Here is a 56,419-nt window from a genome sequence, read left to right as displayed (position 1 = left end):
CAAGTGGGCATGCGCCCGCGCAACTGGCCTAAGGCACCCATTCGGGCGTGGGTTTCGGTATGCGTCAGCTCATGGGTCAAAATGGTGAGCGAAAGCCCGCGTGGCGCGAGCCGCACCACCGAAATAGGCCCAAGCGAATAGGTCACCGCCGCCGCCCCGCGCCCTCCAAGGCGGCGGTCGCAGGCATCGCTTTGGCAAGCCAAAATCCGCAAATGCGCCCGCGCGGGGCCAAGCGCCGCTTCAATCTGCCCGCGCGCCTGTGCCACTTCGCGCAAAAGTGCAAGACGTGCATGAAGCGGCATCTCCGCTTCGACAAAGAGTTCGGATGAAACCTGTTCCAACCCATAGCAGCTTGGGCAAAGCGCTCCGCGCAGCGCCGGAAAAAACACCAAAAGCGCAACAGCGCCCAGCCCCGCCCCAAGGGCAAGCGCCAGAATCGCTTTGCGGAAAGATTTTCTCATCCGGGTAGGATGGGCGCGGCTTGGGGCGCAGGCAAGCTTAGTCGCGCCCGCGCATCAGTTGGCGCAGCGCGCCGTGCAGCGTTTGCACATCGGCGCGGGTGAGGCCAAATCGGCTCCACATATTGCGCAGGTTGCGCTTCATCATCGGGGCTTTCGTCTCGGGGAAGAAGAACCCGGCCTGCTCCAGCCGTTCCTCATAATGGTCCCCCAGTTTCTCGATCTCGAGCGCATTGGCGGGTTCAGACCCCGCCAACCCCGGATCAATCGCCGGGGCGTCGCTGCCTTGGCGACCAAATTCGTAGGAAAGCAAAAGCACCGCCTGCGCGAGGTTGAGCGAGTAAAACTCCGGGTTCACCGGCACGGTGATGATCGCATTGGCGCGGATGATCTCATCGTTTTCGAGCCCGGTGCGCTCGGGCCCGAACATCACGCCGACCTTTTGGCCTTGCGCAATCCGTGCCCGCGCCTCGGCCATCGCCGCTTCGGGGGTATAGATCGGCTTGGTCAGTTCGCGCCCCCGAGCGGTGGTGGCAAAGACAAAATCGCAATCCGCAATCGCCTCGGCGGTGGTCGCAAACACCCCCGCATGATCAAGCACCTGCCCCGCCGCGCCCGAGGCCATTGCCACCGCTTTCGGGTTTGGCCAGCCATCGCGCGGCGCAACCAACCGCAACCGGTTAAGCGAAAAGTTCAACATCGCACGGGCCGCGCCGCCGATATTCTCGCCCATCTGGGGCCGGATCAGGATGAAAGTCGGAATCTGCATGCTCATGCCCCCCGATAGCGCCGCGCAAAGCCGCTGGCAAGGCGCGCGCGGCTGCGTTAGAGAAGCACCAAACCAGATGGAGAGCCCCATGGCCGAGGATCGCCCGCAGATCTACCTGCTTACGCCGCCGACATTCGACCTTGATATCTTCCCGCCGCTGTTGTCGCGGGTGTTGGGCGCGCATGAGGTGGCCTGCATCCGCTTGGCGCTCGCCAGCAAGGATGAAGATGCGGTGATGCGCGCAGCCGATGCGGTGCGGGTTGTGGCGCATGAACATGATGTGGCGCTGGTGATTGAAAACCATGTCGCGCTGGTGGATCGCCACGGGCTCGATGGCGTGCATCTGAGCGACGGCGCGCGTTCGGTGCGTGCGGCGCGTAAGGAACTTGGGACCGAGGCGATTGTGGGGGCCTTCTGCGGCGCCTCGAAACACGAGGGCATGACGGCGGGCGAAGCGGGCGCGGATTACGTCTGCTTTGGCCCTGTCGGCGAAACCGGGCTTGGCACCGGCGCGCGGCCCGAGCGGGAGCTTTTTGAGTGGTGGTCGGAAATGATCGAAGTGCCGATTGTTGCCGAAGGCGCGCTGACCGCGGACCTCGTGCGTGCCACCGCGCCCGTGACCGACTTCTTTGCCATCGGCGAAGAGATTTGGAACACCGACAATCCGGTCGGCGCTTTGGGCCAACTCATTGCGGCGATGAGCTGAACGGATGGCAGAGTTCTGGCTTGGCGATAGCAACGGCCCGATGGGTGATGTGGGCGCCTTCATGGCGTCGGAGCTGCGCGTGGATCGCGCCGATCTGCCCGGCCATATCCGCCAATTGGGCGAAGCGCGGGTCTTGGTCGCGGTTACCGGCGCGCCCGGCGCGGGCGAGGTGCAGCTTGCCCGCGAGATTGCCGAAGCTCTGAACAGCAAGCGCCCCGAAAGCGCTGCGCTTTTGCCGCTAGAAGGCTTTGCGGATGATGACGGCGCGCTCGAGAGTGCCGCGCTTTGCCACTATCTTGCGCAGATGCCCGCCGAAGGCCCTGCCCCCGCGCCCTTGCCAGAACGCACACAAGTGGTGCTGGTTGCGGGCCCCCAGCTTTTGCGCACCAGCGCGCCGCTGCGCGACCTTTATCCGCTTTTTGATCTGACGATCCGCCTTGTCACACCGGGCACCAAGCCCGACCCGGACGGCGATCTGCGCGCCGCCGATCTTGTGGTGCTGGCACGCTAAGGGCCGCGGCCCCTGCCCGGCCAGCCCCTGACGCAGCGTTAGCCTTTGGAGCGGGTCAGAGGCGTGATAATCTCGGCCATTCCCCATGAGAGACACCGCGCCATGACACGACACCAGCTTGCCCATTCCTTTAAGGAACATTTCGCCGATGGCGTGATGCATGTGCTGGGCCTTGTCTTTGCCGTGGCGGCTGTTTCGGCGATGATGGTCTGGGCCGCAATGGCGGGTTTGGGGCCGAAAATCTGGCCGCTGATCGTTTATGCGGTGGGCCTCATTGCCTCCTTTGGCTTTTCGGCGGGCTATAACCTCACGCTTTATGCCCCCGCCCGCGCGGTGCTGCGCCGCTTTGACCATGCCGCGATTTATCTTTTGATCGCAGGCACCTACACGCCGATGGCACTGATTGGCCTTGGCGGCGGCTTGGGCATTGCGATGACCGCCACGATCTGGACACTCGCGCTCATTGGTATGGTGATGAAGCTTGGCTTCTTTCACCGCGGTGAGCGGTTCGGCTTTGTGCTGTACCTTGCGATGGGCTGGCTTGGTGTGGTGGCGATTTGGCCACTGTTGCAAGCGCTGCCAGTTGCGGTGCTTATTTTACTGGGCACCGGCGGCGTGATCTACACGCTCGGCACGGTGTTTTACACCCGCAAGAGCCTGCCGTTTTCACGCGCAATCTGGCACGGCCATGTGCTGGCCGCCGCCGCCACGCATTACGCGGCGGTGGTGCTGATCGCGGGGCAGTAAAACCGTTTAAAGCGGGTCGATATCGCCTTCGGCGCGTTGCGCGTGAAACTGCGCGACAAAGGCGCTTAGCGTTCCCGCGGCAATCGCATCGCGCAGCCCCTGCATCAGCTCTTGATAGTAATGCAGGTTGTGCCACGTCAGCAGCATGCCCGAGATCATCTCTTGCGACCGGAACACATGGTGCAGATAGGCACGGCTGTAGTTGCGGCAGGCAGGGCAGGTGCAAGCCTCATCCAGAGGGCGCGGGTCATCTTGGTGGCGCGCGTTTTTGATGTTGATCTGCCCGCGCCGGGTCCAAGCCTGCCCGGTGCGGCCAGAGCGCGAGGGCAACACGCAATCCATCATATCGATGCCGCGCTCGACCGCGCCGACAATATCATCGGGCTTGCCCACGCCCATCAGATAGCGCGGCTTGTCTTCTGGCAGGAAACCGGGCGCGTAATCCAGCACGGAGAACATGGCCTCTTGCCCCTCGCCCACGGCAAGACCGCCCACCGCATAGCCATCAAAACCGATTTGCTTGAGCGCCTCGGCGCTTTCTTCGCGCAGCTCGCGGGTCACCCCGCCTTGCATGATGCCAAAAAGCGCATGGCCGGGGCGATCGCCAAAAGCATCGCGGCTCCGCTGCGCCCACCGCATCGACAATCGCATCGATTTTGCCACCTCGGCATCGGTCGCGGGCAGCGCAGGGCATTCGTCAAACGCCATCACGATGTCAGAGCCCAAAAGCTTTTGGATCTCCATCGAGCGTTCCGGGGTCAGGTGATGTTTGGACCCGTCGATATGGCTCGAAAAGGTCACGCCCTCTTCGGTGAGCTTGCGCAACGAGGCCAAGCTCATCACCTGAAACCCGCCCGAGTCGGTCAGGATCGGGCGCTCCCAATTCATGAATTTGTGCAAGCCGCCAAGCCGCGCGATCCGCTCTGCCGTCGGGCGCAGCATCAGATGGTAGGTGTTGCCCAGCAAGATATCGGCGCCCGTCGCGCGCACGCTTTCGGGCATCATTGCCTTCACCGTTGCGGCCGTGCCCACCGGCATGAACGCGGGGGTGCGGATCTCGCCGCGCGGGGTGGAGATCACGCCCGTGCGGGCGGTGCCATCGGTGGCGGAAAGGGAAAAGCTGAACTGGGTCATCGGGCGCTCCTTCGCGGCGCGTTTAGCAGCGATGCGGGCGCAGGGGAAGGCCGGGTCGCTCTATGGCGCTTGCGGAAACCGCCAAAAACAGAACGCCCCGCATCGGCGGGGCGCTCCAGAAAGCTTCACACAGGAGATCAGGCTGCTTGATAGGTCGTGTCGGCCCGCGAACCCGAGACTTGGAACTGCGCCACCATTGCCTCAAGCCCGCGCGCTTGGTCATTGAGCGTCATGCAAGCGGCGGCGGTTTCTTCAAAGCCGGCGGCATTGTGCTGCTGCGTGCGGTCCAGCTGGCTCATCGCGGTGTTGATCTCGCCAATACCAGAGGCTTGCTCATCGGCTGAGGTCGCAATCTCGCGCACATAGCCCGACATCGTCGCAATCGACTGCACGATCGTATCAAGCGCCTCGCCCGCCCGGCCCACAAGCGCCACGCCGGTATTCACCTGCGTGCCGGAATCGGAGATCAGGGTATTGATCTCATGCGCCGCTTCCGAGGCACGCTGCGCCAGCGCGCGCACTTCGGAGGCCACAACGGCAAAGCCGCGCCCTGCCTCGCCCGCGCGCGCAGCCTCAACACCCGCGTTCAGCGCCAGAAGGTTGGTTTGGAAGGCGATATCATCAATCACATTGATAATACGGGAGATTTTCTCGGACGATTGCTGAATTGCCCCCATTGCGGAGACGGTTTCTTCGACCACTTTGGTGGTGGTTTGCGCCTCTTGGGTGGCCGATTGCATCGCCGTATCCACGCGGCGGGCGTTTTGCGCGGCCATCTGCACCGAGGCGGTAAGTTCGTTCAACGCGGCGGCGGTTTCTTCCAGCGTGGCGGCGGCGGCCTCGGTTTGGCTGGAAAGCCCGTTGGTCGCGCCGGTGATTTCCTGCACGCCGCCCACAATCGCGCTGGTCGCCTCGCCAATCGAGCCGATCAGATCCGACAGATGCGCGACGGTATCGTTGAAGTCGAGCCGCAGCTGGTCATAGCCCTCGGGGAAGCTCTGCGCGATGGCAACGTTCAGATTGCCCGAGGCAAGCCCACGCAGGCCCGAGGCAAGGCTATCCACCACGGCGTTTTGCTCTGCGGCACGCGCGGCGCGTTCGGCCTCGTCGCGGGCGCGGTCAGCCTCTACCGCAGCAGCCAAGGACCGTTCGCGTTCTTCATCTTCCAAACGCCGCGCTTCGCGTTCGGCGCGGAATTTCTCTTCTTCCTCCGCACGACGCTGACGCTCGGCCTCCGCTTCGGCCTCAAGGCGTTTTTGCTCGGCCTCCATCGCGCGCCGCTCAATCAGCCGTAGGCGCAGCATATCGACCGCCCCCGCCATCGCGCCGATTTCATCTTTGCGGTTCAGGCCTTCTACCTCGCTGTCATAATTGCCAATCGCCAAACCATGCACGGTGCAGTGAATTTCGGCCAATGGGCGACGCACCAGGACGGTTGAGGCCCACCAGTTCGACCCGAGCGCCATGAATAAGATCACCAGCGACCCAAGCGAATTGGTCACAACCTCATGGCGCACGGGCGCCGAGAAAACCTCGGCGGGCATATCAAGGATCACCGCCCAAGTGGTGTTCATGCCGTTGATCGCAAAAGGATAAATCATCCGCTTTGCACCGCCGGGCAGGCCCTCAACCACTTGAACCGTCCGCTCCCGAAGGGCGGTTTGCAAGGCCTCTGCCCCCGGCCCTTCATAGGCTTTCGTGCGCAGGGCCGGATCGGGGGTGGCCACCCATTTGCCACTGCCATCGACAAGCAGCATTTTCGAACCTTCAAAGGGCACCATCTGCTCAAGGATATCGGACATTTCCTTGAGCGTGATGTCGACACCGACAAGCCCGACGATCTCTCCATTCGCCCGGACCGGGACAGAAACAGAGGTCAGAATGAAGCCCGCATCGGTCACATAGGGTTCGGTCAACAGGGCCTCCCCAGTGCTGACAGGCCCTTTGAACCACATCTGTGTCTCATTGATATTGAAGGTCGAGAAGCTCAGACCGCCCGTATCGTTCTTCGTCCAATACGGCGAGAAAACGCCCGCAGCATTGCGCCCGGTTTCGCCCGCCAGGAACTGGTCGGTGGGGCCATTCGGCAGCCCAGCCATCCAGGCGGAAAACAGATCATCATATTTCATCGGTAAGGCTTCGAGCATGGTGATCAACCCGTCGGTCGAGGCGTCGCCCGTGGACATATATCCCTCGACCATCCCGGAAAGGGCGCGGCCAGCCGCCGTTGCCACTGCCAGATGCTCTGCCACTTCATTCGAGGCGTTGCGCGCCTTGGTGGTGGCCAATTCGATGACTTGCTCATTGACGCGCTCTGCAGTGCGCCATCCGCTATAGGCGGTGTAACTCAATACGATCACGGCAATTGCGGCGCCGGTGGCAATAATCAACTTGCCCGACACGGTCTTGAAAGGATTTGTCACAGGAGACCTCGCATGACGAAACTGTGGAAAGGCTTCGAGCGGGTCTAACCAGCAATGGGAAAGATCGCGTAAACGGCAGTAAGAAGTGCTGGGATGTGCGCAAAGGTCGCGCTTCAAGCCCCCGTCAGGGTTAGCGAATTCCTAATCAAATTTCGGCGCGAAGTCGGAAGTTGGCGCGCGCTTCAAACCCGCGCGACTGGCCCGGAATTGGCGAGGAAAGTGCCAAGGCCCCGCCCGCACGCGATAAAATCGCCTGCATGATGGCAAGGCCCAGCCCCGCGCCGTCAACACGCCCCGCGCTTTGGGCCGCCCGCTCGAACCGCGCGCCGATCCGGGCAAGGTCTTCGGGGGCGAGCGGATCGCAGTCGTTTTGCACGCTGAGCGATCCAGTTTCGCTGAGTTGCACCGTTACCGGCGCCCCTGCTGTGCCGTGGCGCAGCGCATTGGCGACAAGATTACGCAGCAAAATCGCAAAGAGATCGGGATCAAGGTCAGAATGAACCGGGCCTTCAGGCAGATCAAGCGTCACCTGCGCGCTGCCCGCCAGCCGCGCGGTATCTTCGACCACAAGCTGCGCCACGGGCCGCAAATCTTGCACCACGTCACCGCGCAGCTTGCCGCCCTCGGCACGGGCCAAACTCATCAAACCTTCCGAAAGACGCGTGAGCCGTTTCAGCACCGCTTCAATATCGCGGGCCCGAGCGGCGACACTCTCTTTCTCGGTTTCGGCACGCAGGCGCTGCACCTGAGCAATGGCGCCCGCAAGCGGTGTGCGCAATTCATGCGCGGCATTGGCGGCAAAGCTGCGCTCAGCCTCAAAGGCCGCATCAAGGCGCGAGAGCAGCGCATTGATCGTTTCCGCCAAGGGGAGCGCCTCGGCGGGCAGCCCGTCGAGTTCCACCGGGGCCAAATCCGCCGCCGAGCGTTTGGCAAGCCGGTCTCGAAACCGCCGCATCGGCGCAAAGCCAAAGCGCATCAGCGCGCCAATCCCCACGAGCGTAAGCGGCAAAAGCACGATAAGCGGCGCGAAAAGCCCCATCATCAATTCGCGCCGGATCGCGCGGCGGTGCGCGGTGGGTTCGGCCACCGCAATGGTAACAGAGCCGCGCAAAGCCTCATCGGCGTAAAGGCGCAATTTGCGCGCGGTGCGAAAGCCGGGGCCGTCATAGGGCGGGAAATCCTCGGCCTTGGCGCCATGCGACAGCATCAAAACCTCGCCCGCCGCATTGCGCACGATATAGATCATTGGCTCGTCTTCATCGCCGTCTTTGTCGCGAATGAGCGGCATGACCTGCGCGCCCGTCACCACCTCTTCGCGGCCCAACACCTCTGAGACGGCAAGCGGCAAGATCCGTTCGGCGGTGGATTCAAGCTCGCCATCAAAAACCGCATCAATGCGGGTGGAAAGCCGGTTTGCCGTAAAAGCCGCCCCGCCCGCCCAAAGCGTGGCCACAAGCGCACCGACCGCCACGCCCAGCCGGGTCTGGAGCGACCACGTTTTCATGGCCGCACCAGCCGGTAGCCAAGGCCGCGTTCAGTCTCGATTACGCCTTGCCCCAGCTTCTTGCGCAAGCGGCTCACCAAGACTTCAAGCGTGTTGGAGCCGATCTCATCGTCAAAGGAATAGAGCCGCTCTTCCAGCGCCGCTTTGGAAAAGATTTGGCCCGGGCGGCTCAAAAGCGCTTCAAACAAGGCCCATTCCCGTGCTGTCAGCGCCACCGCCTTGCCAGCACGTTTGAGCGCGCGGCCCGCCAGATCGACCTCCAACGCGCCCAAGGTCAAAAGCGGGTTCGGGTTGCCCACATAGCGCCGCGCGACCGAGCCAATACGCGCGGAAAGCTCATCCAGATCAAACGGTTTGACAAGGTAATCATCCGCCCCGGCATTGAGCCCAGCAATCCGGTCCGACACCTGATCGAGCGCGGTCATAATGATCACCGGGGTCGCCATACCGCGCGCGCGCAGGGTTTTGAGAAACGGCACGCCGCGCCCATCGGGCAGCATCAGATCGAGCGCAATCAGATCATAGCTGGCCACATCCATCGCATCTGACGCAGCATCAAGCCGGGTGACCCAATCGACCGAATGGCCATCGGCGGCGATCTGATCCCGCACCGCCGCCCCTAACACCGCGTCGTCTTCAATGATGAGGATGCGCATCTTTGCCCCCTAAGTTCCCCCACCCTATCGCGTGCAAAACTGACAGCAAGCTGAACGACTATTTTTACCGCCGTCAGCTTCGTGTCAGATTGGGGGGCAATAACGGCCCCATCGAAATCGGAGAGAGCCATGACACTTTCGCTGCCCCTGCCGCTGATCTTTGCCGCGCTTGTTGCGGCAGTGCCAGCGCAGGCCCGTGACATGCATTGCACTGTGCCCTTGGCCGATTGGCAACCGCGCGAGGCTGTACAAGCGGCGCTGGAAAGCCAAGGGCTGGTGGTGCGGCGCATCAAGATCGACGACGGTTGCTATGAGGTCGACGCGCTTGATGGCACCGGGCAGCGGCTGTGGATGCGGCTTGATCCGGGCAGTTTGGCGATCTTGCGCCAAGCGATCCCGCATCGCCATCACGGCGATGACGACGATGACGATCACGACGGGCGCAAACGCGACCGCCGCGATCACGACTAGATCGGGGCGTTTCCCGAAACCGCGCCCCGCTTTGCGCGCAGCGGCTTTCCTTGGTCGGACCGCTGCGCGCCCCAACCCCAAATGGGCTTTTGCCCCGCCAGACTTTGGCGGGACCGAAAGCTGCATGCCGAAACACCACGCGAACAAAGAAAAGGAACAGACACAATGAAATCCGCCCTTCCCACCCTCGCCCTTGCCGCCGCGCTTTCAAGCAGCGTCTTTGGCGCGCTCTCTGCTGCGCCGATCACCGCGCCTGTGGCCGATCAAATCCCTGCCGCGAAGGTGCAAGCTCCGGTCGCAGAGATCTCCGCCAATGTGCTGTTCGCCTCGATGCCGAACAGCGCGCCCGTCACACCGGCCGACACCCCCGCGGGCAACGCGCTTTTCGCCTCGATGCCAGCCGCGACTGAGGCTGCCCCGCAAAGCCCCGCAGAAGACACCGCCCCCGTGCAATTGGCCGACCGGCACGGCCGCGATGGCTGGTTCTTTGGCATGTTCGACGATGATGACGACGATGATCATCACCGCCGCGGCCACCACGATGATGACGACGACCATCACCGTTGCCCGCCCGGTGCCACCAATTGCACCTCGGGCAGCCCTGCCGCCGCAGGCACGACGGAGGCCCCCAATAACGGGCTCTTTACCCCCGGCACCAAGCCGCAAGTGCAAACCAATTAAGGAGCCCGCCATGAAATCGCTTTCCACAACCCTTGCACTTTCAACCGCTTTGGTCCCGGCGCTGGCAGCCGCCACCCCGGTCACCTTCACCACGCAAATGAACAGCTATGGCGGCGATGGCGCTTACCTTGCCTATTACGTCACCGATGCGTCCGGCGCCTATATGGGCAGCCTCTGGATGGCGGGCGGTAAGGCGAAATATTACCAGCACCTGAGCGGATGGTATGCGGCCACGGGCGGCAACACTGCGCAAGTCGATGGCATCACCGGGGCCTCTGTCGGGGCGGGACGCAACCTGAGCATCACGCTCGACCTTCAAGATGCGCTTTTTGACAATGGCTATGTGCTCCATGTCGATAGCTCGGTCGAGGATATGGCGGACCAGCCCAATGATGTGGTGATCCCGCTCACTTCCGCGACGCTGGGCCAACCCGTTTCCGGCAAGCGTTACGTGCAAAGCGTGACCATCTCCAAGTAACCCCAACCCCCGGAGGGCAAACCCGTGTTGCGTCTTCTTCACCGTTGGCCCGGCCTTTTGGCCATGGCTCTTGTGCTTTTGCTCTCTGTCACCGGGGCGATCTTATCGCTTTACCCGATGGCGGAGCGGCTAAACGTCCCGCAAGTGGAAAGTACGCTCACGGTGGCCGATTTGGCAAAGCGCGTGCAAAATGCCCATCCGGGGGTGGAACAAATTCGCCGCGCGCCTTCTGGGCGCGTGGTGGCGTGGTGGTTTGAAAATGGCACCCCCGGCGCGGCGGTGATTGACCCGGCAACGGGGGCCGAAATTGGCAGCCCCGACCCGGCCTTTGGCTTGCGCTTTTTCACCGATTTGCATCGCAAATTGCTGATGGGCGATGGCGGGCGGATCACCGCTGCCATGGGCGCGGGATTGATGCTTTTGCTTTCTGCCTCGGGCACGGTTTTGGTGGCGCGCCGCATGGGCGGCTGGAACCGCTGGTTTGCCCGCGCGCGCGGCCCGCTTTCGACCCGGCTGCACACCGAACTGGCGCGGTTTGCGATTGGCGGGCTCATCTTGTCATCCCTCACCGGGCTTTGGATGACGGCCTCTGTCTTTTCGTTAATCCCGGACACATCCGTGGAGCCTGCGCCCGCGTTTGCCAGCGCATCGCAAACCCCGTTGGCCTTTGACCAGATCCCGCTGTTCGCGGAAACCCCGGCGAGCGCGCTTAAAGAACTCTCTTTCCCCTCCCCCGATCTGCCCAGTGATACGCTGAAACTAACAACCGAGGGCGGCGCGGCGCTGATCGACCCCGGCACCGGGCAGATGCTCTCTTTTGCGACGCCGGGCGTGATGGAACGCGTGAGCGAGATCATCCTCATGCTGCACACCGGCCAAGGCGCGGAAACGCTCGGCCTGATCTTGGGGCTGATGTCGCTCTCTGTGCCGGTGTTGGGCTGGACGGGCTTTCAGCAATGGCGCGCCGCGCGCCGCTATGGCGCCCGCATCAAAGCCAATGTCAAACCCACGCTGGCGCAGATCGTGGTTTTGGTGGCCTCGGAAGGTGGCTCGACTTGGGGCTTTGCCCGCACGTTGCACAACGGGCTCACCAAGGCCGGGCAAAAGGTGCATACCGGCGCGCTTTCAACCTTTGACCCAAACCGTTTCCCCCATGCAGAGCGCTTCGTGATTTTGGCCGCGACCTATGGCGAGGGGGAGGCCCCAACTGCCGCGCGCGGTGTGGCCGAGCGCATTGCCAAATTGCGCCCCGCCCCCACCGCACCGCTCGCCATTTTGGGCTTTGGAGATCGCTCCTTCCCGCAGTTCTGCGGCTACGCCGAAAGCTTGGCCCAAGCCGCCCGCGCGGCGGGTTGGACAGAGCTGATGCCGATGGGCACGGTGGATCGCCAATCCGCGCAAGATTTCACCCGCTGGTCGCGCGACTTGGGCGCGGCGCTGGGGCTGCCGCTGGACCTCACCCATCTGCCCGAACGCCCGCGGACCGAGACGCTCACCCTGATCTCGCGCCGCGATTACGGGGCGGAGGTGCAGGCCCCCACCGCGATCTTGCGGTTTGCCTTGCCGCGCAAATCGCTTTGGGCGCGGGTGTCGGGCCAAGGCTTTGCGCGCTTTGACGCGGGCGATCTGATCGGCATCTTGCCGCGTGGCTCGGATGTGCCGCGGTTCTATTCGCTCGCCTCGTCTTCGCGCGATGGCTTTGTGGAAATTTGCGTGCGCCGCCATCCGGGCGGGCTCTGCTCGGGCCAATTGACCGAGTTGCAACCGGGCGACACGGTCGCGGGTTTCTTGCGCCCCAACCCGGGCTTCCGCCCACAAACCTCGCGCAAGCCGGTCATTTTGATCGGCGCGGGCACCGGGGTCGGGCCTTTGGCGGGCTTTATCCGCGCCAATCGCCGCCGCCGCCCGTTGCATCTCTATTTCGGCATCCGCAGCCCCGAAAGCGATCTGCTTTATGGCGAGGATTTCGCGGCCTGGCAAAAGGCCGGGCATTTGGCCGGGCTCACCACCGCCTCCTCGCGCAGCGGAGCCCGCCACTACGTGCAAGACGCGCTGCGCGCCGATGCAGAGAAGCTGCGCGCAATGCTCGCTGCTGGCGCGCAAATCATGGTCTGCGGCGGGCGTGACATGGCCGCCGCCGTGCGTGCCACGCTCGATGACATTGCCGAAACCGCCGCGCAGAGCCCCGCCACATTGAAAGCTGAAGGACGCTACCTTGAAGATGTCTACTAACCTTGCCCGCCATGTGCTGAACGGCCCGACGATGGGCAGCCGCTGGTCGGTGGTGTTTTTCGCGCCCGAAGACATTGACCTGATCCCGCTTCAGGCACGCTTTCAAGAGGCGGTGGATCTGGTCGATGATCAGATGTCCACGTGGAAACCGCACAGCGATTTGATGCGCTTCAACGCAGCCTCGGTGGGGCAATGGCATCTCTTGCCCGCCGCTTTGATGGAGGTTTTGGCCGAGGCTTTGACGATTGGGTGCGCCTCTGGGGGCGCGTTTGAGATTGGCATGGGCGATGCGGTGCGCGCTTGGGGCTTTGGCCCGACTGCGCCCAGTGAACCCGCCATCCGCGCCGCGCTGCAAAAGACACGCTGCCCCGCGCATGAGGTGCTCGAACTCGACATCACGCAAAGCCGCGCGCGCAAGCATGCAGAAATCACGCTTGATCTGTGCGGCATCGCCAAGGGCTATGGGGTCGATCGCCTGATCCGCACCGCGCAGGCGCTTGGCCTTAATCACGCTTTGGCAAGCATTGATGGCGAGTTGCGCGCCTTAGGCACTCAACCCGATGGGCGCGGCTGGACGGTGGCGTTGGAGAAGCCAGAGATTGGCACCCGCGCGATCCATTCGATGTTTGAGATTGAAAATATCGCGCTCGCCACCTCGGGCGATTACCGCCATTTCGTGAAACTCGGCGACCGCCATCTGGCGCATACGATGGACCCGGCAACGGGGGGGCCGCTAAAACAAAGCCCCGCCTCGGTCACGGTCTTGGCCGAAAGCTGCATGCGGGCCGATGCGCTGGCAAGCGCAGTGATGGTGCTGGGCGAAGCGCGCGGGCGCGCCTTGGTGGCGCAACTGGGGGCCGAGATCGTCACACTGGCAGAGCACTGCGAAGCCTAACCCCTTGCGTCAATGTCCCCCGCGCGGCACATCTGGGCCCGGAGGCCCGATGCAGTTTGAGCGTTTGTGGGACCGCGCCCCTTTCGCGGTGGATTATCTGCCTGGCAAGGGGGCCGATTTGGTGATATCCTTCGCCTCGATCGGGCATGACCCGACGCGCCCCCCCGCGCCCGAATTTGTCGCCACCGCCACCGGGCGCGGCACTGAGGCCCATCCCCGGCCTGCGCTTTTTATTTCAGATGCGAGCCGCAGTTGGGCGAATGATCTAGGCTTTGAAGCGGCGCTTTTGGAAAGTTTCAAAGCCGTGCAGGCGCGCCAAGAGGTGGCGCGGATTGCAACCCTTGGTCTGTCTATGGGGGCGTTTTCGGCGCTTGTTGCGGCGCAGGTTTTGCCTGTGGATCTGGTGCTCGCCTTTGGACCGCAAATCTCGGTCGCGCCGGATCTGATGCCCGAGGAAACCCGCTGGGCAGACTGGACCGCGCACATCGCAAACTGGCGCTGGCCCACCGCGCCCCTGCCCTCGCGCGGGCAAGCGTGGCTGTTTCATGGTGGCGTGGATGACCTGCCCCACGCGTTACGGTTTCCGCAAACCAAAGGCACGGAACAGGTGATCTTTCCCGATCTCAGCCATTCCGATTTGGTGCCCCATCTCAAACGCCGCGGCGCACTTTCGGGGCTGGTGGAGGCCGCTTTTGCGGACGACCGGCGGCGACTTTTGCGGATCGCGGCCTCTGCGGGCGGGCAGCGGCGCGCGAAGCTTTTTCCTATTCCGCGCTGATTTCGCGGCGCAAAAACCGCATCATCTCTTCGCGCTGGCTTTGCACGATATTTTCAGACCGTTCGCCCTCAACCCCCAAGGCGCCAAGCGCACGATCCAAAAGCTCGAGGCTCGTTTCAAACGCTTCGGGGATCACATGGCTGGCCCCCAAAGCAAAAAGCCGAACCGCATGATCGGCATCTTGCGCACGCACGATGATCGGCACCTCGGGCCGCTCCGCCCGCACAGCGGTCACAATCGCTTCGGCCGCCGTGGCATCATGCATGGTCAAGATCACGGCGGGCGCGTCATCCAGCCCACAGCGACGCAAAAAGCCCGTGCGGGTTGCATCACCATAAACCACATCGCGCCCGCGTTCGCGGCCCCGGCGCACCAGATCAGCATCGCGCTCAATCATCAGGCAATCAAAGCTTTCGCGCTCCAGCACCTCGCTAAGAAGCCGCCCCACGCGGCCATGGCCCACCACCAGAACGCGCCCTGTAGACAGGTCTGGCAAGACCCCCTCACCGGGGGTCGCACTGGCGCTGGCGCGCGAGCCAACCTGCCGCCCGAGCCGCGCCAAAAGCGGGGTCATCAGCATCGTGCCGGAGGCCACAAGCAACATGAACTGCTGCACCTCACGCGAGGTCAGCCCGCTTGAGCCCGCAAGGCTGAGCACAAGGAAGGCAAATTCCCCACCGCCCGCCAACAACAGCGCCGCCTCTAACGCCTGTGGCCACGAAATGCCAAAAGCACGCGCCAAGGGGGCCACCACCGCCGCCTTCACCGCCGTCATCCCAATAATCGAGAGCGCCACCATCACCGGATAGGCCGCAATCGCCGCAGGGTCGATCCGCATCCCGACCGAGATGAAGAAAAGCCCCAAAAGCAGGCCCTTAAAGGGCTCAATATCCACCGCGACTTGGCGGCGAAATTCGGTTTCAGCCAACAAAAGCCCCGCCAAAAACGCGCCCAAAGCCATCGACAGCCCGGCAAAACGGGTGACGAGCGAGGTGCCCACGACGACAAATAAGATCGTCGCCATGAAAAGTTCGCGGTTTTGCGTATGCGCCACTTGACGGAACAGACGCCGCAAAATCAACCGGCCAAAGCCGACGATCAGCGAGATGGCCGCAATCGCCTGCAACAGCGCGATGCCAAGCCCGGAAAGCACATCGGTGACCGAGACCTCACCGCCTTTGGAGGTGGCATCGCCAAAGACAACGATCAGGAACAAAATCGGCACCACGGCCAAATCTTGGGCAAGCAGAATGCCAAAAATATTGCGCCCCGATTGGGTGTTCAGCCGGTGTTGATCGGCCAAAAGCTGCAATACGATCGCGGTGGAAGACAGCGCCAGACAGGCACCAATCACCAAGCTCGCGTCAATCGGGTTGCCAAACAGCCAAGCCGTGACCGCAATCGCCACAGTCGTCAGCACCACCTGCGCCATGCCAAGCCCAAAGACCGCGCGCCGCATCGTCCACAACCGGTCCAGGGACAGCTCCAACCCGATGTTGAACAAAAGAAAGGCCACGCCCAGTTCGGCCAGTTGATCCACCGCCTCTTGCGAGGAAATCGTGAACCAGCCGACAAAGGGCAAATATTCCGTCAGCCGCCCCGCGCTATAGGGGCCAAGCAAAAGCCCGGCCACCAAAAACCCGACCACGGGGGAGACGCGGAACCGCGTCATGAGCGGCAGCACCACACCGGCGGTGCCAAGGAAAATGAGCGCTTCGCGATAGAAGCCAAGGTCGTGAGCTGTAGACATGATCCCATCAAACACGAAGCAAAGCCGCAGGCGAGAGGGCATCTTGACCATAGCTTCGCCCCGCTATGGACATGTTGCCGCGCCTTGCCAATTTGGGCCGGATTTCTTGAGCCTTTGTTAACGTTTACCGGTGTGAAACTTAATACGAACCGCGCGCGACGGGCTTGACCCACACCCGTGACAGGTTCACACTTTCGTCACCGCTTGCGAGGGCCCGCAATGGAACAGGCAAGGTCAAGACCACCCTCATCGGATTTTTGCCCGCCCCGGGCCGCGGCGGTGCCTGTGCCTTGTTTTCGAGTAATCCCCGTACCCTTTGGTGAAGGAGCCCTGCGATGGCTGGCCTGAATCCCATTTCCGCCCCCGCCGCCCTGCCCCCCTCAACGCTGATGGCAGCGCCCGTTGCGGGCAGTAACACGGATTTTGCCGCATCGCTTGCCGCAGCCCGCCTGCCCGTTGCGGATCTGGCCGAACCGGGGCGGACCTTCTTCGCCTATCAAACGCCCGCTGGCGATGGCGGGATTTATGGCGGCTATGAGATGATTGAGGGGCATGGGCTTATTCGCTCGATCCTTGTGCCCGCAAGCTTGCGCGACAAAGGTCATGGGCGCGCGGTGCTGTCTGCGCTTTTGGCCGAGGTGAAAGCCGCAGGCGCGCATGATGTTTACGCCTATAGCCCCGCCGCTTCGGCCAAGTTCTTCATCCACCACGGGTTTCGCGAACTCGCCCGCTACGAAGTGCCGCCGGCAATTTTAGGCGCCCGCATCGCAAGCCTCACCTGCCCAATTTCCACGGCGATCTTGTATCGGGCTCTGTGAGGGGCGCCCCTCGGACAGGAACATAGACCCACGGCGGGGGGCTAGGTCTTCAGCGCTTCTGCGATGAGCCTTGCTGGGTCCGCAAATTTGCCGTCTGAATATTTGCGCTCATAGAAAATGTCTGGGCGCGCAGCGACGGTGTTTTGCGGCCAAACTGGCGGCGGGAAATCTTGCGCATATTCCAAAGCGGCCTGCGAAAGATCGACCTCAAGCGTGTCTAAGGCGGCCCCCTCTTCGACCACCAAACGCCCAACCTTTTCCCACTGGAAAGCCTGCACCGCGGAACGGTCGGCCCGCTTTAAATGGGTGCTCCACCCCACAGCGCATTTGGCGATAAATTGCTCCCGGCTGCGCACGGGAAAATGCATCAGGCAAAGGTCGGGCAACGGAACGGTTTTCAGGGCCTTCCCGCGTCTTGTTGCACTGTGATTTCCCTGCCCGATCACGATTTGATCCGCCGCGTGCCCCGCCAAGCGCAAAATAATCTTAGAAAACTGCGGCAACTCCGCTTCACGTCGAAAAGCGATCTGCGCAATCGGGTCAGGGGGCGGCGATGCCATTGGGGCAGGCAGATAGGTTTGCCAACGCACCTCCCCACAGGCCCGGGCGGGAACGCGCGAAAGCACCCGATCAAAGGCAGCACGGCTTTCCGAGCCAATAAACTCATCCGCATCCAAAAACACCACGTAATCAGGATGATAATCCCGCACAGCGGCTCGCAGCGCCTCGGTTGTGAACTTGGATTGATGATAAGCAGGCTCTTCAATCGGAGTGATATGGATATGCCCAAGCTCCTGCGCACAGCGCTGCGCAATCGCGGCAGTGTCGTCAGTTGAGCCGTGATCCAAAACGATCATTTCGTCGAAGAAACGCCGATTGTGGCGCAAGAACGGTTCGATGATGTCTTGCTCGTTTTTGATCAGGGAAATGCAAATCGTAGGACCAGAGCGCCCGCGCCGCCCCCAAAGCCAATTGAGAGGTTTCATCGTCCCAGCCCTTATCAATCCGTTGGAATTTATCGCGCGAGACACCGTCTGCCGCGCGCTTTTCAAAACCTGCATGGAACAGTATCGCCACCGCGCTTTGTCCGACAACCTCCCTCACGCTTCAAAGCATCATCTGCGTCATGATTGCCCACGGCATCACACCCGCGGATGTGGGCTTACCGAACGCCCAAACAAAAAAGCCCCGGGTTTCCCCGGGGCTCTTCTTCTCGCACACAACCGGCTTACAGGCGGCCGTTGCGTTGCTGGATCATCATGAAGGTGTCGTAGTTGTATTCCGCCACCTGCGCCCAAAGATAGTTCTCGGCGCGGAACTCGGTCATCGAGTCATAGATTTTCTTGAAGCCCGGGTTCGAGGCGGTCATTTCCGCATAGACCTCTTGCGCCGCGTCGAAGCAGGCTTGCAGGATTTCTTGGCTGAACGGGCGCAGTTGCGCGCCATTGGCCACCAGCGATTTCAGCGCTTTCGGGTTCTTGTAGTCATATTTCTGCAGCATGTCGGCGTCTTCGGCCTGACACGCGGTGCGCAGAAGCGACTGATAGGCCGCCGGCAGACCCTCAAAGGCCTCTTTGTTGAACATGAAGTGGACCGTCGGGCCCCCTTCCCACCAACCGGGGTAGTAGTAATAGGGCGCGACTTTATAGAAGCCGAGCTTCTCGTCATCATAGGGGCCGACCCATTCCGCCGCGTCGATCGTGCCTTTTTCAAGCGACGGATAGATGTCGCCGCCAGCCACTTGCTGCGGCACGAGGCCGAGCTTTTCCATGACCTTGCCAGCAAAGCCACCGATACGCATTTTCAGACCTTGCAGGTCTTGCACGGTGTTGATTTCTTTGCGGAACCAGCCGCCCATCTGCACGCCGGTGTTGCCGCCCGGGAAGCCGATCAGGCCTTGGGTGGCAAGGAACTCGTTGTACATGTCGATGCCGCCGCCATGGTATTGCCAGGCGTTCATGCCACGCGCGGACAGCGCAAACGGCACGGTCGCGCCAAGCGCCCAAGTCGGGTCTTTGCCCCAGTAATAGTAACCCACGGTATGGCAGGCTTCGACGGTGCCCGCCGCCGTGGCATCCGCCGCTTGCAGGCCGGGAACGATTTCGCCGCCCGCGAAGACTTGGATTTGGAAATTGCCATCAGAGGCTTCCGAAACCATTTTCGAAAGCACTTCGGCGCCGCCATAGATCGTGTCGAGCGATTTCGGGAAGGACGAGGTCATCCGCCACGTGATTTTCGGCAGCGATTGCGCAAGCGCAGGCGTAGCCAGCGTGGTGGCAGCAGCGCCACCCAGCGCGGCCTTGGTCAAAAATGAACGACGATCCATAGGGTCTCCTCCCGTGTGCTTCCGTCTATCCCCCCGCACCCGGTCCGAGCGCTGGTTCGGGCGCCAAACTGGCACTGTGGTGCGAGACTGTCCAGAGACAGCGCAGGAAAATTGCGCAAATCGGTCCGAAAACATGACCAGATGTTCCAGGCGCCGCAAAGTGACGAAAGATTCTAAGCCAAAATGCCGCACATTCAGGCACTTGCCCGCGAATAGACCGCCGATTTTGAGATGGTTTGGTCCGGTAAAGGCCGTTTAGCGCATATCCGGCAGTTGGATTCGCGCGACCTGCTCTGCAATCGGATCGACCGAAAGCGGATGCGTCTCGCCCGAGTGATCTTCGGGGTTGCCAATCGGTTGCCAGCGCCCGCCCTTGAAAATCTCAAGAGCCGAAAACCGGGCCTTGTAACCCATCTTGCGCGACCCGGGCACCCAATAGCCAAGGTAGACGTAGGGAAGCCCTGCCTTCTGCGCGAGCGCGACATGATCAAGGATCAAATAGGTGCCAAGGCTCGTATCGGCGAGCGCGGGGTCATAGAAGCTATAGACCATGCTCACGCCATCATCGAGCACATCGGTCAGGCACACCGCCGTCAGCGGGCGCGGCGATTCCGTCACACGGCCATCGCGATATTCAATCACCCGCGTCTTCACCGGCGTTTCCTCGATCATCGCGGCGAATTCGAAAATATCCATATCGGCCATGCCACCATCGGCGTGGCGCGCATCGAGGTAACGCCGGAACAGCGTATATTGTTCTTCCGTGGCCCAAGGGCTGGTAGCGGTACGCTTGAGATGGGCGTTTTTGTTCAGCACCCGGCGTTGGGTGCGGCCCGGCACGAAATCTTCAACGCGAATGCGCGCCGAAAGACAGGCCGAACAATCCGCACAAGACGGGCGATAGAGCACGTTTTGCGACCGACGGAAGCCTTGGCGCGAGAGTGCGTTGTTGAGCTTTTCCGCACTTTCGCCTTGCAAAGCCGTGAACAATTTCCGCTCTGACCGGCCCTCAAGATAAGGGCAAGGCTGCGGCGCGGTCACATAGAATTGCGGGGCAAGAGGGAGTGAATGGCGCATCACGTTCGGGAAATTGCGCGCCGCATGCATGACGACGCGCCCTTAAGCTAACAAAGCCTGCGCCCAACGCCAAGGATTTCGTGTCACGAAATCGCGACAACCCCGCCCTTTCAGGCGGGATTGGTCAGCTTTTGTCATTTCAGCGTCAGTATTGGCCGCGCGGAGCCTCGGTGGCATCGCCTTCCGCAGAAGCGGTCTCCGCCGCCGCGGCACGCGCACGCTCTTCCATATATTGGTCGAATTCGGCCTTATCGCGGGCCTCGCGCAAGCGGTGCAGGAAGGCTTCAAACTCATCTTGCTCGCGTTCAAGCCGCGCCAGCGTATCGGCTTTATAGGCATCGAACGCGGCATTGCCGGTCGGACGGGCCGCTTTGAAGTGCATCCGCAGGTCATAGCGGCTTGGGCAACCCGCGTGCAGCGAACGGCATTTGCGGCCAGAGAAGCGGCCAGTGATCAAGATGAAGCCAAGCACCAGAAGGCCAAGCGGGCCAGCAAAGATGAACGACCCGATCATCACGATGACCCAGCTCATGGGCCCGCGTTCGTCAAGCCAATTCAGGGCACGCGTCACCACGCCGGGGCGCTCATGGGCATGGAAGGTGGTTGCAGTCATTGTCTTTCTCCGGGGCTGATGTGAATTCCTTTCACATGAACGGAGATGGGAAACAGATCCGTCGCAATCAAGGGGCGATGTAAAAAGTTTTTACATCCGTGCGGATGCCGCGAAAGATCAACAGAAAAAGGGCCCTCCCGCAGGAAGGCCCTTTTGAAGCGCGCCGCACGCGCCTCGGGTGTTGCGTATCACCACCACCGATTAGGTCGGCGGTTGGCCCCGCACCGCGCGCGCCACCATGGCGATCACGAACAGGATCAAGAACAGGACAAACAGCACTTGCGCGATCGAGGCAGAAGCCCCCGCGATGCCGCCAAATCCGAGCGCGCCAGCAATCAGCGCGATGATGAGAAAGGTCACAGCCCAACCAAGCATGAGAAGTCTCCTTTCGGAAGCTGGATCTAGGTTTAAGCGCCACAACATCTTGCGGCGTTGTAAGGAAAGAACGCGCGATTACGGCCGAACGTTCCTTACCTCACGAAACCGTCAAATCTCGCTTTGCGGGCCGTCGCAGCAATGGCGTTCTTCTGCCGCTTGCAGATCGGTCGGCGTGAACCGCAAACTCAACCGATAAGTCTCACCTTCGCGGCCCCGCGCCATCCGGCCCTGCAATTGCGCGGCAAAGGCCGCCAAAAGACGCGTGCCAAAACCATCAGACGGCGGCACCATCGTTGGCGGCACCGTGAGTTGCGGTGCGTCTTCGGGGGCGAGCGAATTGGCGACCTCAAGCAAGGCAGAACCATCGTCTTGGCGCGTAAATGCCACCCGAACAGCAGCCACACCGCGCTGGCCACGCCACGCATGTTTGAGCACGTTATCAAGTGCCTCGGTCAGCAAAAGCGCCAACGCCACGGCTTGATCGGGCACCAGACGGATATCTTGCACTTCCAGATCAAGGTCAAAACGCCGCTCGCGGGTCGAGCCGATTTTGAGGATGTGATGCGCAATCCGCGGCAACAGTTCATCCGCGCGAATGTCGGTCTGGCCCGAGGTCAGATAAAGCTCGCGGTGGATCGTGGCGAGGCTCAGCACCCGCTCTTGCACGTTTTTCATCGCGGCGCGGGTCTCCTCCGATTTCGCGCGGCGCAATTGCATGTTCAAGATTGAGGCGATGAGTTGCAGGTTGTTCTTCACCCGGTGGTGCACTTCGCGCAGCAACACCTCTTTTTGGTGGATCACATTTTCCAAATAAGCCTCGTCGCGCAGCACAGAATCCGTCATGTGCTCATGCGCCCGCGCCACATCGCGCAATTCAGAGGGCGCCCCCGCCATCGAAATATGGCGCACGCGCCGATCGCCGCGCGCAAAAGAGGTGATCGAGGCATGCAGCACCCGCACATGGCGCAGCACCTGACTTTCCGCCGCAAGCCAAGCGACCAAAAGGCTCGCCGCCCACATCAGGAACGGAAAGGCAAAGGGCGGCCAATTCGAGAGCATCCCCTCGTCATCCAGCGTATCGGCGGGCCACGAGGCGAGCAGGTAAAGATTGCCCTCGGAAAGCGGCACCACGGCAAAAGCACGACGGCGGCCATCGGCGGCCTTCGCCAAAAAGCTATTGCCCCCCTGCCCCACAAATTGCCCCAAGGGCCGATCCGACGGCAAAGCACGGGCGACATCATCCAGCCCGGTGGTCGAGGTCAGCACCTCGCCCTTGGCATCAAAGGTCAAAATCGTGAGCGGACGGTCGCCCCCCACGGTATTGGCAATGCCGCGCGTCTCAAAGCCTGCATGCGGCATCGACACCGAGGCAAAGCCAAGCAGCGCTCCTGCGTCATCGCGCACCGGTAAAGAGAAATTCAAAATCGAGGTGCCAGAGATCGGCCCTTCGCGGTTCACGTAAAGCAGGGGCCGCGGATTGGTCCGAATGTCGTTAAACCACGCGTTGCCCTGCACATCGAAAGGTTTGTCATCCGAGGTGCAGATGATCTGCCCATCCAGCGGCACAAAACCGACAAAGGAATAATCTTCCTGAGCGGTTTCGACGATATGGCGCATATGCGCCGAGCAAGTGTCGGTATCTTCAATCCATTGCGGCAGGCCAGCGGCCATCGCCATCGCGGTGCCGCGCGCTTGCATCAGCAAATCAATCTGCGGCCCGGCGGCCATCAGCGTTTCGCCCAAAATGGCCGCGCGCATCCGGCTTTCGGCCAAGCGGTTTGACGCCATGGATTGCGCAAAAGACAAAAGCGCAAGAGGCAGCAAAACCACCCCCATACCCAGCATCAAACGCGCGCCAAGGCCATCGGCGCGCGTGCGGAATTTATGCCAGATGCTCATGCAGCCTGCGGACCATTCGGGCCCGCAACGGCCTGGAAGGTGGCGGGCGAAGACAGCAAATCCTCCCCCTCCTCAAGGCCGAGCAATTCGCCGAGCCGCGCCCGCGCCCGGTTTGCGCGGCTTTTGGCCGTGCCGACCGCACAGCCCATCATGCCCGCAGCTTGTTCATAGGAATAGCCATTGGCACCGACCAAGATCAGCACCTCGCGATGCTCATCAGACAGTTGGTCAAAGGCGCGGGTAAAATCTGCCAAGGCCAAGCGCCCATCATGCGCCGGGCGGACCGAAAGCGAACCGGCATGAATGCCATCGGGGTCCGCCACTTCGCGGCGCGTTTTGCGGCGTGCCGAATAAAAGGTGTTGCGCAAGATCGTGAAAAGCCAAGCCTTCATATCCGTGCCGACCTGAAACTTGTCAAAGTTGCTCCAAGCTTTCAGGATCGCCTCTTGCACGAGGTCATCGGCTTCGGAAGTGTTGCGGGTGAGAGAAATCGCAAAGGCCCGCAACGCGGGAATATGCGTTGCCAGCTCATCGCGCGGATCGGCGGGAACTTTGGCCGAACCGCTCACTTCGTGCCCTCCTCGGTTTGGCTTTGCTGCGCCTTCAACTGCGCCAGAAGGTCTTTGAAACGGTCGGGAATCTCCGGCTCAAGCGCGGCTTCATAGACACGCTTGAGGTTCTCGTCGATGTCACGCCGCAACGCGGACTTTGCATTTTCCTCTTTCATCTTGCGCCATGCTCGTTTTTTTGGGTGTATCTGACAAACTTCGGGAACCCAACGCCCCCACACAGCGTTCGGTTCCCAGAAAAACTCGCATTGGGGAGAAAAAACCATGAGCTCAACCGCCACCCTCGATTTGTCGCAAGCGATCGCTGGGGAGCTTCCCTACCTGCGCCGCTACGCGCGTGCGTTGACCGGCAATCAAAAATCGGGCGATGCTTTCGCGGTGGCGACTTTGGAAAGCCTGTTGGTTGACCCCTCGGTGGTCGAAGCCGCCTCGCGCCCCAAAGTCGGGCTGTTTCATGCCTTCCACCTTGTTTGGGCGAGTGCAGGCGCGCCGGGCGGGGAAGAAACCGAAGGCCTGGCTGCGCGCGCGCAAGCGCTGATGGCGGGTCTCACCAAAAACTCGCGCGAGGCGCTGCTTTTGCATTCGATCGAAGGCTTCACCCACGAAGAAATCGGCGCGATCATGCAGATGGATGCGGAGGAGGTCGCCACGCTGATCACCGCCGCCAATGACGAGATGGCCGCCGCCGTCACCGGTCGCGTGATGGTGATCGAAGATGAAGCGATCATCGCGATGGATCTGAGCGACATCGTCGCCACCATTGGCCATGAGGTGACCGGGGTCGCCCGCACCCGTGCCGAGGCCGTGGCGCTTGCCGCGAAAACCCGCCCCGATCTGATCTTGTCGGATATTCAACTGGCCGATAACTCCTCGGGCATTGATGCGGTGAATGACATTTTGGCCGATATCGGCGAGGTTCCGGTGATTTTCATCACCGCCTTCCCCGAGCGTCTGCTGACGGGCGACAAGCCCGAACCGGCCTTCCTGATCACCAAGCCGTTTTCGGAAGAACAAGTCCGCTCCGCCGTCAGCCAAGCAATGTTCTTTGCCTCGACCGAGACGCTTGCGGGCTAATCGCGCCCCACATGACGCCGTTAAAACCCGCCGCGCGCACGGCGGGTTTTCTTTTGTGATCAAGCGCGCGTGAAAAGGTGGAACGCAGGCACATCTTTGCGCGTTTCTTTCTCAGAAGGCCCGACACGCATCTGCCGGGCTCAGCACAGGAGAGAAAGATGTTCCGCAAGGCTCTTATCACCACGACTGCCGCCCTTTTGATCGCAAGTCCCGCGCTGGCCACCACGCCGGTTCATCAAATCGAGGTTGAAACCGACCTCAGCGCCATCGCCAATCCCGAAGCGCTGGCCTATTGGGGTGGCATCGCGCCCGATCTGCAAGAAGCCATTGCCGCGCGCTTGGCTGCGGATGGGCAACTGGCCCCGGAAGGAGCCACGGTCTCGGTCGATATTGATGAGCTGGCGCTCGCAAACACCTTCCAGACCCTCACCAGTGACGAAGAGGCGGTTCTGGTGGGCCAAGTCAATGTCACCTCAGAGACCGACAACTCGGACTTTGACAGCTACATCGTCACCGTGAACACCTCGGCGGCGCATGCGTTTGACAAAGACGGCAAGCTTAAGAAAGGCGCATATTTCGACAGCCCCGCCTATTATGTCGCCATGGTGAATGCGTTTGCCAATCAGGTGGTTGCACGTCTGGAATGATCTGTCACACTAAGACTTCCCGGGTGCAGTGGGAAGGCTGCACCTTGGGGCCCCGCTGTGGCGCCCCACTCGCGGGGGGTGAGCCCGGAGGATGCTTTACCTCCGGGCTTTTTTCTTTGTCTTTTCAAGGCATATGGGCGCGCTCAAGCTTCCGGCGCGCGGTTCCCAAAAAAGTCTCGGCGGATCTCCACGCCCTCTTGCGCATTGACGCACATATCTTCACCCCATTTGCCATTGATTGCGCCAAAATGCGCAGTATCTCTGGAGCATCAAGTTTCAGGCGGCCTCCCCCGCCTTGCCCACCACGGGCCAATCGAAGGATAAGAAGATGAGCCAAACATTTGAAATCGCCGTTCTTGTGGGCAGCTTGCGCAAAGGCGCGCTGACCCGGACGCTCGCCAATGCGCTGACCAAGCTCGCGCCGGAAAACCTGCGCTTCACCTTTATCGAAATTGGCGACCTGCCGCTTTATAACCCCGATCTGGATACCGAGACACCGCCCGCCGCTTGGGTGCGCCTTCGCAACGAGATTACCCAAGCTGACGGGGTGATGTTTGTCACGCCCGAGTACAACCGCGCCCTTCCGGCGGCGTTAAAAAACGCGCTGGATGTCGGCTCGCGCCCCTATGGCTCCAATGTCTGGGGCGGCAAACCGGGGCTTGTGGTCTCTGGTTCGGGCGGCGCGCTTGGCGGCTATGGCGCGAACCACCATCTGCGCGACACGCTCGTGGTGCTTGATGTGCCGACGCTTTCCCAGCCCGAGGCCTATGTGGGCCATTTGGGCACGCTCTTTGATCAAACCGGCGCCCCGAACACCGATGAAACAAAAGCCTATCTCAGCAAAATCATGACCGCCTATGCCGCATGGGTGGGCAAGCTTGCGGCCTAAGCCGATCCGGGGCGGCGCATCCGGCGCCGCCTTTCTTTTGTGAGGCCTGAAGATGACCGACGTGACCACCTCCCCCGCTGATTTTGCCCCCGACCATTCCCGCCGCGATCTGCATGTGATCTTGGTCGGGCTGATGCTGGCGATGGTGCTTGCCGCGCTGGACCAAAGCATCGTCAACACCGCGCTGCCTGCTGTGGCGAGCGAACTTGGCGGGATGGCGCATCTGTCTTGGGTGGTCACGGCCTTCATGCTCGCCTCCACCACCGCCACGCCAATCTTTGGCAAGCTGGGCGATATGTTCGGGCGGCGCAATTTGCTTTTGGGCTGTATCACGCTTTTCATCGCCGCCTCCGCTTTGTGCGGCTTGGCGCAGTCGTTGGAAGAACTGATCGCCTTTCGCCTGCTGCAAGGGATCGGCGGCGGCGGGCTGATGACGCTCACGCAAACCACCATTTCCGATGTCGTCGGCCCGCGTGAGCGGCTACGCTATCAGGGGCTTTTCACCGGGGCATTCGCCTTTTCTTCGGTGGCGGGGCCATTACTTGGCGGCGGGCTCACAACCGCGCTTTCGTGGCGCTGGGTGTTTTACGTCAACATCCCCGTGGGCGCGATTGCCCTCACCTTGCTGGTCATTGGCCTCAAACTGTCCCCCGTTGAAAAACGCAGTCACCAGATTGATTGGCTGGGGGCGATTTTGCTCACCCTCGCGGCGGGCGCTTTGCTGCTGCTGTTCTCGCTTGCGGGCTCGGTCTTTCCGCGCATTTCCACCACCTCGGCATTGCTTGCGGGTGGCGGGCTTATCGCGCTTGCGCTTTTCATCTGGCAAGAAAAGCGCGCCGCCGAGCCGATGGTGGACCTGTCGCTTTTCAAAAACGGCCCCTTCACCATTGGCACGCTGACCACCGGCGGGATGACCTTCGCGATGATGTGTGCGATGGTGTTTTTGCCGCTTTATCTGCAACTTGTCTTGGGCATGACCGCGGCGCAATCGGGCCTCGTGATGCTGCCGCAAATCACCATGATGCTGGTCAGTTCGGTTTTGGGCGGGCGACTTTCGGCGAAAATCGGCAAACCGAAACTCTTCTTGGTGGGCGGCATCATTCTTGAGGCCGCAGGGCTTGGCCTTCTCGCAGCGCTTGCGCATGAAGAGGCAGGCGTTGTGCCGGTATTGGGCGCACTTGCGGTCTTGGGCACGGGCATGGGCAGTGCCATGCCGAACGCGACCGTGATCGTGCAAAACGCCGTGCCGCGCGCCACCCTTGGGGTGGCCACGGCGGCGATGTCCTTCCTGCGCTCGCTCGGTGGGGCGCTTGGCGTTGCTGTCTCGGGCGGCGTGATGACCAGCCTTCTCGCGGCCAAACTCGCGGGGCTCGGTGGCGTCGATGCCAGCGCCATTGCCACAGGTGGGATGCAGGTGATCCATACACTCCCCGAAGCCGCCCAAGCCCAAGTGGCCGAAGCCTTTCGCCAAGCGATTGCCGGCAGCTTCATGATTGGCTGTGGCGTGATGTGCCTCGCGCTTTTGCTCTCACTCCGCCTCAAAGGCACCGAACTGCCCCCGCCCGAGGCGAAAGCCGCCTAATACTTCTGCGCCGCAGCGACGGAGAGTTGCGGCGCCTGCGTTTAGCTCCTGTCCCCTCTTTTGCGAAAGCCGCCATGACCTTGATGTTCCGCCCCTCCGCCCCACTGCACCGCACGCTTCTGGCCGCGCTGGCGCTGACCTTCGCAACGCCCGCGCTGGCGCAAGAGGGGCCACAAGGCGCGCGCAGCACCCAAGTGGGGGTGATCGAACTCAGCCAAAGCGATGTGCCCTATACCGTCACCCTGCCCGGTCGTGCCGTGGCCTTTGAACAGGTCGACATTCGGCCGCGTGTCGCGGGGGTCATTTCGGAAATCCTTTATCAAGCGGGCCGCCCAGTGCGTGCGGGAACGCCACTTTTCACCATTGATGGAGACACTTACGCGGCAGATCTCAAATCCGCTCAAGCAACGGTAGATGGTGCAAAAGCCGCGCTCGAAGCTGCAAAAGCCACCTATGCGCGCTACAAAAAGCTCGAGACCACCTCAATCTCGACCGAGGATGTGGAAGCCGCGCGCGTGGCTGTGGCGCAGGCTGAGGCCACGCTTTCCTCCGCCGAGGCAGATCGCGACATGGCGCAACTCAATTTTGACCGCACCCAGATCACCTCGCCCATTTCCGGCGTGCCAGATATGGCCACGGTCTCGGTGGGCGCAATCGTCACCGCGAACCAAGCCGATGCGCTGACCACCGTGACCCGGCTCGACCCGATCTATGTCGATGTGAAGGAATCGAGCCGTCAAATGCTGGAACACCGCGCCATGTGGGAGGCGGGCACGCTGACGCGCGCCGACCAAGTCGATATCTCGCTCACGTTGGAAACCGGCGAAACCTATGATCGCAAGGGAAGCTTCGTCTCGCCCTCGACCACGGTTTCGTCGACCACCGGCACCACCGAGATGCGCCTGCAATTTGACAACCCGGAACGGAAAATTCTGCCCGGCCAATTTCTGCGCGTGGAGACGACACTCGGCACCACCCGTGCCGTTTTGGTGCCGCAGCGCGCCACCACACGCGGCAGTGATGGCACGCTCAGCGCCTTTGTCGCCGTGGCGGGCAAGGCCGAAAAACGTACCCTTACCGAAAACGGCAGCTATCAAAACGCTTGGGTCGTGACCGATGGCGTAAAAGCCGGGGACCAATTGATCCTCGATGGGCTGACCAATCTGCAAGACGGGTCCGCCATCACCACCGTGCCGGTGACAATTGATGCGCAAGGCGTGGTGCAAGATGCCCCCGCCACCGATACCTCCGCTGCGGGGAACTGAGCCGATGGGAACCTTCTTCCTCAAACGCCCCGTTCTGGCTTGGGTGCTGGCAATCATGATGATGCTGGCGGGTGCGGCCTCTTACACCCGGCTGCCCGTCGCGCAATACCCTGATATCGCCCCCACCACGGTGCGCATTTCGGCCACCTATTCGGGCGCCACAGCGGATGCGGTGCTGAATTCCGTGACCCGGGTGATTGAAGAAAGCCTGACCGGGCTCGACGGGCTTTTGTATATGGAAAGCACCTCGCGCGAGGGGTCTTCTTCTGTGACGCTGACCTTCGATGGCTCGGTCGATCCGGTCGATGCGCAAAACGATGTGCAGACCAAGGTTTCGCGGGTGGAAAGCCGCCTGCCCAGTTCGGTGCAAAGCCAAGGCGTGACGGTCTCGCGCTCTTCCTCCGATATTTTGATGATCGGTGCCTTGGTCGACACCACCGGGCAATATTCCACGCTGCAACTCGGGGATATCATGTCCGAGCAGGTGGAGGGCCAGATTGAGCGCACGGATGGCGTGGGCGGGGTGAACAGCTTTGGTTCGGGCTACGCAATGCGGATTTGGCTCGACCCGCTGGCGCTGGTGCGGTTTCAACTCACGCCCGCCGATGTGACCTCGGCGGTGCAGGCACAAAACACCACCGTTTCTGTGGGCTCGCTGGGCAGCCAGCCCACCTTGGAAGGCCAGCAATTCACCGCCACCATCACCGCGCAAAGCCAGCTTACCTCAGTGGCGGATTTTGAGCAGATCCTGCTGAAAACCGAAGAAGGTGGCGACACGGTGCGGCTTGCCGATGTGGCCAAGGTCGAGATTGGCCAAGAAAGCTATGGTGGCGATAGCCTCTTTAGCGGCACGGCAGCTTCGGGCTTTGGCGTGAACTTGGAAACCGGGGCGAATGCGGTCGATACCTCCGCCGCCGTACGCGAAACGCTGGACCGCCTTTCCGCCGCCTTGCCTGCGGGGCTGGAGTTCCGCATCGCCTATGACACCTCTCCCTTTGTCGAGCTTTCAATCCAGCAGGTGGAACATACGCTATTTGAAGCGGTGGGCCTTGTGGTGCTGGTGCTGATCGTTTTCTTGCAAAGCTGGCGTGCCACGCTCATTCCGTTGATCACCGTGCCGGTGGTGCTGCTGGGCACGCTCGCGGTGCTTTATGCGGCGGGCTATTCGATCAACACGCTGACCATGTTTGCCATGGTGCTAGCGATCGGGCTTTTGGTCGATGATGCGATTGTTGTGGTGGAAAACGTCGAACGGCTGATGCGTGATGAACGGCTCAGCGCGCCCGAGGCCACCGCCAAAAGCATGGGGCAAATTACCGCCGCCCTTGTCGGCATTAACGTTGTGCTGGCAGCGGTCTTTCTGCCGATGGCGTTTTTCCCGGGCTCCACCGGCGTGATTTATCGGCAGTTTTCGCTCACCATGGTCACCGCGATGGCGCTTTCGCTCCTTGTCGCGATCATTCTGTCGCCGCCGATGTCGGCGCGGCTGTTGCGATTGGGGGATGCCGAGCCGCAATTCGCACCCGCGCGCTGGTTCAATGGCGGGCTGGATCGTTTCACCGCCTTTTATGGCCGCGCCGTGGGGCAAAGCCTGCGCGCCCCGGTGCTGATGCTTGCCGCCCTTCTGTTTGTGCTGGGTGGGGCTTGGGCGGTTTATGAGCGGCTCACATCGTCCTTCATCCCGACCGAGGATCAGGGCGTTTTGATGACGATCATCCAGCTTGATGACGGGGCCACCACGCAACAAACCCGCGCCGTTTTGGACCGGGTGAATGACTACCTTCTGAATACCGAGGCGGATGGCGTCGAAAGCACCTTTGCTTCGCTTGGCTTTGGCTTTGGTGGCTCGGGGCAAAACCGCGCGATGGTCTTTGTGAAGCTGAAAGACTTTGACGCCCGCGCAGGCGATGCAACCCTGACCGCGAGCGCGATTGCCGGGCGGGCGAATGCGGCCTATTCCTCGATCCGCGCGGGGCGGGTCTTTGTGATGCAGCCTCCCGCAATCCGGGGCCTTGGCAACACCGGCGGCTTTAGCCTGTACCTGATCGACCAAGCCGGGCGCGGCACCGAGTCCCTGCAAGCGGCGGCAAAAGAGTTGGAAACCCGCGCGGGCCAAGACCCACGCCTGACCACCGTGCGCGTGGATGGGACCGAGACCGAAAGCGCGCTGCGGCTGACGCTGGATCAGCAAAAGCTGGAAAGCCTTGGGCTGAACCTGTCGGAAGTGAACGCGATGCTCTCGACCCTGTTTGCCGGCAATGAGGTGAATGACTTCGTGCTTGGCTCCTCGCTGCGCCCGGTGATCGTGCAGGCTGAGGCCCCCTACCGGATGCAGCCCGAAGACATCTTTGATTGGTATGCCCGCAATTCTTCGGGCGAGATGGTGCCCTTTGCCGCCTTTGCCACCACAAGCTGGGAGCCGGTGCCGCCGACGCTGAGCCGGTTTGATGCGACCTCGGCAATTTCGGTGTCCGGCTCTGCGGCGAGTGGCGTTTCGACTGGGACGGCGATGGAGGTCATGCAAGACCTGGTTGAAGGGCTGGATGGCGGCTATGGGCTCGCGTGGACAGGGCTCAGCTATCAAGAGCAGCAATCGGGTAGCCAAGCCCCGCTGCTTTATGCGATCTCTGTCTTGGTCGTCTTCCTTGCCCTTGCCGCGCTTTACGAAAGCTGGACCATTCCCTTTGCGGTGATGCTGGCGGTGCCCGTCGGTGTTTTGGGCGCGCTCATTGCGGCTTGGCTCTTTGGTCAGTCGAATGACGTTTACTTCAAGGTCGGCATGCTCACCACCATCGGCTTGGCGGCGCGCAACGCGATTTTGATCGTCGAGTTTGCCGAAAGCCTGCGCCAGCAAGGCAGCACGCTCAAAGACGCCGCAATCGAGGCCGCGCGGTTGCGCCTGCGCCCCATTTTGATGACGGCGCTGGCCTTCATCTTGGGGGTGCTGCCACTCGCCACCGCCTCGGGCGCGGGGGCAGCCGCGCAAAACGCGATTGGCATCGGGGTGATCGGCGGCATGGTCGCCTCCACCTTCATCGGGCTTTTCATGGTGCCCGCACTTTATGTGCTGATCATGTCTGCGGCGGGTCGGGTGTCGCGCGAACAGGCCTGACCCACCACAACCGGAGGGGGCCCCACCTTTGGGCGTGCGGGCCCCCTCCTTTTGCCCAAAACGCAAAGCAAGAAATCCCTCGCAAAAAATTGCGGCATTTGTTCGAGGTCAAATCGGACAAGTTGAATATCTGCATATTGATACGCAGATCGGACGCGCCTTCCCCATCTCTTCCCTGCGCCACGGCACACGTTTGCCGTGACCGGAGAAGGTTTGCCCAAGCGCGCCCTCACGCCCCACGCGGAGGACCCCATGAGCGATAGGCTCGCACCCGCAAAACTCTTTGCCACCACATTCCTGTTTTGGATTTTGCTCAATGGGTCACTCGCCCCCGATGTGGCGGTCGTTGGGCTGATCGTGGCAGCAGCGATCACTTATTTCTTGCCAAACGGGCTGTCTTTCCTCTCAGGATACAAGGCCAAACCTTTGGCAACGCTCGGCTATATCGCCTTCTTCTTCAAAGAACTGATCAAGGCAAACCTGTCGATGGCGCATCTCGTGTTGATGCCCACGATCGCTGTCAAACCCGCTTTCGTGAAGGTCCGCACCAAGCTCACCCACCCGGTGGGGCGGCTTTTGCTGGCCAATTCCATCACCCTCACCCCCGGCACGCTCTCTGTCGAGATTGAGGGAGAGCACATCTATGTCCATTGGGTCGTGGCCGAGACCACCGACCCCGAAGCCGCCACCCGCAAAATTGTGGCGGGCTTTGAGAAATATCTGGAGGTGATCTATGGCTGAGCTTTGGCTGGCGGGCCTGTTGGCCGCCCTTGGCATTGCCCTTTCGGCGGCGCGCTTTGCCATTGGCCCGCGCGCGGTGGACCGGGTCGTCGCCTTTGACGCGCTCACCATCATTTCGGTCGCGGGGCTGGTGATCATTGCGCTCGCCACGGGCCGGGCGATCTATCTCGATGTCGCTCTGGTCTATGCGCTTTTGTCCTTCCTCGGCGTCATTGTCGCCGCGCGCTATTTGGAAGGGGGCGAATGATGCAAAGCCTTTTGGGCGCAATCGTGCTGACCGCTGGGGCCGTTTTTCTGGCGCTTGGCGGGCTTGGCGTGTGGCGCATGCCCGACACATGGACCCGCATTCAAGCGGGCACCAAAGCGACAACGCTCGGCATGATCCTTTCAATGGCGGGCGCAGCGATCTTGATGCCGGGCTGGACCATCAAGCTGGTGCTGATCGCGCTGTTTTTGATGTTCACCAACCCGCTCTCGTCGCAGGTGCTGGCGCGCGCCGCGCACCGGGCAGGCGTCAAACCCGATCCGCGCACCCGTTTTGATGCGCTCGCCGCAGATGAGGAGGCCAAGCGATGACGCTGTTGATGCTGGCCACGCTTTTATGCGGTGCGGGGATGATCGGGGCGGCGCTCGTCGCGCTGCTCACCCGCCAAACCGCCACCGCCGTTTTGGCGGCGGGGCTCTTGAGCCTTTTTGCCTCGGTGCTCTTTGTGCTTTTGGCCGCGCCCGATGTGGCCATGACCGAAGCGGCGATTGGCTCGGGCCTGACCACCTTCCTCTTTTTCTACGTGCTGGGCCGGATCCGGCGGGAGGATAAGAAATGATCCGCAACGCTTTGATTGGGCTGATGCTTTTCATTTTGGGCAGCGCGTTCCTCACGCTGACGATGGGCTTTGAGCCCGCGACCGAGCTCAACCGCACCGCCGCCTATTACGCCACCCATGCGCAAGAGGAAGTCGGCGCGCAAAACGTTGTCACCGCCGTGCTGATCACTTGGCGCGGCCTTGATACCCTGGGCGAGGTGACGGTGCTTTTCTTGACCGCCGCCATCGTTTCACTGGTGCTGAGCCGGTCAAAAGCGCCAAAAGGCGCCTCCGGCTCGGGCTTTTTGCCCTCCGGCGAATTGCTCACCACCGGCACGAAAATGTTGCTCCCGCTGATTGCGCTTTTGGGGGCCTATGTGATGGCAAACGGCCACCTCACACCGGGCGGCGGCTTTCAAGGCGGGGCGATCTTGGCCTCGGGCGCGCTGCTGATGCTGCTCGCCGATCCGTCGCGCCGGTTTGGCCATAAGATCATCCACCGCGTCGAAAGCGCCTCGGGCCTTGCCTTTGTGGGGTTGGGCCTGTTGGGGATGCTGTTTGCAGGCGGGTTCTTAGACAACAAACTCCTGCCGCTTGGCCAATTTGGTGCGCTTTTCTCGGCGGGGATCATCCCGATCGTCTCGGTGCTGATTGGCCTCAAAGTGGGCGCAGAATTCGCCTCGATCCTCGAAAGCCTTGAAGAAACGGAGGATGCGTGATGGCGCAAGTCTCGCTTTTGATCGGCTTCACGCTGATCCTTTTGGGCCTTTATGGCGCGCTGACGAACCGCGACATCTTGCGGATGATCGTTTCCTTCACCATCGCCGATGCCGGGGTGAATGTGGTGCTGGTGAGCGTGGGCTATATGGCGCATCGCACCGCACCGATTTTGGATAGCGCCGTGCCTGCGGGCCAAGCGGCGGCCCGCATCATCGACCCGGTGCCGCAAGTGCTGGTGCTGACGGCGATTGTCATTGGCTTGGGCGTCACCGCGCTGATGCTCGCCTATGCCTACCGCCTTTTCCGGCTGCGCGGCAGCCTCGACATCTCGCAATTCATGGATCTGAAATGGTAAGCTCGATCCTTATTCTGGCCATTGGCCTTGGCACCGCCTTCGGGCTGGGCCTGTTAAACCGCCGCCGCGCCGTGCTGGCGCTTGGGCTGACCTTGGGCGCTTTGGGGCTGATGGCGGCGATGGCTGTGGGCTGGCTGATCGTGCTCGCCCAAGGCGCCGCCCCGGTTGAAATCTATACCGCAGGCGCCGAGCCGCCTTTTGCCATCAACCTGCGCATGGGCCTGATGGAGGCGGGGGCGATCACGCTGATCACGCTCACGGGCCTTTTGGCGGTGCTGGCACTGCGCACCGCGCTCACCCGCATGGGGCGCGGCTCAATGGCCGTGGTGCTTGTGCTGATCATGGCGCTCTCTGGTCTTGTGATGACGCGCGATGTGTTCAACCTCTTTGTCTTTTTGGAACTGATGGCGATCTCCACCGGGGGCCTTGCGCTTTTGTCCAAAGACATCCGCGCGATTGCGGCGGGGTTCAAATATCTGATCATCAGCCAGCTTGTGACGATCTTGCTCTTGGTGGGCATCATCTTCACCTATCACGCGACCGGCTCACTCAACATCGACGACATCCCCGAAACGGCGATGGGCTTTAGCGGGCTGGGGCTGGCGCTGTTCCTGATCTTGATCGCGGTGGTCTTGGAGCTGAAACCCTTCCCCGCAAACGGCTGGGCATTGGATGTTTACACCGCCGCGCATCCCGGTTTTTCGGCGGTCTTTTCCGCTGCCTCCGGCACGGCGATGCTGGTGGTGGCCGATAAGCTGGTGAAAGCAGCGGGCCCTGATTGGTTTGCCATGTTCACATTGCTTGGGCTCATCAGCTTCATCGGCGCCAATATCGTGGCGCTGCGCCAAGACAATGACCGCCGCCTTTTGGGCTATTCCTCTGTTGGCCAGCTGGGGCTGTTGCTTGCGGTGATCGGCCAGCAAGATGTGCTGGGCGAGGGCTATCTTTACGTCGCGGGCGGGCTGGTGCTGAGCCATGCGGTGGCCAAGGCCGGGCTTTTCTGGATGTCGATCATGGTCAAGGCGCGCGGGCTTTCGGATTGGGCCGCGATCCGTGTGCGCCCGCCGCTTGTGATCGCCTTTGCCACCTTTTTGGCGATGCTGACGGGCCTGCCCCCCTTCCCCGGCTTTTACGCCAAATGGGAATTGGCGCAGGTGCTTGCCACCACCGACCGCTTGCCGATCCTCGCCGCAATCTTGATCGGCACGCTGATTGAAGCGGTCTATCTGTTCCGCTGGTTCGGCATGGCGATGAAGCGCGAAACCGACACGCCTTTGGGGCCGAAACAAATCGACTGCATGGTGGTGCTGATCACTTTGGCCGCCGCCTTTGGCTTGGGCGCGCTTTGGGGCGATCTGTCGGAAAACGGCAATCTGTTTGCCACCGTGCCGATGCTCGCCGCGCTTTTCTTCCTTGCGCTCGAACCGATGCCTGCGAAACTCAAAAACGGCCTCGCGATCATGGCGCTTGTCTATTGGTTTGCCGCCCATGCCGGGGTGTATGACCCGATGCGGCTGATCTTCCTTTTGGTGATGATCTTGGGCGGGGCGGTGATCTTGCTCGCCTCGTTCAATGAAGACGGCCGCCGGGTTGGCTTCTACCCGCCTGCAATGCTGATGTATGCGGGGCTTGCGCTTTTGCTGGAAGCGCAAAGCACCTTTGAGTTCTTTGCCGCTTGGGAAGTGATGACCTTGGGCAGCTACTTCCTGATTTTGCGCGGCAAGCAATCTGAACCCCATGCGCTGAGCTATATGATCTTTTCGCTTGGCGGGGCTTTTGTGCTGCTTTCGGGCTTTGCGCTTGCTGCCGATGGGGTCACCCCCTTCCCGCTTAGCGCGCTGAGCCTTGTGCCAGAGCAGGTGGCGCCTTGGGTCTTTGCCCTGCTGGCCGTGGGCTTCATGACCAAGACGGCCTCTGTCGGTGTGCATATCTGGTTGCCGGGTGCCCATGCCGAGGCGGAAACCGATGTCTCGCCGATGGTGTCGGGCATTTTGCTGAAAGCCGGGCTTTATGGGCTGGTGGTGTTGCTTTTGGCGATGGGGCGGCAAAGCCTGCATGGCGTTGATCTGGTCAATGTGCTGGCTTGGATCGGCGCAATCTCGGCCTTTGTCGGCGCGGTGCTCGCCGTCTTCCAAGAAGATGCCAAACGGCTGTTGGCCTATAGCTCAATCTCGCAAATGGGCTATGCGCTCTTTGGCTTGGCGCTGATGAACCACCTTGGCTGGCTTTTGGCGGTGATGTTCGTCATCAACCACTATGTCTATAAATCCATGCTCTTTTTGGCGGTCGGCGGCGTTTACAAACGCACCCACACCAAGCTGATGTACAAAATGGGTGGGCTGATCACGCTGATGCCCTTCACCTTTGTCTCGGTGCTGGTGGGTATTATCGCCATGTCGGGCGTGCCGCCGCTTTCGGGCTTTGGCGGGCGTTGGATCTTCTACAACGCCATTTTGGAAACCGACCTGCGCTTGCCGCTGGTGCTGATCTTCATGTCCGGCCCGGTTGGCTTCCTTTACCTCTTCCGGCTGATCCACACGATCTTCTTGGGCCAACTGAAAGACGAAAACCACCAAATCAAAGAGGCGCCAATCTGGCTTTTGGTGCCGCAAATGATCTTTGTGGCCTTCCTGATCGGCTTTGCCATCGTGCCCGGCCTAGTGCTGCAACGGGTGGACCGGTTCTTGGGCACGGTCTTTGGAGACCAGCCGCTTATCTGGCATGGCCGCGCGGTGGAAAGCGCCTTTGGCAACTGGAACCCGGTGGCGATCATGGTGGTGATCGTGGTGATCTTTGTCACGCTTTTCGGGATATTGATCGCCAAGAACCACGATGCGGTGAAGGTGAAACAATTCAACATCGTCTTCTCGGCCGAGCGCCCCTATCGCCCCGAAACCACCCATTTCGCTTGGAACTTCTTCGCGCCCTATCGCCGCGCGATGGGCTTCATGGAAATGCCGCTCGTCACCCGGTTCTGGGGCGGCGTGAGCGAGGCGCTTTCGGGCACCGCCGAGTTCACCCGCAAACTCTATAGCGGCAACGGGCAAACCTATGCCGTGCAGGTCATCTTGTTTGTGGTGACCGTCTATCTGATCGCGCTGGGAGGTGTGGCATGAGCAGTTTTCACTGGGTGCAAATCCCCTACGCGCTGCTGACGCTGTTCATCGTGTTGAACTATGGGCTGATCATGACCGCCGTCGTACAAAAGATCGCCGCGCGTGTGGGCGGGCGGCACGGCATCCCGTTTTGGCAAAACTACATCGATCTGGTGAAGAACTTCGCGCAACGCTCCAAAATCACACACGGTGTGATGTTCTACCTTGGCCCGGTGTTCCGGCTCGCGGGCGGTGTGGGGCTGCTTTTGTTCGTGCCAACGATCTACGGCTCGACATGGGCGCAGAACTTCTCCTTCGCGGGGGATCTGGTGCTGGCGCTCTACTTTGTGTTCTTTGGCACACTTGGCATGGCGCTTGGCGCGGGCGAAAGCGGGCATCCGCATGCGGCGATTGGTGTCTCGCGTGGGCTTGCACAAGTGACGATGGCGGAACTGCCGCTCGCCCTCGCTGTCTATGCGATTGCGGTGCAATACCACACGCTCAACATCACCGAGATTGTGGCCGCCCAACAAGGCGGGCTTTTCCACTGGACGCTTTTCACCAACCCGCTCGCGACCGTGGCGGCGATGTTTGCCTTTGTTGGCACGATGATGCGCCCGCCCTTTGATGTGGTGCTGGCCCCGCAAGAAATTCCGATTGGCCCGCCCACCGAATACCACTCCGCTTATCTCGCGCTGATGCAAACCAACCGCGCGATCTTCCCGGTGGCGAAAACCGTGATCTACATGAACCTGTTCTTCGGCGGCGCGTCGAGTTGGGGCGAATTCGCGATCAAGGTCTTTGCCCTTTACATGGTCTCGGCCTTCATCGGCGTGGTGCATCCGCGTTTCCGGGTGGAGCAGTCGATCCGCTTCTTCATGAAATGGGGCGTGCCGGTTGGCGTGCTTGCCATTCTGATGGTGTGAGCAATGAAAGATATTGACGAAACCTTCCGCAAGATCGACGCGACCGTGCCTTTGCGCGAAGAACTGCGCCCGCGCACCGTCACCACGCCCGACGGCCAAGAAATCACCATTGAGCCGCTGAAAGACTACTTCTGCGAGGCGGCCCCCAAGGTTCACCCCAAGGCCTATTTCCAGATTGTCGAGAACTTCTACAACTGGGCGCGTTCCAACAGCTTGTGGATTTTGGGCTTTGGCACCGGCTGCGGGGCGATTGAAATGCGCCCGCTGATGACGCCGCGCTTTGATGCATATCGCTACGGCGTGCAATGGCGCCCCACGCCGCGCCAAGCGAACCTCTTGATCATCTCGGGCTATCTCAGCGTCAAAACGCTCAAACGCGCGATCCGTGCCTATGAGCAGATGCAGGGGCCAAAATATGTGATCGGCCTTGGCTCCTGCACGATCAATGGCGGGATGTATTGGGACAGTTACAACACGATCAAGCGGCTCGATGATTACCTGCCGGTCGATCTTTACATCGCGGGCTGTATGCCCCGGCCAGAGGCGCTCTTGCACGGCTTTATTGAACTGAAAAAGCTCATTCGTGCGGGCAAGGCCGAGGGCACAAACCGCTATGCCGAAAACTTTGCCAGCTACAAAGCCGCCCAGAAGTCCGTGATCAAGGACTGGGACATGCCGGATTACAATTGGTGAGATGATGCGCGACCTTCATGCCCTTCTAACCCCCCGCCATGCGCTTGGCCCGCTCGAAATCCGGCGCGAAAATCTGGCCTTCGTCACCCTGCCCGCCTCAAACCTGCGCGGTTTCCTGACCGAGTTGCGCGACACCCAAGGCTTTAGCCATTTGGTTTTGCTCACCGCCGTGGATTGGCTTGAAGAGGGCCAGTTTCAACTGACCTATATGATGAACAACCGCGCCCGCGATCTGACCTTGGGCGTGCGGGTGATGCTGGACCGCACCACGGCGCAAATGGACAGCATCCACGATCTGTGGCCCACGGCGGCGACCTATCAACGTGAGTTGAAAGAGATGTTCGGGATCACCTTCCCCGGCTCACCGCGGCTGGATGAAGAGTTCATCTTGGAGGGTTGGACCGACCTGCCCCCCTATCGGCGTGATTTCGACAGTTTGGCCTATTCGCAGCAAACCTATGCCGAGCGGCCCGGTCGCGTCACGCATGACCCGCGCGAATATATGAAATCCAAACTCTATCCGGGGGGCTGAGATGTTTTCCTTCCAACCAGACCGCAGCGAATACCCCCAACCGGGCCTCGACGGAAAGCTGGAGATCGACCTAGAGACCGGCAAATACCTCAAGCTTTGGCACGGGCCAAACCACCCCGGCATCACTGGCAATATGTCGGTCGAACTGACCGTGTGCGGTGATGAGGTGGTCGAAGGTAAAACCCATGTGGGCTACCTGCACCGGGGTTTTGAGAAGCTGATGGAGCGGCGCACCTTCATCCAAGTCTTCCCGATCGTGTGCCGGGTTTGCGTGCCCGAACCCGATTTCAACGAATATTGCTATGCGGCAGCGGTCGAGGAACTCGCGGGGATCGAGGTGCCCGAACTGGCCACTTGGATGCGCACGCTGATTTTGGAGATGGGCCGCTTCAACAGCTATATGATGTTTTTGGGCGGCATTGGCGGCGCGCTGGGGCTGGGCATCACCGGGCAATGGATGACCTATGTCCGCGATTTGATGCTGGACCGGTTTGAGGAACTGACCGGGGCGCGCATCTATCACATGTTCATCCTGCCGGGCGGCGTGCGCGGGCATCTGCCCGAGGGGTTTGCCGCGCGGATGGAAGAGGTGTTGCAAACCGCCGAGACCTATTTGGCCGATGTCGATAAGGTGATGTTTGCCAATTCGGTCTTCCAACTCCGCACCAAAGGGATTGGCGTGATCGAGCCTGCGCTTTTTGAACCCTATGGCGTCACCGGCCCCAATGCCCGCGCGGGCGGTGTGGCGAAAGATGTGCGCAAAGACAGCCCCTATCTGGTCTATGACCAACTCGACTTTGAGGTCGCGACGGGCATGGATTCAGACATCTTCACCCGCGCCAAGGTGCGCCGCGCGGATATTCAGACCTCAATCGACCTGATCCGCCAGATCCTTAAGAAAATGCCGAAAGACGGGCCGGTGATGGCCAAACTCCCCAATGTCCTGCATTGGAAAATCCCGCGCGGCGAGACCTATATCAAGGGCGAATGTTCCCGCGGCGAATATGGCTATTACCTTGTCACCGATGGCTCGGGCTACCCGCGCCGGATCAATGTGCGTGGCCCCAGCTACACCCATGCGATGGCGCTGCTCGAACATCTGATCCCCGGCACCAATATCTCTGACGTCGCGGCCTTGATGGTGTCTTTGCACACCTATCCGCCGGAAATTGAAAGGTAAGCCCATGTCTTTGCGTGAGGTTTTAACCCCGTTCTCGGTCTGGAAGCGCGTTTTGGATGCGCCCGTCAGCATTGCCGACCCGTTCAGCCGCGAAGCATCGGAGCATTACCGGGGCTTTCATAAAAACGATATGGAGACCTGTATCGGCTGCGGCACCTGTGAGGCGATCTGCCAAAACGGCGCGATTGATATGGTCCCGGTCGAAGGCCAAAACACCGAAAAAGGCGACAGCGGGCTGCGCCCGATGATCGACTATGGCCGCTGCTGCTGGTGTGCGCTGTGCGTTGATATTTGCATGACCGGCTCGCTCACCATGTCGAACGAATACACTTGGGTGGACAGCGACCCCGATGCCTTCCGCTTCATCCCCGGCCTGAACGAGCCGTGGAAAGACAAACAAGCGGGCTATAAACGCGAAAACGGGCGGGTGCTGTCTGGCACGACCCGGTCCCCGATGGGCGAACTGCACGCCAATGAGCGGATCGACAATTTCAACGAGATTTGCGTGGGCTACACGCGCGAAGAGGCGATTTTGGAGGCGGATCGCTGCGTTGAATGCGGGCTCTGCGTCGCCACCTGCCCCGCGCATATGTCGATCCCCGATTATATCGCCGCCGTGCGCGACCAAGATTATGACCGTGGCTTGCAACTGCTTTACGAGACAAACCCGTTTTCCGAAGTCTGCGGGCGCATTTGCACCCATAAATGCGAAACCTCCTGCGCGGCGGTGCATGAGGGCGATGCGATCGCGATCCGTTGGCTCAAGCGCCATATCGTCGACAACGTCCCGCTGGAGCGCCGGGTGGAGCTGATCGGAGCGCCAAAACCCGCCACAGGCAAAAGCGTCGCGATCATTGGCGCGGGGCCCGGCGGGCTGACGGCGGCCTATGATCTGGCGCGTGAGGGCGTGAAGGTCACCGTTTACGAGGCGCTGCCCAAACCCGGCGGCATGATGCGCTATGGCATCCCCGAATATCGCCTGCCCTATGATGCGCTCGACCGTGACATCGCGGTGATCGAGGCGATGGGGGTCACGATCAAATGCGCGACCGTGGTGGGCGTTGATGTACAGATGGAAGACCTGCGCCAATCCCATGACGCGGTGATCTTGGCCATCGGGCTGCAAATGGGGCGCGGCACGCGCATTCCGGGCTCTGAAGGCGCTGGCGTGGAGCGTGCGGTGGACCTTTTGCGCCGCATCACGGCGGGGGACCCGACCGTGCCGGTGCCCGAAACGGCGGTGGTGATTGGCGGCGGCAATGTGGCCTTTGACATCGCGCGCTCAATGGCGCGGCTGCAAAAGATCAAATATGGCCGCGTGGGCCTCACCCTCACCGCGCTGGAAGACCGCGCGCATTTTCTGGCCGATAAAGAAGAACTGGTCGAAGGCGATGAGGAAGGCGTTCTCATCCTCGACAGCCGCGGCCCGCAAGAGGTGATGCGCGATCCCTCTGGCCAAGTGACGGGGCTGCGCACTTGGGCGGTGACCTCGATCTTTGATGCCGAGGGGCGCTTTGCCCCCGCCTATGATGAAAGCGACGAACAAATCCACCAAGGCGCGCTGGTGATCGAGGCGATCGGGCAAATGGCCGATACCTCGCTTTTGGGCGACGCCTTGACCGAAAAGCTGGAGTGGAACCGGGGCCGGATCAAAATAGATAGCGAGATGCGCACCTCGGAACCGTGGCTTTTTGCGGCGGGCGATGCGGTCAAAGGCCCCGATGTGATCAACGCGGTGGCCGATGGTCACCGCGCGGCGCGCACAGTGATGGAAGCGATTGCCCAAGGGGAGGTGGTGCAATGAGTGAAGCCAACAAAGAGCGGCTCTTAGGCAAAACAACGGTGCGCGAAATCTTTGAGGTCGCGACCGAATTTGAACGCGTTGCGCATCGGTTCTATTCCGAGCTTGTGCCCAAAGTGTCCAAAGACCTGCGCTGGCTGGTGGAGGAGCTGGCCGAAGAAGAAGCCGAGCATATCCGCATTTTCACCGAGCTTGCGCAAAACCCGGCGGTGGAGGCGGTTTTGGCCGAAGAGATCACCCGCCCCGTCGCGGACCCGAAATTTTCAGATTGCGTGCAAACCCCCGATCTTGGCCCCAACCCCGACGACCAAGCCGTGCTGCAATATGCGCTGATGCGCGAAACGGCGGCGATGGAGCAATATACCGAACTGGCCAAAACCGCGCCCGCAGGCCCGCTGCGCGATGCGTTTTTATTCCTCGCCAAAGAAGAAACCGAGCATAAGGCCGAGTTGGAGAAGACCTATTACGAGGTCGTGCATTCGGGCGGGGTGTGAAAGATTCCCGTCGCAAAACGGCGGTGAGTCGTCGCTTAAGGCTTAAAATGGGGCGTTCAAAAGGTGTGCGCCCCCTTTCCTTTTGGTCAAATATCGAAATTTAATGTATCAAATCAAAGGTTAAGAAAAAACTTTTAGTAGTAACACTCTCTTAAGCATAAGCGCGCCTAATATTCTGAGTAATGCATACGTGCCGCCCCCCCACGGGCCCCGGCCCTTTATCGAGTAACACCGTGGCAAGGAGGTTCGCCATGGACGTCTCCACACCTGCGACACGGTTCACCCCGATGATCCGTATCCTTGCACTTACTGTGATCGCGATCGTCCTTTTGGGCTGCGCGCATAACGTCATCTTGTCGGATGTGATGCAAAGCGCCTCGCTCCATCCGGTTTCGGCTGCGGGCTATCTGGTCGCAGCCTTGGGGCTTTTATTGCGCCCTCGCCTAAGCCTAACACTCGCGCAAAGCGTGGTGGTGCTGGTGGCCGGGCAGCGGATCTTGGAATCCCTCTTTGCAAGCTGGCCCATTCTGGTCTCGCCCGATATTTTTGCCCTTTGGGGGCTCGATCTGGGGCTGAACGGCGCCTTTTCCACCAATACCGCACGGGCGCTTTTGATCTTGAATGGCGCACTTTTGGCCGAGCGGGTCTCGCCGCGTTTGGCCGTTGGAATCGTTTCGCTTGGCTGGTTCACCGCTGCGGGGCCGCTTTTCAAATTCTCGTTCAGCCTGTTTAACGCAGATATTCATTTTTCAATCTTTTCGCTCACGGCGCTTTTATGTGTGCTTTTCGCTTTGGTGCTGCGCCATGCCGATAGCGCCGTTTTCCGTGTTTTTGTGGCTCCCGGAGAATTGCGGCAGCCCTTCTTGCTTATGCTCAGCGTGATCGTTGGGGTGCCCTTTGTCACCGGCGCGCTCTTGTCCCACACTGGGGAATTCACCCATAGCCATCTGGGGCAAATGATCGCTGCATTTGAGGCAATGGAATATCTGCTGCTCGCCGTGGTTCTTTACACCGGGGCCACAATGCATCTGCAACGCACAAAACTGACCCATGCGCTGCACCACGACCAATTGACCGGCGCGCTCAATCGGCGCGGCTTGATTGACGCGATTGAGGCCAATCCCCGGCTGAGCGGGATGATCCTGTTCGACCTTGATCATTTCAAACGCATCAATGACTCGATGGGCCATATTGAAGGCGACCGGGTTTTGCGCGCGGTGGCCGATGTGGTGCAGGCGCGGCTTGCGCCGGGCGATGTTTTTGCCCGCTGGGGCGGAGAGGAATTTTTGGTGCTACTGGAAGCGACCGATCATGATGTGCTGGAGGCCAAAGCCGAACAATTGCGCCGCGCGATTGGCGGCATGGGCTGGGCCACGCATGATTTCCCGCTTGCTGGCGTGACTGCCTCTTTCGGCTTTGGCCCCTACAATCTGCAAGAAGAAAGCCTGACCGCAGCTTTGGCGCGCACCGACGCCGCCCTGCAAACCGCCAAAGAGGGGGGGCGCAACCGCTGTGTTGCTGCCCACTACCGACAGGCCAAACCGGAAGCCGCTCCGGCACAACAACCGCAAAACGCCGCGCCGCGGCCAGTGCTGTCGCTTGTGCAAGACTAGGCTCCTTCGTAGCGCTGGGGGGAGGCCACACAGGCTTTTAGGTCAAAGGGCTTGCTATACTTTACCGCCGCGCTAACTGAGGGTTTGATCGGTGCGCTGCATTGCAGCACCGCCGTTGATCCCTCAGCAAGGACGCCACTGCCATGACCGCCCTCACCCCGACGATCACCCGCCACCGCTTTGAGGTGCAGCGCCGTAAGTTGACGGTTCTGGCCCGTGAAGAGGTGACACCGCAAATGCTGCGTCTGGTGCTGGGCGGGCCGGAGCTTTCGGGGTTCACCTCGCTTGGGGCAGATGATCACATCAAGCTTTTCGTGCCCGATGGCGCGGGCGGGCAAGCGATGCGCGATTACACGCCGCGCGCCTATGATCCCGCCAAGGGGGAATTGGTGATTGATTTTGCGCTCCACGACGCAGGCCCCGCCACCGCTTGGGCGCGGGCCGTACAGGTGGGCGATGAGGCGCAGATCGGCGGGCCGCGCGGCGCGCAGGTGATCGAGGGACCGATTGCGCGCTGGCTGATGATTGGCGATGAAACCGCGCTGCCCGCGATTGCGCGCCGGATCGAAGAAATGGCCCCCGGCACCCCGGTGACGAGCCTTGTGGCCGTGCAAAGTGCGGGCGAGGAACAGCGCATTGAAACGCGGGCCGAGCATGTCGCGCTTTGGGTGCACCGCGCCGACCCAACCGATGCCACGGGCCTTTTGGCCGCTTTGGCGCGGATCTCCCTGCCCGAGCAAACCTTTGTCTGGCTGGCGGCCGAGGCTGGGGTGGCCAAAGCGCTTCGCGCCGCATTGGCAGAACGCGGACATCCCGCGCCCTGGATGAAGGCCGCGGGATACTGGGTTTCCGGGGAAGCGGATCGCTCTGAAAAAGAGCTTTAAGCCGCCGTGGGCGTGAAAATGAAAGACCGCATCGAAACAGAGCCAAGCTCGATTGCATTCGTCATGAAGCGCAGATCGTCTTTGGCATCCGCCGCCCCCGCAATCGTCAGCGCGGGCAGATAGTGGTCAATCGACGGGTGCGATTGGGTCAACAGCGTGCCCAATTTCGCCCGATCCGCCAAAGTGGCCAGATCGCGTTCTTCCAGTTTTTCGGCAAAGAGCGTGTCAAACTCCAGCGCGAAATCATGCGGTTTGCCACCGGGGCGCATGGCGCGCAGGTTGTGCACGATATTGCCCGAGCCGATGATCAGCACGCCACGGTCGCGCAATTGCGAAAGCGTGCGGCCAATTTCGAGCTGATGCGCCAACCCACGAGACATATCGACCGAGACTTGAAAGACCGGCACATCTGCTTCGGGATAGAGGAATTTCAGCACCGTCCACGCGCCGTGATCGAGCCCCCAAGTGTCATCTTCTTCCGCATGGTGGCTGGCCAGAAGCGTTTTCACCTCGCGCGCCAAAGCGGGCGCGCCATGGGCCGGGTATTGTTGGTCATAAAGCGCCTGCGGGAAGCCATAAAAATCATGGATCGTGCGCGGCACTTCAGACACATCGACCAGCGTGGTGCCCCGGGTCATCCAATGCGCCGACACCACCAAGATCGCTTGCGGGCGCGGCAGGCTATCGCCAAGCTTGCTCCAAGCGCGGGAGAATTGCGTATCCTCGATCGCGTTCATCGGGCTGCCATGGCCAAGAAAAACAAGCGGCATCCGGTCTGAGCTGTTCAGGCCGTCGCGCAGATGGGTGAGCGTGGTGGGGGCAATCATCTTCAGTCCTCCGTATGGGGCCGCGGCAGCGCGGCCCCGGCTTAGCAGTGTGAAAAGTTAGGCAAAGGCACCAAGGCGGCGCTCAAGGGCCGGAAGGCGCAGCGCAAAGGCCCCCGCGCCCAGAAGGCCGATGACCGCTTGCGTCGCAGCCCAAAAGAGCGGGAATTCCCAACCGCCGCCGGCGCTCGCAAAGCCCCAGCCATTGCCGCTGTGCACCCAAGTGGCGCCCAAAAGCACGGCCACAAGCGGGATCGAGATAAGCCGCACGCCAACGCCAAGGATCAGCGCAAGCCCGCCGCCAAGTTCGGCCAGCATCGTCAGATAGCCAAGCACGCCCGGCAGGCCGAGGCTTTCAAAGAACCCGGCGGTGCCCGCAGGGGTAAAAACGAGCAGCTTGGTCAGGCCATGGGCCAAAAACAGCGCGCCCGAGGCAACACGCAAAACCAAAGCCGCAATGTCTTGGGCGGTGTCTTGGGTGGTTTGGGTCATGGTGATCTCCCTTGAATTGATCATGCACCCTATTTGGCCCTTGCACACCTTCAAGAAAATGGCGATTTTGGCGAATGATCTTCCTCATAACGTTCGCAATGATATGGACCTGATTGACGAATTGCGCGCCTTTGTGGCGACCGCACAGACCGGCTCTTTTACCGCTGCGGCGGATCACATGGGGGTGTCGAACCGGCTGACCTCCAAATATGTCGCCGCGCTTGAAACCCGGCTTGGCGTGCGGCTTTTGCAACGCACCACGCGCCGTGTCGGGCTGACGCCTGCGGGGGCGGATTTGCTGGCCCGCGCGCCCACGCTTTTGGATGAGTTGGATGAACTCATCGGCGAGGTGGCCGAGGGCTCGCGCGGCTTTACCGGCATGATCCGCCTGTCTGCCCCCGTCACCTTTGGCGAGATTTGGGTGGCACCGATGCTCGCCCGCTTTGGGGCAGTGCATCCCGGTTTGGCCTTTGATTTGCGGCTCACAGATCGGTTCATCGACCTTGCCACCGATGGGATCGACCTTGCGTTTCGGATTGGCCGCTCGGACATGCAATCGCTCAAACAGCGCAAGCTCGGCGAATTGCGCTCGCTCGCTGTGGCAAGCCCCGCCTATTTGGCGGAGCGCGGCACCCCACAAACCCCCGCTGATCTTGTGCAGCACGCCTGCATCTTAGACACCAACCGCCGCAACCCGCGACGGTGGAGTTTCGTTCAGGCGGGCCAGTCTGAAACGATCGAGGTTTCGGGGCGCTATCAGGTGAATTCGGCACGCGCAGCGGCGGAATTGGCGGCGGCGGGCCACGGGGTCGCCTATGTGCCACGGCTCGCACTGACGGAGGCTTTGGCCTCTGGGCGCTTGGTCCCGATCCTGTCCGATTGCGGTGGCGAAAGCGGGGTTTTAAGCGCGGTTTGGCTCGAGGGCCGCGCCCTGCCCCGAAAGCTGCGCGCGCTGATTGACTTTGCCCAAGACGACCTGCGGCAGGCGGATTTGCTTTGAGCTTCGTGGGCGCTTAGGCGTCCACCGCCTCAAGGCAGCGGGTGACAAGGCTCAAATAGCCCGCCCCGAAAAGCCGCACATGCACGAGCGCGGGAAACAACTGATAAAGCGCGCGGCGAGCATCAAACCCCGGCGCAGGCGCGCCATAGGCCTCCCAAAAGGCGGGCGTGGGGTGACCGAAAAGGCAGAGCATCGCCAGATCGACCTCCGCATCGCCGTAATAGCACGCCGGATCAATCAGCCCGGTCACCCGCGCACCTTGCGCCATCACATTGCCCGCCCAAAGATCGCCGTGCAAAAGCGCGGCGGGTGGATGCGCGGGCAGAAACTGGGGAAGACGCGGACATAAGTCTTCAATCCGGCGGGCATAAGCGATGGGCACATGCGGAACAAAGGGCATAAGCCGCCGCTTGGCCCAAAAGCTTGGCCAATCCTCGGTGGCGGTGTTCTGGATCACCACCGATCCAAAGGCATAGTCACAGGCCCAGCCATAGTCCGCCCCGGTTGTGGCATGAAGCTGCGCGAGCGCCGTGCCCAAAGGCCCCCATGCCTGACCAAGCCCCGTATCGGTGCCCAAATCTTCCATCACCAGAAAATCCGGCGCCGCATGCAAGACAGTCGGGGCCGGAACGCCAGCGGCAGCCAAGGCCCGCAACATCTGCGCCTCGGCCTCGGCTAAGGGGCTGGATTTGGCGACAATGCTTGGCCCGGTGTCGGGGATCAGGCGCACAACTTCCGAAAGATCGCCCCCGTGCAAGGGAACGACCCGGCAAGACCCCAGCCCGAGCGCGGCACTGGCATGAGCGACAAGCGGATGCATAGCAAAAGCCTAACCCCCACTGCGCGAGCGGATCAAGTCACCCCTTGGGGGGATAGACCAAGGGCGCGACCTGAAGATCGCGCCCGAAGCTATTGTTATGGATTTCTTTTCACGGTTAGGAAGCGTCGCGGAAAGCGTCTTCCTGCGGCGCATCGCCATAGCTGTGCACCGTTTCTTGCGCACCAGCTTGCATGATCCGGAACACGGCGCTGAGCGCACGCAGGCTTTGCGCCTCTGCCAAAAGGCCCTGTGTCGCGGCGGAGTTTTCCTCAAACATTGCGGCATTGTGCTGGGTCACCTGATCAAGCTGGTTCACCGCTGCTGTCACTTCCGAAATGCCCGCCGATTGTTCCGTCGCGGCGCTGGCAATCGCTTCCAGGAGCCCGTCGAGCTTGCCAACCAAGTCTTCAATCTGCCCCAAAGCGGTGTCTGACCGCGAGGCAAGTTGCACCCCAGAGGTCACTTGCCGGACCGAGGTTTCGATCAATTCGGCAATCTCTTTCGCAGCTTCCGAAGAGCGCTGCGCCAGCGCGCGCACTTCAGACGCCACAACCGCGAAGCCACGCCCGCTTTCACCCGCTCGCGCCGCCTCAACCCCGGCGTTGAGCGCCAAAAGGTTGGTTTGGAAAGCGATATCGTCGATCACCGAGGTGATGCGCGAGATTTGCTCCGAGCTTTGGGCAATATCATTCATCGCTTGCAGCGTTTGGCGCACCACATCGCGGCCCGTTGCCGTGGTATCGCGGGTTTGCACCACAGCCTTGGCCGCCTCTTGCGCGCCCGCAACAGATTGCTGCACCGAAGATGCCATTTCGTTCATCGCGGCGGCGGTTTCTTCCAAAGAGGCCGCTTGCGTTTCGGTGCGGCGCCCAAGTTCCGACGAGGCGGTATTCAGGCTGCCAGCTTCTGTTTCCACAACACTCGTCGATTGCACGATCGAGGCAAGCGTTTCCGCCATCCGATCCACCGCTTCGTTAAAGTCGCGGCGCAGGCCCTCATAAGCCTCGGGGAACGCTGTGGTGATTTTTGCGGTCAGATCACCGCCCGACATCGCGCGCAGACCTTCGGCCAAGCTCGACACAACCTCTTGCTGTTCGCGCATTTGCGCGGCGCGTTCGGCTTCGGCGGCCTCACGCACGCGGGCACGCTCGGCGCGTTCCTCATCGGCGCGGGCACGTTCGGCACGTTCGCGCTCCAGCGCCTCGGCTTGGCGCGCGGTTTCTGCCTCATGCTCGGCTTGCTCACGGGCAAGGGCTGCCGCGGCTTGGCGTTTTTCTTCTTCTTCGAGCCGCGCTTTGTCGCGCAAACCATCCCGGAACACCAAAAGCGCCCCGATCAAACCGCCGATCTCGCCCGGACCAGCCTGCATACCTTCGACGGCGGCCAGATCCCCCTCGGCCAAGCGGCTTGTGGCCCCAGCGGCACGTTTGAGCGGGCGCACAATGGTGACCCAAGCAAGCCACGGAGCGGCCAACGCAATCAGCGCCGCCAGTGCGCCCATCGCCAGCATCGTTTGGATCGAGGCACCCGTGCGGGCACGCACCGTGCCCGAGGCGGCTTCGATCCGCGCCAGAACCGCACTCGCAGCATTTTGCGCAGCACTGTCGATAGTCGCCAAAGTGCTGTTGGCTGCGGCAAAGGTTTCATCAGCCGCTGCGCTCGCCTTGATCTCGGCCAGATGCGCGGTCGGCAAAACGGCATTTGCCTCAGTCAGCGCCAGCAAATCGTTCAGCTTGGTGCCCAAAGCCTCCGGCACGCGCGAAACCATGTCGCTCAGCGCGGTGCGGGCGGCTTCTACAGCCACGCTTTCTTTGGCAAAAGCGGTTTCCGAGCGGGTGAGCGCCAAGCGCAGCGCCGAAGACACCAGATCGCGCACGCGCGCTTCCACCCGCGCAGCCAAGATCAGCGGCTCAACATCGCGCGTCATCAACTGGTTGATCGCCGCCTCGTTCGACAGGCCCGCGCCCATCGCATGAAGGGTCAGTTCAAAAGCCTGATCATCGACGAGCTTGCCAAGTTCAAACTCAAGCCGTCCGACCAAGTCTTGCATTTCGCGCCGTTGCCGACCAATGGCGGTTGAGCGCAGTGATGCAACCTCTTTCGCGGTATCGGCCAGTTGTTCCAGATCGGCGCGCAGGCCCGCAAGCGCAGAGGTGCCATGAATGCGCAAAATCTTGTCTCGCATGCGCGATTCCGAAGATGCGATGCCTTCAAAAATCGCCGCGCGCCCCGCCGCATCAAGCCCCGGCGACAGCGCCAACACATTGCCAATCATCACATTGACCTCGACGCGCAGCGAGAGCGCATCGCTCAAGGCATTGAAATCCTCGTCAACCAAACGATCCAATGTGGAGGAAACAGACCTCACCGCCGCCTCGCCGCCCATCACCATATCGAAATAGGCATCATCGGTAACGTCGAGCAGGCGTTCGGACACCTCGGTATTGGCTTTGAACAGTTGTGCCACCGCCGCATCGGTTTGCGCGGTCGCGTCAAACATCGCGCGACGCTCGTCGATCAGCTTGTCCACGCCAGAGCGGGCCGCATCGACCGTGCGCCCCAGCATCGCCAATTCCGCATCGCCGCTTTTCGACAAGACCTCGCTCAAGGCGGTGAAATGCTCCGCGGCAGCGGCATCCGGCGCATCCAAAGCGGCGGCGCTTTCCGCCGAAAGGATGTCGATCATGTCTTGGCTTAGATCGCCCGCCACCGTCGAAAGTTGCGAAGTGGCCCGCAGAAGCGGCACCTCGTCATCGGCCAAGTTGCGCACCACCTTATCGGTGGAGCTGAACACATTGAGGCTGACCACCACCGCAACCGCCGTTGTTGCCACCAAGGCCACGACGATTGCGACGATCTTCGCGCCCACACTTGCGAACAGCTGCTTTGCCTGACGGATCATCTTGTCTTCCTTCGATGCTGGCGATCTTTACGAGCGAGCGTTTTTCAAACGCGTTGCGGCGGGCGGATTAACCGCCCGCGCCGGGCTGACAATCGTCTTGGGCACGCGCGGCACCGAGATCCATCTTGGCAATCGTGCCTTCGGCCGAGATTTGCGTCAGGAAGACATCATCAAAGCCTTGGTTGTCACCCGGGCCGAAATGTAGCTTGAGCCCGTCGATATCGACCTCGCCAAGGTTTTGCAGCGCGGTCAGATAGCTTTCGCGGGTCAGGGACTTGCCCGCCGCCTCCAAAGCGACAATCGCCAAACGCCCGGCCACATAACCTTCAAGCGACAAGAAGCCGGGGGCGGCCTTCGGGTCGAGCGCCTTGAGCGCCGCGTTATAGCGGGCGACCATTGGCACGCTGGTATCGGAGGGGAACGGCACAACCTGCGAAATCACCACATCTTTGCCCACCGCGCCAAGTTCGGCCACGAGCGCATCGGTTCCCACAAATGAAATGGTCACGAACTCCGGGTTGTAGTCGATCTTGTGCGCCACGCGGATGAATTCGGCCACCGGCTTATAGGGGCCAACCATCACCACCGCATCGGCACCGGCGCGACGAATGTCCAAAAGCGCGGTCTTCACGGCCAGCGTATTGCGCGGGAAAGCGCCACGCGCCACCGCTTGCATACCGCGCCGTTCCAACGCGGCCTCGACGCCCTTCAGGCCCACCCTGCCAAAGCCATCATCTTGATAAAGGATGCCGATCTTTTTGTGCCCCTGCGTGTCCACAAGCAACTTGATCCACATCTCGGTTTCCGCGTCATAGGTCGCGCGCAGGTTGACCACATTGCGCAGCGCCGGATCGCGCAGGAACCCCGCCCCGGTAAGCGGCGCGATAAAGGGCCAACCGGCTTCGGTGGCGAGCGGCTGGGTCGCGGCAGAGGTCGGCGTGCCCACCGGGCCGATAAAACCGATATGCGCATCGGCCGCGATCACGTCCCGGGTTTGGGCGACGGATTTGCCCGGCTCATAGCCGTCGTCAAAGGCATCAAGCTTGAGCTGACGCCCCGCCACACCGCCCGCGCGGTTCGCTTCTTCAAAGGCGGCACGGATGCCAAGGTTCATGCCAGTGCCAAGGGCGCTGGCGGGCCCTTCAAGCGCTGCCACCTGCGCGAAATGCACTTCGCCCGGGGTTACCCCCTTGCTGGGCTGACTTTGCGCCTGCGCACCGAGCGGGGCCGCAAGCAGGGCAAAAAGCGCAAGGGTCGCTGCGAGTCTCATGCCGATCTCCTGTCCAGTTCAGATGACAGGCATGGCAGCAAACCTTTTCTGTGCCGTTAATCGAGACGGACTAAAACGCCGATTCGAGAAGCAAAATCACCTTATTTGACGTGTTTTTAAGCGCAGGGTTACCTAGGGGTCACCGAGGTTTACCCTCTTGCGCGGGGCCCATCCGCGGCAATGCCAATGCGGCATCGCGCCGCATATTTTCACCCCAAACCTATGGGTTGGAACGAAAAATCGCTTCCCTCCTTGCCACTGCGCCACTTTGGGCGTCAAATCCCCGCACTGACTGATGGAGGGTGAGGCATGACTTCATATCTTAAGACGACCCCGACGGCGGATGGTTTTTTTGGCGATTATGGTGGCGCGATGTTGCCGCCGCCGCTGGAACCGCATTTCAAGGAAATCCGCGAGGCTTATGCGACGATTTCCAAATCCGTAGATTTCATTGCTGAGCTGCGCCAGATCCGCAAACACTACCAAGGTCGGCCCACCCCTGTTTCTTACCTCAAGAACCTCTCGAAACTTTGCGGCGGCGCGCAGATTTACGCCAAGCGCGAAGACCTGAACCATACCGGCGCGCACAAGCTCAACCACTGCATGGCCGAGGGGCTTTTGGCCAAGTTCATGGGCAAAACGAAGCTGATGGCGGAAACCGGCGCGGGCCAGCATGGCGTGGCGCTGGCCACCGCTGCGGCTTATTTCGGCATGGAATGCGAAATCCATATGGGCGAGATCGACATCGCCAAAGAAGCGCCGAACGTCACCCGGATGAAGCTTCTGGGCGCGAAAGTGGTGCCTGTCGGCTTTGGCGGGCGCTCGCTCAAGGAAGCGGTGGACAGCTGTTTCCAAAGCTATATCGCGCAGGCCGATCATGCACTCTTTGCCATTGGCTCGGTGGTGGGGCCGCACCCGTTCCCGATGATGGTGCGCAACTTCCAACATGTGGTGGGGGTTGAGGCGCGCGATCAGTTCTTGGAAATGACCGGCGAATTGCCCGATATGGTTGCGGCCTGTGTCGGCGGTGGCTCCAACGCGATGGGGATTTTCTCGGGCTTCATTGACGATGATGTCAGCCTTTATGGGGTCGAGCCGCTGGGCACTTCGTCCAACCTTGGCGACCATGCCGCCACCATCAGCTTTGGGGCGGATGGCGATATTCACGGATTCCGCACGCTGGTGCTGACCGATGAAAACGGCGAGCCCGCGCCGGTGCACACCGTCGCCTCGGGGCTGGATTACCCCGGCGTTGGCCCCGAACACGCGCATCTGCACAAAACCGGCCGGGTGAATTACACCACCGCCGATGACAAAGAGGCGCTGAAGGCGTTTTACGCGCTTTCGCGCCATGAAGGGATCATTCCGGCGCTCGAAAGCGCGCATGCGGTGGCTTTTGCGATGCGCGAGGCGGGCAACAATCCGGGCAAATCGATCCTGATCAACCTCTCGGGCCGGGGCGATAAAGACATCGACTACGTCACCGAAACCTATGGCTACGGCGAAGACCTGTAAAAGGATCTGATGCGTAAGGGCCTCCGGCTCAGCCGGGGGCCTGCGCCTCAGGAGCGGCGGCGGGCGAGCCATCCCAAATGATCAGCCCCATCTCTTGCGCGGCGCGGCGTGACAAGACCGGGCTGATCAGCCCGCGCTGCGCCTGATAGGCTTTCACCGCCTCTTGCGTTTGCGCACTCAACTGCCCCGTCACATCGCCGGTATAATAGCCCCGCGCCAACAGCGCGCGTTGCAGCGTCGCGATCAAGGCGGGGGTCATGTCCTGTTCACAAACCCGCTGAAACCACATTACCTCGCCACCTTCGACAATGCGCGCCTGCGTGGTCGAGCGATAACTTGCCGGGCGCGTCACGGTACCGGTCGTTTTGTCCCGCACCTCCGCTGACACCAATTCATGTTCGGTCACGGTTTCCACCACGGCGGGGCGGAACTGTTCCATGAAGCACCCCGGCTCATCCGCATCGGGAGCCTCGGCACGCCACTCGCCAGCAAGGGAATCCCGTGGCGCGGCGGTGATGATCTCAGGCTCCTCGCCCGGCGGCGGCACCGGCGTGCTTTGCGGCTCCGGCATCTGGAAGCAGCCTGCCAATGCCCCGAAGACCGCAACAAAAAGCGCGGCTTTCGGCACAAAAAGGGCGAAACGAACAGATCGCATGAAGGCGGCAGTATCCGGCAAGGTCAGGTTGCAAGACCCTAACCAGTTTCGCGCGGGCTCGCAAAGATGATCTTCCAGCAAGGATGCGGCCAAGCTGCGGCTTTCCAAACCGTGCGGCTTGCCCTAAACCAAAGCCAAACCGCACAGCGGCAAGCGAAAGAGGCGATTATGGCAAAGATCACTTACGTCGAACACAACGGCACCCGCCACGAGATCGAAGTGAAACCGGGGCTGACGGTCATGGAAGGCGCGCGCGACAATGGCGTGCCGGGCATCGACGCGGATTGCGGCGGCGCCTGCGCTTGCTCGACCTGCCACGTCTATGTGGATGAGGCTTGGGTGGACCGGCTGCCGAAAGCCCTGCCGACCGAGACCGATATGCTTGATTTCGCTTATGAACCGAACCCGGCGACCTCGCGCCTGACCTGCCAAATCAAGGTCACGCCGGATATGGATGGGCTTGTGGTGCATCTGCCCGAAAAGCAGATCTAATCATCACAACAAAAAGGCCGCCTTTGGGGCGGCCTTTTCCTTTCCGCAGGTGGCAGATTGCCCTAGGGCTTCAGGAGTCTTTCGAACATGGTTGTGAGGAAGGTTTCGGCCTCTGCGAACGGGTCGTGACCGGGGCCGAGGACGGCGCGGACTTGGACGTCGAAATCGGC

General features: G+C 61.3%; 55 protein-coding genes and 1 pseudogene (1 of these 56 cut by a window edge). 34 read left to right on the top strand and 22 right to left on the bottom strand.

The features are described from left to right. Together BW967_RS08205 and BW967_RS08200 are read right to left on the bottom strand one after the other, a co-directional pair. On the bottom strand, positions 1-461 hold the 5' portion of the coding sequence (locus BW967_RS08205) for a hypothetical protein (protein ID WP_076484584.1). It extends 250 nt beyond the left edge of the window; 461 of the gene's 711 nt are visible here — the first part of the coding sequence; its start codon is at positions 459-461; its stop codon lies off the left edge, out of view. Positions 462-498: 37 nt separating this feature from the next. Continuing rightward, positions 499-1,227: an RNA methyltransferase gene (locus BW967_RS08200; RefSeq protein WP_373455190.1), complete on the bottom strand. Its 729-nt coding sequence runs from the start codon at positions 1,225-1,227 to the stop codon at positions 499-501. A gap of 88 nt (positions 1,228-1,315) precedes the next feature. Between BW967_RS08200 and BW967_RS08195 the strand changes: the two genes are divergently transcribed. The 3 genes from BW967_RS08195 to trhA all read left to right on the top strand — a co-directional run bounded on the left by BW967_RS08195 (position 1,316) and on the right by trhA (position 3,191). Continuing rightward, complete coding sequence (locus BW967_RS08195) at positions 1,316-1,933, top strand: thiamine phosphate synthase (RefSeq protein ID WP_083952047.1); 618 nt, start codon at positions 1,316-1,318, stop codon at positions 1,931-1,933. Between the two features lie 4 nt (positions 1,934-1,937). Further along, entirely contained in the window at positions 1,938-2,444 is a 507-nt protein-coding gene (locus BW967_RS08190; RefSeq protein WP_076484582.1) for a nucleoside/nucleotide kinase family protein, read from the top strand. Between the two features lie 102 nt (positions 2,445-2,546). Then, positions 2,547-3,191, top strand: a complete 645-nt coding sequence (gene trhA / locus BW967_RS08185; protein WP_076484581.1) for a PAQR family membrane homeostasis protein TrhA — start codon at positions 2,547-2,549, stop codon at positions 3,189-3,191. A 6-nt stretch (positions 3,192-3,197) separates the two neighbouring features. On the opposite strand, the gene tgt is transcribed toward trhA, so the two are convergent. The 4 genes from tgt to BW967_RS08165 all read right to left on the bottom strand — a co-directional run bounded on the left by tgt (position 3,198) and on the right by BW967_RS08165 (position 8,908). Beyond that, positions 3,198-4,325, bottom strand: a complete 1,128-nt coding sequence (gene tgt / locus BW967_RS08180; RefSeq protein WP_076484580.1) for a tRNA guanosine(34) transglycosylase Tgt — start codon at positions 4,323-4,325, stop codon at positions 3,198-3,200. Positions 4,326-4,462: 137 nt separating this feature from the next. Next, positions 4,463-6,748 carry a methyl-accepting chemotaxis protein gene (locus BW967_RS08175; RefSeq protein ID WP_076484579.1) on the bottom strand — a complete coding sequence of 762 codons (2,286 nt, stop codon included), beginning with the start codon at positions 6,746-6,748 and terminating at the stop codon, positions 4,463-4,465. Positions 6,749-6,893: 145 nt separating this feature from the next. Then, on the bottom strand, positions 6,894-8,252 hold the full coding sequence (locus BW967_RS08170; protein WP_076484578.1) for an ATP-binding protein: 1,359 nt from the start codon (positions 8,250-8,252) through the stop codon (positions 6,894-6,896). Next, positions 8,249-8,908 carry a response regulator gene (locus BW967_RS08165; RefSeq protein WP_076484577.1) on the bottom strand — a complete coding sequence of 220 codons (660 nt, stop codon included), beginning with the start codon at positions 8,906-8,908 and terminating at the stop codon, positions 8,249-8,251. Before BW967_RS08165 ends, BW967_RS08170 begins: the two co-directional genes overlap by 4 nt. 129 nt (positions 8,909-9,037) lie before the next feature. Here BW967_RS08165 and BW967_RS08160 point away from each other — a divergent pair, with 129 nt between their 5' ends. From BW967_RS08160 to BW967_RS08135, 6 genes are all read left to right on the top strand, one after another. Next, on the top strand, positions 9,038-9,379 hold the full coding sequence (locus BW967_RS08160; protein ID WP_076484576.1) for a PepSY domain-containing protein: 342 nt from the start codon (positions 9,038-9,040) through the stop codon (positions 9,377-9,379). Between the two features lie 165 nt (positions 9,380-9,544). Then, a complete protein-coding gene (locus BW967_RS08155; RefSeq protein WP_245826483.1) occupies positions 9,545-10,060 on the top strand; it encodes a hypothetical protein in 516 nt (171 codons plus the stop codon). A gap of 10 nt (positions 10,061-10,070) precedes the next feature. After that, complete coding sequence (locus BW967_RS08150; protein ID WP_076484575.1) at positions 10,071-10,538, top strand: DUF2271 domain-containing protein; 468 nt, start codon at positions 10,071-10,073, stop codon at positions 10,536-10,538. Between the two features lie 24 nt (positions 10,539-10,562). Continuing rightward, positions 10,563-12,770, top strand: coding sequence for a PepSY domain-containing protein (locus BW967_RS08145; protein WP_076484574.1), 2,208 nt, complete (start codon positions 10,563-10,565; stop codon positions 12,768-12,770). Continuing rightward, the gene (locus BW967_RS08140; protein WP_076484573.1) at positions 12,760-13,665 is read left to right on the top strand and encodes an FAD:protein FMN transferase; all 906 of its coding nucleotides are present in this window, start codon (positions 12,760-12,762) and stop codon (positions 13,663-13,665) included. Before BW967_RS08145 ends, BW967_RS08140 begins: the two co-directional genes overlap by 11 nt. Before the next feature lie 49 nt (positions 13,666-13,714). Next, entirely contained in the window at positions 13,715-14,443 is a 729-nt protein-coding gene (locus BW967_RS08135; RefSeq protein ID WP_076484572.1) for a hypothetical protein, read from the top strand. On the opposite strand, the gene BW967_RS08130 is transcribed toward BW967_RS08135, so the two are convergent. Further along, positions 14,430-16,193: a cation:proton antiporter domain-containing protein gene (locus BW967_RS08130; protein ID WP_076484785.1), complete on the bottom strand. Its 1,764-nt coding sequence runs from the start codon at positions 16,191-16,193 to the stop codon at positions 14,430-14,432. The genes BW967_RS08135 and BW967_RS08130 overlap by 14 nt on opposite strands. A 335-nt stretch (positions 16,194-16,528) precedes the next feature. Between BW967_RS08130 and BW967_RS08125 the strand changes: the two genes are divergently transcribed. Further along, positions 16,529-17,011, top strand: a complete 483-nt coding sequence (locus BW967_RS08125) for a GNAT family N-acetyltransferase (RefSeq protein ID WP_083952045.1) — start codon at positions 16,529-16,531, stop codon at positions 17,009-17,011. Positions 17,012-17,052: 41 nt separating this feature from the next. Here the strand turns inward: BW967_RS08125 and BW967_RS08120 are convergent, their stop codons facing one another. The 8 genes from BW967_RS08120 to BW967_RS18690 all read right to left on the bottom strand — a co-directional run bounded on the left by BW967_RS08120 (position 17,053) and on the right by BW967_RS18690 (position 24,031). Then, the gene (locus BW967_RS08120; RefSeq protein ID WP_076484571.1) at positions 17,053-17,997 is read right to left on the bottom strand and encodes a glycosyltransferase family 2 protein; all 945 of its coding nucleotides are present in this window, start codon (positions 17,995-17,997) and stop codon (positions 17,053-17,055) included. 242 nt (positions 17,998-18,239) lie between these two features. Next, positions 18,240-19,337, bottom strand: coding sequence for a TRAP transporter substrate-binding protein (locus BW967_RS08115; RefSeq protein ID WP_076484570.1), 1,098 nt, complete (start codon positions 19,335-19,337; stop codon positions 18,240-18,242). Between the two features lie 255 nt (positions 19,338-19,592). Then, complete coding sequence (locus tag BW967_RS08110) at positions 19,593-20,414, bottom strand: arginyltransferase (protein WP_076484783.1); 822 nt, start codon at positions 20,412-20,414, stop codon at positions 19,593-19,595. Positions 20,415-20,559: 145 nt separating this feature from the next. Continuing rightward, the gene (locus tag BW967_RS08105; protein ID WP_076484569.1) at positions 20,560-21,027 is read right to left on the bottom strand and encodes a DUF2852 domain-containing protein; all 468 of its coding nucleotides are present in this window, start codon (positions 21,025-21,027) and stop codon (positions 20,560-20,562) included. A 201-nt stretch (positions 21,028-21,228) separates the two neighbouring features. After that, entirely contained in the window at positions 21,229-21,402 is a 174-nt protein-coding gene (locus tag BW967_RS08100; RefSeq protein WP_076484568.1) for a DUF1328 domain-containing protein, read from the bottom strand. A 111-nt stretch (positions 21,403-21,513) separates the two neighbouring features. Then, complete coding sequence (locus tag BW967_RS08095; RefSeq protein WP_076484567.1) at positions 21,514-23,304, bottom strand: sensor histidine kinase; 1,791 nt, start codon at positions 23,302-23,304, stop codon at positions 21,514-21,516. Then, a complete protein-coding gene (locus BW967_RS08090) occupies positions 23,301-23,873 on the bottom strand; it encodes an RNA polymerase sigma factor (protein ID WP_076484566.1) in 573 nt (190 codons plus the stop codon). Before BW967_RS08090 ends, BW967_RS08095 begins: the two co-directional genes overlap by 4 nt. Then, on the bottom strand, positions 23,870-24,031 hold the full coding sequence (locus BW967_RS18690; protein ID WP_170952692.1) for a NepR family anti-sigma factor: 162 nt from the start codon (positions 24,029-24,031) through the stop codon (positions 23,870-23,872). The genes BW967_RS08090 and BW967_RS18690 overlap by 4 nt, the downstream gene beginning before the upstream one ends. A gap of 106 nt (positions 24,032-24,137) precedes the next feature. Here BW967_RS18690 and BW967_RS08085 point away from each other — a divergent pair, with 106 nt between their 5' ends. The 21 genes from BW967_RS08085 (at position 24,138) to BW967_RS07985 (ending at position 46,279) form a co-directional block, all read left to right on the top strand. After that, positions 24,138-24,947: a response regulator gene (locus BW967_RS08085; protein ID WP_076484565.1), complete on the top strand. Its 810-nt coding sequence runs from the start codon at positions 24,138-24,140 to the stop codon at positions 24,945-24,947. Positions 24,948-25,105: 158 nt separating this feature from the next. Then, a complete protein-coding gene (locus BW967_RS08080; protein ID WP_076484564.1) occupies positions 25,106-25,594 on the top strand; it encodes a hypothetical protein in 489 nt (162 codons plus the stop codon). Between the two features lie 328 nt (positions 25,595-25,922). Continuing rightward, a complete protein-coding gene (locus BW967_RS08075) occupies positions 25,923-26,483 on the top strand; it encodes an NADPH-dependent FMN reductase (protein ID WP_076484563.1) in 561 nt (186 codons plus the stop codon). Between the two features lie 52 nt (positions 26,484-26,535). Beyond that, positions 26,536-28,065: an MDR family MFS transporter gene (locus tag BW967_RS08070; protein WP_076484562.1), complete on the top strand. Its 1,530-nt coding sequence runs from the start codon at positions 26,536-26,538 to the stop codon at positions 28,063-28,065. 74 nt (positions 28,066-28,139) lie between these two features. Further along, complete coding sequence (locus BW967_RS08065; protein WP_076484561.1) at positions 28,140-29,330, top strand: efflux RND transporter periplasmic adaptor subunit; 1,191 nt, start codon at positions 28,140-28,142, stop codon at positions 29,328-29,330. 4 nt (positions 29,331-29,334) lie between these two features. Continuing rightward, positions 29,335-32,442, top strand: coding sequence for an efflux RND transporter permease subunit (locus BW967_RS08060; protein ID WP_076484560.1), 3,108 nt, complete (start codon positions 29,335-29,337; stop codon positions 32,440-32,442). A 252-nt stretch (positions 32,443-32,694) separates the two neighbouring features. Further along, positions 32,695-33,183, top strand: a complete 489-nt coding sequence (locus tag BW967_RS08055) for a Na+/H+ antiporter subunit E (RefSeq protein WP_076484559.1) — start codon at positions 32,695-32,697, stop codon at positions 33,181-33,183. Continuing rightward, positions 33,176-33,430 (top strand): MrpF/PhaF family protein, encoded by a 255-nt coding sequence (locus BW967_RS08050; protein WP_076484558.1) that lies wholly within the window; start codon positions 33,176-33,178, stop codon positions 33,428-33,430. The genes BW967_RS08055 and BW967_RS08050 overlap by 8 nt, the downstream gene beginning before the upstream one ends. Then, entirely contained in the window at positions 33,430-33,759 is a 330-nt protein-coding gene (gene mnhG / locus BW967_RS08045; protein WP_076484782.1) for a monovalent cation/H(+) antiporter subunit G, read from the top strand. The genes BW967_RS08050 and mnhG overlap by 1 nt, the downstream gene beginning before the upstream one ends. Beyond that, complete coding sequence (locus BW967_RS08040) at positions 33,756-34,007, top strand: Na(+)/H(+) antiporter subunit B (RefSeq protein WP_083952041.1); 252 nt, start codon at positions 33,756-33,758, stop codon at positions 34,005-34,007. The genes mnhG and BW967_RS08040 overlap by 4 nt, the downstream gene beginning before the upstream one ends. After that, entirely contained in the window at positions 34,004-34,705 is a 702-nt protein-coding gene (gene mbhE, locus BW967_RS08035; RefSeq protein WP_076484557.1) for a hydrogen gas-evolving membrane-bound hydrogenase subunit E, read from the top strand. The genes BW967_RS08040 and mbhE overlap by 4 nt, the downstream gene beginning before the upstream one ends. Continuing rightward, positions 34,705-35,061 carry a sodium:proton antiporter gene (locus BW967_RS08030; RefSeq protein ID WP_076484556.1) on the top strand — a complete coding sequence of 119 codons (357 nt, stop codon included), beginning with the start codon at positions 34,705-34,707 and terminating at the stop codon, positions 35,059-35,061. The genes mbhE and BW967_RS08030 overlap by 1 nt, the downstream gene beginning before the upstream one ends. After that, complete coding sequence (locus BW967_RS08025; RefSeq protein ID WP_076484555.1) at positions 35,055-38,177, top strand: proton-conducting transporter transmembrane domain-containing protein; 3,123 nt, start codon at positions 35,055-35,057, stop codon at positions 38,175-38,177. The genes BW967_RS08030 and BW967_RS08025 overlap by 7 nt, the downstream gene beginning before the upstream one ends. Then, the gene (locus BW967_RS08020) at positions 38,174-39,082 is read left to right on the top strand and encodes a respiratory chain complex I subunit 1 family protein (RefSeq protein ID WP_076484554.1); all 909 of its coding nucleotides are present in this window, start codon (positions 38,174-38,176) and stop codon (positions 39,080-39,082) included. The genes BW967_RS08025 and BW967_RS08020 overlap by 4 nt, the downstream gene beginning before the upstream one ends. Positions 39,083-39,085: 3 nt before the next feature. Then, the gene (locus BW967_RS08015; RefSeq protein WP_217696378.1) at positions 39,086-39,775 is read left to right on the top strand and encodes an NADH-quinone oxidoreductase subunit B; all 690 of its coding nucleotides are present in this window, start codon (positions 39,086-39,088) and stop codon (positions 39,773-39,775) included. Positions 39,776-39,779: 4 nt separating this feature from the next. Beyond that, complete coding sequence (locus BW967_RS08010; RefSeq protein ID WP_217696377.1) at positions 39,780-40,307, top strand: NADH-quinone oxidoreductase subunit C; 528 nt, start codon at positions 39,780-39,782, stop codon at positions 40,305-40,307. Position 40,308: 1 nt separating this feature from the next. Further along, the gene (locus BW967_RS08005; RefSeq protein WP_083952039.1) at positions 40,309-41,487 is read left to right on the top strand and encodes an NADH-quinone oxidoreductase subunit D; all 1,179 of its coding nucleotides are present in this window, start codon (positions 40,309-40,311) and stop codon (positions 41,485-41,487) included. Between the two features lie 4 nt (positions 41,488-41,491). Then, the gene (locus tag BW967_RS08000) at positions 41,492-43,291 is read left to right on the top strand and encodes an FAD-dependent oxidoreductase (RefSeq protein WP_076484552.1); all 1,800 of its coding nucleotides are present in this window, start codon (positions 41,492-41,494) and stop codon (positions 43,289-43,291) included. Further along, positions 43,288-43,782 carry a ferritin family protein gene (locus BW967_RS07995; protein ID WP_076484551.1) on the top strand — a complete coding sequence of 165 codons (495 nt, stop codon included), beginning with the start codon at positions 43,288-43,290 and terminating at the stop codon, positions 43,780-43,782. Before BW967_RS08000 ends, BW967_RS07995 begins: the two co-directional genes overlap by 4 nt. Before the next feature lie 251 nt (positions 43,783-44,033). Continuing rightward, complete coding sequence (locus tag BW967_RS07990) at positions 44,034-45,395, top strand: GGDEF domain-containing protein (protein ID WP_076484550.1); 1,362 nt, start codon at positions 44,034-44,036, stop codon at positions 45,393-45,395. Positions 45,396-45,538: 143 nt separating this feature from the next. After that, positions 45,539-46,279 carry a siderophore-interacting protein gene (locus tag BW967_RS07985; RefSeq protein ID WP_076484549.1) on the top strand — a complete coding sequence of 247 codons (741 nt, stop codon included), beginning with the start codon at positions 45,539-45,541 and terminating at the stop codon, positions 46,277-46,279. On the opposite strand, the gene ygiD is transcribed toward BW967_RS07985, so the two are convergent. Beyond that, on the bottom strand, positions 46,276-47,106 hold the full coding sequence (gene ygiD, locus BW967_RS07980) for a 4,5-DOPA-extradiol-dioxygenase (RefSeq protein ID WP_076484548.1): 831 nt from the start codon (positions 47,104-47,106) through the stop codon (positions 46,276-46,278). The two genes, BW967_RS07985 and ygiD, sit on opposite strands and share 4 nt — an antisense overlap. 57 nt (positions 47,107-47,163) lie before the next feature. After that, entirely contained in the window at positions 47,164-47,595 is a 432-nt protein-coding gene (locus BW967_RS07975) for a DoxX family protein (RefSeq protein WP_076484547.1), read from the bottom strand. A gap of 103 nt (positions 47,596-47,698) precedes the next feature. Between BW967_RS07975 and BW967_RS07970 the strand changes: the two genes are divergently transcribed. Further along, entirely contained in the window at positions 47,699-48,595 is an 897-nt protein-coding gene (locus tag BW967_RS07970) for a LysR family transcriptional regulator (RefSeq protein WP_076484778.1), read from the top strand. A 13-nt stretch (positions 48,596-48,608) separates the two neighbouring features. Here the strand turns inward: BW967_RS07970 and BW967_RS07965 are convergent, their stop codons facing one another. From BW967_RS07965 to BW967_RS07955, 3 genes are all read right to left on the bottom strand, one after another. Beyond that, a complete protein-coding gene (locus BW967_RS07965; RefSeq protein WP_076484546.1) occupies positions 48,609-49,415 on the bottom strand; it encodes a fructosamine kinase family protein in 807 nt (268 codons plus the stop codon). Positions 49,416-49,530: 115 nt separating this feature from the next. Beyond that, on the bottom strand, positions 49,531-52,317 hold the full coding sequence (locus tag BW967_RS07960; protein ID WP_076484545.1) for a methyl-accepting chemotaxis protein: 2,787 nt from the start codon (positions 52,315-52,317) through the stop codon (positions 49,531-49,533). A 67-nt stretch (positions 52,318-52,384) separates the two neighbouring features. Then, the gene (locus BW967_RS07955; protein WP_076484544.1) at positions 52,385-53,587 is read right to left on the bottom strand and encodes an ABC transporter substrate-binding protein; all 1,203 of its coding nucleotides are present in this window, start codon (positions 53,585-53,587) and stop codon (positions 52,385-52,387) included. Positions 53,588-53,896: 309 nt separating this feature from the next. Between BW967_RS07955 and trpB the strand changes: the two genes are divergently transcribed. After that, positions 53,897-55,102, top strand: coding sequence for a tryptophan synthase subunit beta (trpB, locus tag BW967_RS07950; RefSeq protein WP_076484543.1), 1,206 nt, complete (start codon positions 53,897-53,899; stop codon positions 55,100-55,102). A gap of 28 nt (positions 55,103-55,130) precedes the next feature. Here the strand turns inward: trpB and BW967_RS07945 are convergent, their stop codons facing one another. Then, positions 55,131-55,757, bottom strand: coding sequence for a peptidoglycan-binding domain-containing protein (locus BW967_RS07945; protein ID WP_108188619.1), 627 nt, complete (start codon positions 55,755-55,757; stop codon positions 55,131-55,133). 168 nt (positions 55,758-55,925) lie between these two features. Between BW967_RS07945 and fdxE the strand changes: the two genes are divergently transcribed. Then, positions 55,926-56,249, top strand: a complete 324-nt coding sequence (gene fdxE, locus BW967_RS07940; RefSeq protein WP_076484776.1) for a ferredoxin FdxE — start codon at positions 55,926-55,928, stop codon at positions 56,247-56,249. 62 nt (positions 56,250-56,311) lie between these two features. Here the strand turns inward: fdxE and BW967_RS18930 are convergent. Next, a pseudogene (locus tag BW967_RS18930) lies at positions 56,312-56,419 on the bottom strand (TetR/AcrR family transcriptional regulator); the annotation flags it as partial.

This window comes from Rhodobacter aestuarii, from assembly GCF_900156655.1.
Classification (GTDB): domain Bacteria; phylum Pseudomonadota; class Alphaproteobacteria; order Rhodobacterales; family Rhodobacteraceae; genus Rhodobacter; species Rhodobacter aestuarii.
Note: the sequence above shows the minus strand (reverse complement) of the source record. Positions and strands in the feature narration are given on the sequence as shown.

Coding starts and splice junctions, on each gene's coding strand:
- BW967_RS07990 (WP_076484550.1), top strand. CDS start 44,034: ATGGACGTCTCCACACCTGCGACACGGTTCACCCCGATGATCCGTATC.
- BW967_RS08020 (WP_076484554.1), top strand. CDS start 38,174: ATGAGCAGTTTTCACTGGGTGCAAATCCCCTACGCGCTGCTGACGCTG.
- mbhE (WP_076484557.1), top strand. CDS start 34,004: ATGATCCGCAACGCTTTGATTGGGCTGATGCTTTTCATTTTGGGCAGC.
- BW967_RS07955 (WP_076484544.1), bottom strand. CDS start 53,587: ATGAGACTCGCAGCGACCCTTGCGCTTTTTGCCCTGCTTGCGGCCCCG.
- BW967_RS08150 (WP_076484575.1), top strand. CDS start 10,071: ATGAAATCGCTTTCCACAACCCTTGCACTTTCAACCGCTTTGGTCCCG.
- BW967_RS08170 (WP_076484578.1), bottom strand. CDS start 8,252: ATGAAAACGTGGTCGCTCCAGACCCGGCTGGGCGTGGCGGTCGGTGCG.
- BW967_RS08005 (WP_083952039.1), top strand. CDS start 40,309: ATGTTTTCCTTCCAACCAGACCGCAGCGAATACCCCCAACCGGGCCTC.
- BW967_RS08085 (WP_076484565.1), top strand. CDS start 24,138: ATGAGCTCAACCGCCACCCTCGATTTGTCGCAAGCGATCGCTGGGGAG.
- BW967_RS08155 (WP_245826483.1), top strand. CDS start 9,545: ATGAAATCCGCCCTTCCCACCCTCGCCCTTGCCGCCGCGCTTTCAAGC.
- BW967_RS08105 (WP_076484569.1), bottom strand. CDS start 21,027: ATGACTGCAACCACCTTCCATGCCCATGAGCGCCCCGGCGTGGTGACG.
- trhA (WP_076484581.1), top strand. CDS start 2,547: ATGACACGACACCAGCTTGCCCATTCCTTTAAGGAACATTTCGCCGAT.
- BW967_RS07975 (WP_076484547.1), bottom strand. CDS start 47,595: ATGACCCAAACCACCCAAGACACCGCCCAAGACATTGCGGCTTTGGTT.
- BW967_RS08025 (WP_076484555.1), top strand. CDS start 35,055: ATGGTAAGCTCGATCCTTATTCTGGCCATTGGCCTTGGCACCGCCTTC.
- ygiD (WP_076484548.1), bottom strand. CDS start 47,106: ATGATTGCCCCCACCACGCTCACCCATCTGCGCGACGGCCTGAACAGC.
- BW967_RS08195 (WP_083952047.1), top strand. CDS start 1,316: ATGGCCGAGGATCGCCCGCAGATCTACCTGCTTACGCCGCCGACATTC.
- BW967_RS08075 (WP_076484563.1), top strand. CDS start 25,923: ATGAGCCAAACATTTGAAATCGCCGTTCTTGTGGGCAGCTTGCGCAAA.
- BW967_RS08070 (WP_076484562.1), top strand. CDS start 26,536: ATGACCGACGTGACCACCTCCCCCGCTGATTTTGCCCCCGACCATTCC.
- BW967_RS07960 (WP_076484545.1), bottom strand. CDS start 52,317: ATGATCCGTCAGGCAAAGCAGCTGTTCGCAAGTGTGGGCGCGAAGATC.
- BW967_RS08060 (WP_076484560.1), top strand. CDS start 29,335: ATGGGAACCTTCTTCCTCAAACGCCCCGTTCTGGCTTGGGTGCTGGCA.
- BW967_RS08040 (WP_083952041.1), top strand. CDS start 33,756: ATGACGCTGTTGATGCTGGCCACGCTTTTATGCGGTGCGGGGATGATC.
- BW967_RS08160 (WP_076484576.1), top strand. CDS start 9,038: ATGACACTTTCGCTGCCCCTGCCGCTGATCTTTGCCGCGCTTGTTGCG.
- tgt (WP_076484580.1), bottom strand. CDS start 4,325: ATGACCCAGTTCAGCTTTTCCCTTTCCGCCACCGATGGCACCGCCCGC.
- trpB (WP_076484543.1), top strand. CDS start 53,897: ATGACTTCATATCTTAAGACGACCCCGACGGCGGATGGTTTTTTTGGC.
- BW967_RS08010 (WP_217696377.1), top strand. CDS start 39,780: ATGCGCGACCTTCATGCCCTTCTAACCCCCCGCCATGCGCTTGGCCCG.
- BW967_RS08095 (WP_076484567.1), bottom strand. CDS start 23,304: ATGAGCATCTGGCATAAATTCCGCACGCGCGCCGATGGCCTTGGCGCG.
- BW967_RS08000 (WP_076484552.1), top strand. CDS start 41,492: ATGTCTTTGCGTGAGGTTTTAACCCCGTTCTCGGTCTGGAAGCGCGTT.
- BW967_RS08030 (WP_076484556.1), top strand. CDS start 34,705: ATGGCGCAAGTCTCGCTTTTGATCGGCTTCACGCTGATCCTTTTGGGC.
- BW967_RS08050 (WP_076484558.1), top strand. CDS start 33,176: ATGGCTGAGCTTTGGCTGGCGGGCCTGTTGGCCGCCCTTGGCATTGCC.
- BW967_RS08130 (WP_076484785.1), bottom strand. CDS start 16,193: ATGTCTACAGCTCACGACCTTGGCTTCTATCGCGAAGCGCTCATTTTC.
- BW967_RS07970 (WP_076484778.1), top strand. CDS start 47,699: ATGGACCTGATTGACGAATTGCGCGCCTTTGTGGCGACCGCACAGACC.
- BW967_RS08080 (WP_076484564.1), top strand. CDS start 25,106: ATGTTCCGCAAGGCTCTTATCACCACGACTGCCGCCCTTTTGATCGCA.
- BW967_RS08115 (WP_076484570.1), bottom strand. CDS start 19,337: ATGGATCGTCGTTCATTTTTGACCAAGGCCGCGCTGGGTGGCGCTGCT.
- BW967_RS08065 (WP_076484561.1), top strand. CDS start 28,140: ATGACCTTGATGTTCCGCCCCTCCGCCCCACTGCACCGCACGCTTCTG.
- BW967_RS18690 (WP_170952692.1), bottom strand. CDS start 24,031: ATGAAAGAGGAAAATGCAAAGTCCGCGTTGCGGCGTGACATCGACGAG.
- fdxE (WP_076484776.1), top strand. CDS start 55,926: ATGGCAAAGATCACTTACGTCGAACACAACGGCACCCGCCACGAGATC.
- BW967_RS08110 (WP_076484783.1), bottom strand. CDS start 20,414: ATGCGCCATTCACTCCCTCTTGCCCCGCAATTCTATGTGACCGCGCCG.
- BW967_RS07985 (WP_076484549.1), top strand. CDS start 45,539: ATGACCGCCCTCACCCCGACGATCACCCGCCACCGCTTTGAGGTGCAG.
- BW967_RS07945 (WP_108188619.1), bottom strand. CDS start 55,757: ATGCGATCTGTTCGTTTCGCCCTTTTTGTGCCGAAAGCCGCGCTTTTT.
- BW967_RS08100 (WP_076484568.1), bottom strand. CDS start 21,402: ATGCTTGGTTGGGCTGTGACCTTTCTCATCATCGCGCTGATTGCTGGC.
- BW967_RS08200 (WP_373455190.1), bottom strand. CDS start 1,227: ATGCAGATTCCGACTTTCATCCTGATCCGGCCCCAGATGGGCGAGAAT.
- BW967_RS08125 (WP_083952045.1), top strand. CDS start 16,529: ATGGCTGGCCTGAATCCCATTTCCGCCCCCGCCGCCCTGCCCCCCTCA.
- BW967_RS08120 (WP_076484571.1), bottom strand. CDS start 17,997: ATGAAACCTCTCAATTGGCTTTGGGGGCGGCGCGGGCGCTCTGGTCCT.
- BW967_RS08055 (WP_076484559.1), top strand. CDS start 32,695: ATGAGCGATAGGCTCGCACCCGCAAAACTCTTTGCCACCACATTCCTG.
- BW967_RS08140 (WP_076484573.1), top strand. CDS start 12,760: ATGTCTACTAACCTTGCCCGCCATGTGCTGAACGGCCCGACGATGGGC.
- mnhG (WP_076484782.1), top strand. CDS start 33,430: ATGCAAAGCCTTTTGGGCGCAATCGTGCTGACCGCTGGGGCCGTTTTT.
- BW967_RS07995 (WP_076484551.1), top strand. CDS start 43,288: ATGAGTGAAGCCAACAAAGAGCGGCTCTTAGGCAAAACAACGGTGCGC.
- BW967_RS08190 (WP_076484582.1), top strand. CDS start 1,938: ATGGCAGAGTTCTGGCTTGGCGATAGCAACGGCCCGATGGGTGATGTG.
- BW967_RS08015 (WP_217696378.1), top strand. CDS start 39,086: ATGAAAGATATTGACGAAACCTTCCGCAAGATCGACGCGACCGTGCCT.
- BW967_RS07965 (WP_076484546.1), bottom strand. CDS start 49,415: ATGCATCCGCTTGTCGCTCATGCCAGTGCCGCGCTCGGGCTGGGGTCT.
- BW967_RS08135 (WP_076484572.1), top strand. CDS start 13,715: ATGCAGTTTGAGCGTTTGTGGGACCGCGCCCCTTTCGCGGTGGATTAT.
- BW967_RS08165 (WP_076484577.1), bottom strand. CDS start 8,908: ATGCGCATCCTCATCATTGAAGACGACGCGGTGTTAGGGGCGGCGGTG.